Genomic DNA, 55,702 nt, shown 5'->3' with positions numbered 1-55,702 from the left:
TCCCAGTCGGTCGCCACCAGCCGCCCGTCCCGACGGATCAACGGCCGGGTCAGCCGGTCCGGGGAGCCGTTCGCCCGCCAGGCGAACGCGTCCTTCGGCCCGAGACGGCCTCGGTTGACCCGGTCGGCGGCCCGGCCGCGCACTCCGACCATGCGGCCGTCGCGGACCGCGATGTCCATGGCGTCTCCGTCCGAGTGCAGGATCGACGCGGTCTGCACCCAGCGCTCCACCTCGTCGGGCCGTGTCCCGTCGGCCAGTTGGGTGTCGACGCGTACGGGCCACGGTTGGTGCGGCCCGTACGGAGTGCGGGTGCCCCACGGCTGGGCGATCCGGTCCACGTCGATGTCCACGCCTGCCTCCGCGCTGTCCGGCGGGGCCCGCCCGCCGCCGCTCATGGGTGTACTGCCAGGTTCCCGAGTGGCCGGTGCCGAAACGGGTACCCCGAGACGGCCGACCACGTCAGGAGCGACGACCGCGTCAGCGATGACCGAGCCAGCGACGACCGCGTCAGGAGCGACGACATGACCACCCGGAGCAGCAGCGAGGGCCCGCGACACACGGGCGACGGCAGACGCCCGGCGGAGACGGCCCGCGACGAGGTGCTGGGCGAGATCGAGGAGGCGGAGACCGACGTAGCGGGCGAGAGGGAACGGGACGACGCCGGGAACGGGGAGGCGGGCGACGCCCTGACCCCCAACCAGGAAGCCCAGGAGTCCGTCCACGAGGAGGACTGAGTGCGGCCCGGCGACTCCCGCGGCCCACACCGCCGGACCTGCAAGGGCCGCAGGCCGGGCCGGGCAGGTGTGTGCGCGGCGGTCTTCGGCATCAGTGTGCCTGCCGCGGGGCCGACCCCGTGGCGGTCGTCGAGCAGCGCCGTCGCGTCGGCCGCGTCGAGCGACAGCGGGCGGCGGCCACGGACCTTGCCCGGACAGCGGCCCGCCACTGCCGGGGCGACTGCTGCTGCGGGTGCGGTGCGCGGCCGTTCGGTTCGGGGGGCGACGGCGCGAGCGAGGAAATCGTCGACGGGCAGGGCCAGTTCGGCCCGGCGTCGGTACGGCACCAGGTGGCCCGAGTCCGGCACCACGGCCGGGCGGCCCGCCGGAAGCAGCCGGGGGCACTTGTTCCGCCCATTCCTGCGGGACCGTCCGGCCGTACGCCCCCCCGGACCACCAACGCGGGTCGGTGGACGTGGGTACGCCCGCCTCGCGGTGGTCCGCGGCGATGAGCCGGGGCGTTGAGCCGACGGCCGCCTGACAGCCGAAGGACCGGCCGAGCGGCACCGCCCGACCGAGGCCGCGCGTTCAACCACTTCGCCACCGCGTCGGAGAGGGCCCGCAGGGGCAGCGGGCGCGAGCGCTCGCCGGTGCCGGATCCGGGGAGGTCGACGGCCCGGGCGTCGCGGGTCCCGCCGAGAGCTTCGACGGAGGCCGGCCGCCCCCGGCTGGAGGTGGCCCCGGCGCTGTGCAGGCACACCCACAGGCGGACGAGGGCTCGCGCTGGACCAGGCCCTCCCCGCGCCCCCTGGTCGACCACGACGCTGATGCGTTGCAGGGTCCTCCCTGTCCGCCCGGGCGGGAGCCCGCAGGTCGCTGCGACCGCCCGCCGGGCGCCGGTGCAGGCCGGGCACGCCGAGCAGCCGCGCCGCACGCTCTGACACGCGGCACGCCCCGGGACGACGCCCGGCAACTCTCCGCTTCCCATCTAGGCGTTCCCGTCGGGTCTAGGCGTTCCCGTCGGGGTACGGCTCGGAGAGGCGCTCCTCGGCCGCGCGCAGGGCATCCCGCAGGGTGCGCGTGCCCGTCAGCACACACAGCGTGTACGCGATGTCGTCCAGAGCTTCCTGCGCGTGCACATCGCCCGGTTCCCGCCGCAGGCGCGCCTGACGCACGCGGAAGCGGCTCAGCAGCTCGGCGACGTACTCCTGCGCGGGCCGGAGTCCCGGGGGCTGCCGCGTGGCGGGGGTGCGCGCGGCCGCGACGGCGGTGCGGAGCGCCCGGTCGATCCGGCTCGGCAGGGGGTGGCCGCCCGACCGGTCCACCACCGCCTGCGCGGTCTCGCCCACCGTGGCGTCCGCGCTCCGGGCGGCGACCGCGAGGACACGGCGAGCAGAACCGACCGTGCAGGTCGTGCCCACCATCAGCAGGCCGATCGCCGTGGCTTCGGTGGATGCCCTGGAGGGCGGCTGCTCGGGGGCGACCGGCTCAGCCGGTTGTGTCCCCGACGGGCGCCTCGCCATGTGCCTTGTCCCTTCGTGAGCACGCTGCTTGACCGGTCAGCCTGCACCCCCGGCCCGGAACGCCACAGGCACCGCAGAACGGACGCCGGTCGGGGTCAGGGCGAGGTCGCCGGCGGCAGCCACGTCTTCGTGCGGTGCCGTGCTGCGTCGTGCGACCTCCTGTCCGCGCCGCGCGCGACCTCGTCGCGGATGCGGGCGCAGGTCTGGGCGATGAGCCGGCTGACCTGCATCTGGGACACCCCGAGTTGTTCGGCGATGCGACTCTGCGTCTGCCCCTCGAAGAACCGGAGGTAGAGGACGGTGCGTTCCCTGCGGGGCAGGCGTCGAATGCTGGACCTGGCGGCCACGCGGTCCACGACCGTGTCGTACGCCGGGTCCGTCGCACCGAGCGTGTCCCTGAGTGCGAGGCCGTCCTCACGTACGGGTTCGGTGTCCAGGGACAGGGCGCTGTAGCAGTTCATGGCGCGCTGCCCTTCGCGTACCGATTCCTCCGACAGGCCGGTGTGGCGGGCGAGTTGGGAGACGGTCGGCTCCTGGCCGCCGGGCTGCTGGGAGAGTTCGCGGTGTGCCTTGCGGACGGTGTTGCGGAGGTCCTGGGTGTGGCGGGGCACGTGCACGTCCCAGGTGCGGTCGCGGAAGTGCCGGCGGATCTCACCGGTGACGGTGGGGACCGCGTACGCCTCGAAGGGGCCGCGCCGGGGGTCGTACCGCTCGATGGCCTTCACCAGCCCCAGGGCGGCGATCTGCTGGAGGTCCTCGATGGCCTCGCCCTTGTCGCGGAAGGAGCGCGCGATCCGGTGGGCCATGGGGAGCCAGGCTTCGGCCAGCTCGGCGAGCAGCACGTCCCGCTCGGGGCCGGGGGCGAGTCTGTGGAAGTGGTCGAAGGTCCGCTGGGTGGAGGGGGCGTCGTGCCGACGTCGACGGCCTCGGCGACGGGGACGGTGTGCTGCGCGAGCAGTGCGTTCGGCGAGCACGGGAATCAGCTCCTGACGGTGCTGTTCGATGGCAGAGCCATGCGGACGGCCTGAGGGCGGCTGGCGCAGTTCGGGTCGTCCGTCACCCCAGTGTCCTCTCGCTGCTCCCCATCCGCGACCGGGGCGGCCGGGGCGACCGGGGCGATCACCGTCCGGTGATGGGGGTGACGCTGTGCAGTCACGAGGGGGTCTTCCCGCAGGTGGGAAACGCCCGGTCTCCGGCGGGCTCGGTGGGGCTGACGCGTGACGCGTCACGTCGGCGGCAACAGTCCGCGCTGTCCACGCTGTCCGAGCTGTCCGAGCTGTCCGAGCTGCTCAGGCTTGTTTGGGTCGGCCGCGGCCGGTTACCCGGAGGACGTGCCGCGTTTCGCCGGATGCGGAGCGACAGGGGCGGGTCGGCACCCTTTCGGAACGGTACGGATCATGAAGAGCCGAAGCGTAGCTGTGAGCGAAGCTCTGTCCAGCAGGTCCGTGTTCGGGGCGCCCTGCTGGGTCAGTCTGGCGACACGGGATCTGACCGCCGCGCAGAAGTTCTACAGCGCCGTACTGAATTGGGACTGGCGCGTGGGCAAGCTCGGTGAGCAGTACCGGTTCGCGAGCATCGAGGGTGTGCCGGTGGCCGGGGTGTCCGTCGTGGAAGGCCTGCCCGACGGGGCTTTCGCCTGGACTCCGTTCTTCGCGACCGCCGACGCGGACGAGACCGTGGCCCGCAGTCAGGAACGCGGGGGAACCACCGCCGTCGGACCCATCTCGTTCCCTCCGGGGCGAGCCGCTCTCCTGGCCGACCGCGACGGAGCGGTCTTCGGCATCTGGGAGGGCGAGTTGGTGGCCGGCTGGGAGGAATGGCGCCGCGCAGCACCCGCGTTCGTGGAGTTGCACACCCGGGACGCTCTGGACGCGGCGATCTTCTACGCGGAGGTGCTCCGCTGGGCCTCGGAGACCGAAGGCTGCTGCACCGTCGAGTACGCGGACGAAACGGTCGTCCTGCGCAGCCGGGGCGACATCGTGGCCCGCATCCACTCCGGCGCCGCCGACTCCGCCCGGGACCCCACGATCAGGCCCCGCTGGCAGATCCACTTCACGGTGGCCGACGTCCAGGCATGCGCCGAGGCCGCCGAGATCCATGGCGGCAGCATTCTCGTCGAGGCAGGCCCCGCGGAAGCCGTCCTGCGCGACCCGGACGGAGCGCGCTTCGTGGTGAACCACGGAATGGCCCCTCGCCCGGGCCTGAGAACTGACTGAAACAGCCGACGAATCACGGAGGTCGGTCCCCTGTGGCCACGACAACCAAGCCGACGGCCCCGGTTCAGCAGCCGGAAACAGGCTGGGCCATCGCACGCCGCATCCGCAGGAACCGCCGACGCACCTGCCTTCGGGTGTGGAGCGACGCGGGCGACAGGAAGGACCGCCGGGGCGGCGACATCAGCAACGTCGTACTCAGCGAGAACTGACTCTGTTTGCGAGAGCCCGCTTGACGAGGGGCGATCGCGGTCCGCGTGCCCGCGTCGCTCGCAGGCGCCTCCAGGTCACGGCGTCAGTGGCGCAAGCACCTGATTGTGGGCGTGCTGATAGATCACCGACGTGCGGAACCCCACCACCTCGCGGCGTTCGGTGAACTTGTCCATCAGGAATCCGTGGAGATAGTCGACGCTGGGAACGGACACGTGCACGATCATGTCGTCCCCGCCGGTCACGACGTACACCGTGCTGACCTCGGGCAGCCCCGCCGCGTACGTCTTGAACGCCTCGATGATCGCGCGGCTGAGCGGGCGGATCTGGAAGTGGATGAGGGCCTGGACGTGCCGGTTGAGCGCGGCCGGTGCGATGGCGGCGTGGTAGCCGGTGATGACGCCGCGGGCGCGCAGGGAACGGATGCGTTCGAGGCAGGTCGACGGGGCGATGCCGAGCGAGCGGGCGATGTCGCGGTTGGTCTGCCGCGCATCGCGCTGCAGATGGCGGACGATCGCCGAATCAAGTTCGTCCATGCCGGGAGTATGACGGCCGCGCCGACTTAAGTTCGGCGTGGGGTACGAGGACTCGGCGGAACGGCTAGCTTCGCCCCATGACAGCCGAACTCGTCGCACCCGACGCACTCCAGCACCACCCCCTGGCCGCTCAACTCCCGGGCGAGGAGCACGAGTTGGTCCAGGTCGTACGGGGCCGTCGCAGCGGTCTCGCGATCACGGTGGCGATCCACTCGACGGCCCTCGGCCCGGCCGCCGGCGGGTGCCGGATCGCCCACTACGCCGAGTCGGGCGCAGCGGTCACGGACGCGCTGCGCCTCTCGACGGCGATGACCGAGAAGAACGCGCTGGCCGGGCTGGCGCACGGCGGCGGCAAGACGGTCGTCGCCCTGCCCGCGGCGCCCGGGACCCGGGGGTCCGGAACCCCGGGGTCCGGGAGCACGGGGTCCGGGAGCACGGGAACACAACCCGCCGGCCCCAGCCTGACGGGCGAGGAGCGCACAGCGCTGCTGCACGACGTGGGCGACGCCGTCGAAGCGCTCGGCGGCCGCTACATCACCGGCCCCGACGTGGGCAGCAGCCCCGCCGACATGACGGCGATCGGCACCCGCACCGCGCACGTCTGCTGTCGTCCCGTCGAGGACGGCGGCAGCGGCGACTCCTCCCTGCACACCGCCCGCGGCACCCTGGTGGCACTGGCCGCCGTCGCCGAAGAGGCCTTCGGTTCCCCGGAGTTGAGCGGCCGTACCTTCGGTGTGATCGGCCTGGGCTCGGTCGGCGGGCACGTGGCCCGGCTCCTCCGGGAGGCCGGTGCCCGGCTCGTGGTGACCGACGTACGCCCGGAGGCCCGTCGCCTGGCCGAGGAGTTGGGCGCGTCCTGGGTGGAGCCGGACGCCGCCCTCACGGCGGAGGTGGACGTCCTCGTACCCGCCGCGCTCGGTGGTCTGCTGACCGCCCGTACAGTGCCGCAGTTGCGGTGCGCGGCCGTCGCGGGACCGGCGAACAACCAGCTCGACGAGCCCGGGACCGGTCAACTCCTCGCGGAGCAGGGCGTGTTGTGGGCTCCGGACGTGGTCGTCAGCGCCGGCGGCGTCATCCACGCGACCGGCGTGGAGCTGCGCCGAGAGTCCGCGGAGCGGCTGGCCGAGCGCATCGACGGCATCGGCGCCACCCTCCGGGAGGTCTTCCGCACGGCCCGCGCCGACCGGACCACACCCGCCGTCGCGGCCTCCCGGATCGCCGCGCAGCGGGTGCGTACGGGGCTGGTGACGCCGTGACGAACCGCTGGGTGGGCGTGACCGTCGACTGCCTCGACGTGCAGCGGGTCGCGGGCTTCTGGAGCGCGCTCCTCGACCGCCCGCCGGGGCCGTCCGAGCCCGGCTGGGTGTACCTGGGTCACGCCGACGACCCGCAACCCCGACTCGTCTTCCAGCCGGTCACCGAACCGAAGCGCGGCAAGGCACGCCTCCACCTCGACATCGCGGTCGACGACATCGAGGCGGGCATCGCCCAAGTCAGCGCCCTCGGTGGCCGGTTCACCGGAGAACGGCACGAGTACGAGGAGGGCGTGGTCGTGGTGATGGCCGATCCGGAGGGGCACGAGTTCTGCATGGTGCAGTACTTCTGACCCGGGCGGCGCGTACCCGGCGGCGTACAGGGGCGTCGTGCAGCGGCGTGACGGACAGTGTCCGGACGCGTTCTCTCCGGATGCCCGGGGCCTGTGCCGACTGATCGAAGAGGACCTGTACCGGCCGATCACCGCGCGTACCCTGTAAGTGGACGGATTTCGGTACGCCAACACGGTGCCTGGAGGACGTCATGGACGTCTTGGTGCTCATCGGTCGGATCCTCTTCGCGGCGCTCTTCCTCGGCTCGGCCTTCGGCCATCTCGGACGTACGGGAGCCATGGCCGGATACGCCGCCTCCCGGGGTGTGCCCGCCGCCAAGCCCGCCACCGTCTGCAGCGGTCTGCTGCTGCTCGCCGGAGGGCTGAGCGTGCTGCTCGGCGTGTGGGCGGACCTGGGCGCGCTGCTCCTCGCGGTGTTCCTGGTGCCGGCGGCGCTGCTCATGCACGCCTTCTGGAAGGAGAGCGATCCGCAGGCCCGGCAGATGGAGCAGATCCACTTCCAGAAGGACCTCGCGCTGGCCGGCGCGTCCCTGATGCTGCTCGCGTTCTTCGCGTACGCCGGTCACGACCTGGGCCTCACCGTCACGGGCCCGCTGTTCGACCTCGGCTGACCCTCTGAGAACGTGGCTGCCACACCGGCACACCCACGTACCCGCGTACACAGCGCCCTCAGGGGAAGGACCCCATGCCCGCCGCACCGCGACCCGCCCAGGCCCGTATCGTCCGCACCGCAGACCTCGCCCCGCAGCGCTGGGCCAACGGCGGCGGCTGGACGCGGGAGATCCACCGTGAACCCGAGCCCGGTGCGGGCCCGGACTCCCGGCCCGCCTGGCGGCTGAGCCTCGCGGACATCGACGAGCCCGGCGTGTTCTCGTCGCTGCCGGGCATGGACCGCTGTTTCCTGCTCGCCGCGCCACGCTCCGCGCCCCTGGACCTCGTGGTCGACGGCGCCGCTCACCGCCTGCGCTTCGCCGAGACCCTCGCCTTCGCCGGGGACGCCGAGGTGGCCACGACCACCGTTCCGCCGGGCACGCGCGCCCTCAACCTCATGGTCCGCAGCGGAACCACCGGCATTCCCCGGTCGCCCGAACTCCTGCGTGGAGACCTGGAGTTGAGCATCTCGGCGTCGGCCACCAACGCCCTCGTACTCCTCGACGGCGAAGCGGAGCTCGACGGCGAGAAGCTCGTACGGTTCGACGCGGTGCTCCCCGGCCGCGAGAACGCGCACCTCGTCCTGCGCGACGCCACCGTGGCCCACTTCCCGGCCCAGGCGGCCGTCTAACCCGCAACCCCAACTACCGGCGCTCAACCCGCCGTTCCCCTTCCGGCCACTCTCGCCGCACATCATGCGCACGACAACGTCAGCGCATGTGCATGCGAGAGGAACCCCCCACCCATGACGACGCGACGCCCCTGGGCCCGCCGTGCCACCGTCACCGCATTCTCCGCAACCGCCCTCCTCGCCCTGGCCGTTCCCGCCGGGGCCACGACGACCAGCACCCCGGCCGACACAGCGACGATCACCAGCACCGCGGCCGGGGACGTCGACTACGCCACCTGGCAGCGGGACTGCCAGGCCGTGATGGACCAGGCCCTGCCGTACCTCGAGGACCGCATCGCGGCGGGCGGGCCGGGCGAGAAGCAGGCCATCGTCCTCGACGTCGACAACACGGCGCTGGAGACCGACTTCGGCTTCAGCTACCCGCAACCCGCCAACAAGCCCGTCCTGGACGTCGCCCGGTACGCGCAGGAGCACGGCGTCGCCCTGTTCTTCGTGACGGCCCGGCCCGGCATCATCGCATCGGTCACCGAGTACAACCTCGAACACGTCGGGTACACGGTCAGCGGCCTGCACGTGCGCGGGCTGCCCGACCTCTTCAAGGACGTCGCCGCCTACAAGACTGCCCAGCGCGCCGCCATCGAGGCGCAGGGGTACACGGTCATCGCCAACATCGGCAACAGCGCCACCGACCTCTCCGGCGGCCACGCGGAGAAGACCTTCAAACTGCCGGACTACGACGGCCAGTTGTCGTAAACCGGCACCGGTGCCGCGGCCGCCTGGACCCCCTCACCGGAAAGCCGGTGGGCCGCTCGTGTCGCGTACGACGAGTTTCGGGTCGATGACCGCCTCCCGTACGCCGATCGTCGCGTCGTCCAGGCGGTCCACCGCGAAGCGAACCGCCTGTTCGGCCATGAGCACGGCGTCCTGACGGACCGTCGTCAGGGCGACGGGCATGAGGTGGGAGAGGTGGCTGTCGTCGTAGCCGACGACGGACACCTCTCCCGGGACGTCCACGCCGGCGCGGGCGAAGGCCATCAACAGGCCCATCGCGCAACGGTCGTTGGAGGCGAGGATCGCCGTCGGCAGCGGCGTCCCGGCGTCGCGTTCCGCGAGGAGCAAGCGGCCCGCCTCGATGCCCGCGTCCTCGGTGTGACTGCCTGGGATCACCCGGGCCTCCGTCTCGAGGCCGTGCCGCCGCATCGCCGCACGGTAGGCGCGGCGCCGCTCGGCCGAGCCCGGGTCGCGGCCGCCGTCGACGTGCGTGATGCTGCGGTGGCCGAGTTCGGCGAGGTGGTCCATGGCCTGCCGTACCCCCTTGTTGTCGGCCGAGTAGACACTGTCCAGGCTCGCGTCCCGCACCCGGCGGCCGACGGACACGGCGACGGCACGGCGGCCGAGCGCGTCCAGCCGGTCCGGGTCGGAGAGCGGGCCGAGCAGGATCAGGGCCTCGCAGCGGTGGGCGAGCAGCGCCTCGACCGCCTGCCCCTCGTCCCGCCCTGGGGCGGTGGCGGAGAGCAGCACCTCGTACCCGTACCGCTCCGCCTCCGGATAGATGCCCTCTACGAGGTCCGCCTGGAACGGCTGGTGAACGGTGAAGAGCACGCCGAGGGTGCGGCTGCGGCCGCGGGCGAGGAGGCGGGCCGCGTTGTCCGGCCGGTACCCGATCTCCTCGGCGACCCGCAGCACGCGGTCACGGGTCTCCTGACCCGCGCCCGGCTGATTGCGGAAGACGATCGAGACCAGGGCCCGCGAGACCCCGGCCTTCTCGGCGACGTCCGCCATCGTGGGGCGTTGCTTGCCCGTTCCACTCACCTGTGACTCCACGCCCTTCGCCGTGCGGCCACGAAATCCCGTGGCAACAACCTATTGACATGACATTTGAACAGGGGTCATCGTACTCGCACTAGAGCGCGCTAGTAGAGCGCGCCAGTCAAGAAGAACGTTCCCCCTGCACGAGCTGTCGTCCTGAGCGAAGGGACCCCTGCGTGATGTCGTTCGAAGTGCTGACCATGGGCCGAGTCGGGGTGGACGTGTATCCGCTCCAGACAGGCGTGGGGCTCGCCGAGGTCGCCTCGTTCGGCAAGTACCTGGGCGGCAGCCCCACCAACGTCGCGGTGGCCGCCGCCCGTTACGGGCACCGCACGGCCGTGATCACCAAGACGGGCTGCGACCCGTTCGGCGACTTCGTACGGACGGCCCTCGACGGCTTCGGGGTCGACACCCGGTTCGTCGGTGAGTCGGACATCGCGCCGACACCGGTGACGTTCTGCGAGATCTTCCCGCCGGACGACTTCCCGCTGTACTTCTACCGGCAGCCGAAGGCCCCCGACCTGGACATCAAGCCGGAGGAGCTGGACCTGGAGGCCGTACGCGAGTCCGAGATCCTCTGGTTCACCGGCACCGGGCTCAGCGAGGAGCCGAGCCGCTCGGCGACGCTCGCGGCGCTGGACCACCGGGCGAAGGCGGCCACGACAGTCTTCGACCTCGACTGGCGCCCCATGTTCTGGCGCGACCCGGCCGAGGCGCGCGCGTACTACGCCGAGGCACTGCGTCACACCACGGTCGCCGTGGGCAACCGAGACGAGTGCGAGGTGGCCACCGGCGAGCGCGAGCCGCAGGCCGCCGCCAAGGCACTGCTCGCGGCCGGTGTCGAGCTGGCCGTGGTGAAACAAGGACCCGAAGGTGTTCTCGCGATGGGTCAGGACGGTTCCGTGGCCCAGATCCCGCCGGCGCCCGTGGATGTGGTCAACGGCCTCGGCGCGGGCGACGCGTTCGGCGGCGCGCTCTGCCACGGCCTGCTGTCCGGGTGGGACGTGGAACGCACGGTGTCCTTCGCCAACGCAGCGGGGGCGGTCGTCGCGGGCCGTCTCGCCTGCGCCGACGCCATGCCCACCGAGTCCGAGGTCGAGTCCAAGCTGCGCGAGGTGCACCCCTGATGCCCACTGACAAGTCAGAGATCGTGGACCGGATCGTCGGGGCCCGGGTCAACGACCCGGGCGCCATCGCAGCGGCCGCCGCCCGCCGCATGAAGGCCACATCGCCGTTCGGCGAGCACGGCAAGGTCATGATCATCGCTGCGGACCACCCGGCGCGCGGCGCCAACGCGGTGGGTGCCGACCCGACGGCGATGGCCGACCGCTTCGAGCTGCTCGACCGCATGTGCATCGCCCTCGAACGGCCGGGAGTGACCGGGGTGTTGGCGACCGCCGACATCCTGGAGGACCTGCTGCTCCTCGGCGTCCTCGACGGCAAGAGCGTCTTCGGGTCGATGAACCGCGCGGGCCTGGCGGGTTCGTCGTTCGAGATCGACGACCGGTTCACCGGGTACGACGCGGAGACGATCGCCGCGATGGGTTTCGACGGCGGCAAGATGCTCACCCGTATCGCGCTGAACGACGCCGCGACACCGTCCGTGCTGGAGAACACCGCCCGCGCCGTCGACGAGTTGAACGACCGCCGACTCATCGCCATGGTCGAGCCGTTCCTGTCGGAGTGGCAGCAGGACGGGCGGATCCGCAACGACCTCTCGACCGAGGCTGTCATCAAGTCGGTCACCATCGCTTCCGGGCTCGGCCGACGCAGCGCCTACACCTGGCTGAAGCTGCCGGTCGTCCCCGACATGGAGCGCGTGCTCGCCTCCTCCACGCTGCCCGCCGTGCTGCTTGGCGGCGAGGTCAAGGACCCTGAGGCGGCGTTCGAGTCGTGGGGCAAGGCCCTGAAGCTGCCTACGGCACAGGGGCTCACCGTCGGCCGTTCCCTGCTCTACCCCTCGGACGGCGACGTGGCCGGTGCCGTGGACCGGGCGGTGAGCCTGCTGTGAACGGCTCCACCGACACCTCCAAGTACCACCTGCCGGCGGGGACGTCGTGTCGAGGTCCGTACGACTTGGACGTGACCCCCGAGTCGGCAGGGTGGGGACACTCCGGCCTCAAGATCCTCACCCTCGGCCCCGGCGAGGCACACGCGCTCTCCACGGGGGACTCCGAGTTTCTCGTACTGCCCTTGCGTGGCGGGTGCACCGTCACCGTCGGGGGCGAGGTCTTCGAACTCCAGGGCCGCAGCGGCGTGTTCGACTCGGCCACCGACTTCGCCTATCTGCCGCACACCACAGAGGCCCTCCTCCGCAGCGCGTCCGGCGGGACGTTTGCGCTGCCCTCGGCCCGTACCGGCGGGCCCGCACAGCCCGCCCGGTACGGGCCCAAGGAGAACGTGCCGGTCGAGCTGCGCGGCGCCGGGGCCTGCTCCCGGCAGGTCAACAACTACTGCCTGCCCGGCACCTTCGAGGCCGAGCAGCTCCTGGTCTGCGAGGTCCTCACGCCTGGCGGCAACTGGTCCTCGTACCCGCCGCACAAGCACGACCAGGCACGCACCGACGCCGACGGCAACCCGGTCGAGAGCGAACTCGAGGAGATCTACTACTTCGAGATCGCCGAGGGGCCCGACGGACGACCCGGCTTCGGATACCAGCGGGTGTACGGGACCGAGGAGCGGCCGCTCGATGTGCTGGCCGAAGTCCGTTCCGGCGACACCGTGTTGATCCCGCACGGCTGGCACGGGCCGTCGATCGCCGCGCCCGGCTACGACCTGTACTACCTGAACGTCATGGCCGGTCCCGGACAGGACCGTGCGTGGCTGATCTGCGACGACCCGGCGCACGGCTGGGTGCGCGGCACCTGGGCGTCCCAGGACGTCGACGACCGGCTCCCCTTCGGAGAACAGCGATGAACACCGTACGACTCACCACCGCCCAGGCCCTGGTCCGCTTCCTCGCGCAGCAGTACAGCGAGCGGGACGGCCAGGAGCAGCGGCTGATCCCCGGCGCCTGGGGGATCTTCGGGCACGGCAACGTGGCGGGCATCGGTCAGGCCCTGCTGCAGGCGGCGCGGACTCAAGAAGCCGATCTCCCCTACTACTTGGCGCGCAACGAGCAGGGCATGGTGCACGCCGCCGTGGCCTACGCGAAGATGCGCGACCGGCTCGCGACCTTCGCCTGCACGGCGTCCACCGGGCCCGGGTCCACCAACATGATCACGGGTGCGGCGCTCGCGACCACCAACCGGCTGCCGGTCCTGCTGCTCCCCAGCGACATGTTCGCCACCCGCTCCCCCGACCCCGTGCTGCAGCAGCTGGAGGACCCCCGGGCCGGAGACGTCACGGTCAACGACGCCTTCCGGTCCGTGTCGAAGTACTTCGACCGCATCACCCGGCCCGAGCAGCTGATCCCGGCCGCGCTCGCGGCGATGCGGGTGCTGACGGATCCGGTGGAGACGGGTGCGGTGACGCTCGCGCTGCCGCAGGACGTGCAGGCCGAGGCGCACGACTGGCCGGTGGAGTTCTTCCGTCGGCGGGTGTGGCACGTCGGACGTCCGGTCCCGGAGGCGGGGGCGGTCGAACGGGCCGTACGGATCCTGCGGGGCGCAAAGAGGCCGCTGATCGTGGCCGGTGGCGGGGTCGTGTACTCCGGCGCCGAGACCGCGCTGCGGGCGTTCGCCGAGGCGACCGGCATCCCGGTCGCGGACACGCACGCGGGCAAGGGCGCGGTGGCGTGGGACCACCCGTGCGCGGTGGGCGGCCTCGGCTCGACGGGTGCGTACGCCGCGAACGAGCTGGCGAAGGACGCCGACGTGGTGCTCGGCATCGGCACCCGATACTCGGACTTCACCACCGCGAGCCACACCGTGTTCGGCAACCCGGACGTCACGTTCGTCAACCTCAACGTGGCCCGCCTGGACGCGGTGAAGCACTCCGCCGAACCCGTCGTCGCGGATGCACGTCTCGGCATCGAGGCCCTCGCCGGTGCGCTGACCGACTGGCAGGTCACACCCGAATACCGGGTGCACACACGCCAACTCATCGTCCGCACAAGGGAGATCGAGGAGGAGTGCTTCGGCCCCGACCGGAACACGGGGAAACTCCCCGCTCAGACCCAGGTGCTGGGCGCCCTCAACAACACCCTCGACGACCGTGCCGTGGTCATCAACGCCGCCGGCTCGATGCCCGGTGACCTTCAGCAGCTGTGGCGGGCCCGGGACCCCAAGGCGTATCACGTCGAGTACGCATACTCCTGCATGGGCTACGAGGTCGCGGCCGGCGTCGGCGCGAAGATGGCCGCGCCGGACCGCGAGGTCGTCGTGCTCGTCGGGGACGGCTCGTACCTGATGATGGCTCAGGAGATCGTCACCATGGTCTCCGAGGGCCTGAAGGTCATCGTCGTCCTGGTCCAGAACCACGGCTTCGCCTCCATCGGCTCCCTCTCCGAGGCACTGGGCTCGCAGCGTTTCGGGACCAAGTACCGCTACCGCAACGGTGGTTCGGGCCACCTGGACGGCGCTGTCCTGCCGGTCGACCTGGCCGCGAACGCCGCGTCGCTCGGCGCGGACGTGCTGCACGCCACCACCGTCGACGAATTCCGTACGGCGATGGAGAAGGCGAAGGCCGCCGAGCGCACCACCGTCGTCCACGTCGAGACCGACCTGTACGGGCCCAACCCGCCCGGCCACGGCTGGTGGGACGTGCCCGTCAGCGAGGTCTCCGCCCTCGAATCCACCCGCACCGCGTACGAGACGTACGCCGCACGCAAGCGCGCCCAGCGCCACTACCTGTGACAAGGAAAGCCCTCATGAACACCGTCCCGCACTGGATCGACGGCGCACCGGCTCCCGTCGGCGACAGCCTCACCGCCCCCGTCTTCAACCCCGCCACCGGCCAGGAGCAGGCCCGCGTCGCCCTCGCCGCCCCGTCCGACGTGGACGCGGCCGTCGCCGCCGCTTCCCGCGCCTTCGAGGCCTGGTCCGAGTCCTCGCTCTCGCAGCGCACCCAAGTCCTGTTCGCCTTCCGTCAGTTGCTGGTGGAGCACGAGGAGGAGCTGGGGCGGATCATCTCCGCCGAGCACGGCAAGACCGTCGACGACGCGCGCGGTGAGATCACCCGTGGCCGTGAGGTCGTCGAGTACGCCTGCGGCCTCGGGGACGTGTCGAAGGGCGGCTTCTCCGACCAGGTGTCGCGCGGTGTGGACGTGCACAACTTCCGTCAGCCGCTCGGGGTCGTCGCCGGGATCACGCCGTTCAACTTCCCCGCGATGGTGCCGCTGTGGATGCACCCGATCGCCATCGCCACGGGCAACACGTTCATCCTCAAGCCCAGCGAGCGCGACCCTTCGGCCGCGAACTTCGTCGCCGAGCTGTACAAGAAGGCCGGTCTGCCCGACGGCGTCTTCAACGTCGTCCACGGCGACAAGACCGCAGTGGACGCGCTCCTCACCCACTCCGGCGTCGAGGCCGTGTCGTTCGTCGGGTCCACGCCGATCGCCAAGTACGTGCACGAGCAGGCCACTTCGCGCGGCAAGCGGGTGCAGGCGCTCGGCGGCGCGAAGAACCACGCCGTCGTCCTGCCCGACGCCGACCTGGAGTTCGCCGCCAACCACATCACGGCCGGGGCGTACGGCTCGGCCGGCGAGCGCTGCATGGCCGTGTCCGTTGCGGTGGCCGTCGGCGACGCGGCCGACGGCCTGGTCGAGGTCCTGAAGCGCAAGGCCGAAGAGGTCAGGGTCGGCCCGGGCGACGCACCCGGTACCGACATGGGCCCTCTCGTAACCGCCGCGGCCCGCAAGCGCGTCGAGAGCGCTGTCGCCGGAGCCGCAGGTCAGGGCGCCACGGTCGTCGTCGACGGCCGCGGCGTCAAAGTCGAAGGCCACGAGGACGGGTTCTTCACCGGCCCCTCCCTCCTCGACCACGTGACCGCCGAGATGGACGCCTACAAGGAAGAGCTGTTCGGCCCGGTCCTCGCCGTGGTCCGCGTCGACACCCTCGACGAGGCGATCGCCCTGATCAACGCCAACCCGTACGGCAACGGCACCGCCCTGTTCACCGACTCCGGCGAGGCCGCACGCCGATTCCAGCGAGCCGTCAAGGTCGGCATGATCGGCGTCAACGTGCCGGTGCCGGTCCCGATGTCGTACTACTCCTTCGGCGGCTGGAAGGACTCCCTCATCGGCGACTCCCCCATCCACGGCCCCGAAGGCATCCGCTTCTACACCCGCCCGAAGGTCGTCACCACCCGCTGGCCGCGACCGGCGCAGCACGTCGCCGCCGGATTCACCTTCCCCACCTCCAACTGACCGCCTGCCCCCATCACTTGAAGGACTCGACCATGGCAACGGCGCCCACACCGCTCCGCACCACCGCAGGCAACCTGTGCCTCGGCTCCGCTCCCGACTCCTGGGGCGTCTGGTTCCCCGAGGACGAGCACCAGGTCCCGTACACCCGCTTCCTCGACGAACTCGCCCGCGCCGGGTACGAGTGGCTGGAGCTCGGCCCGTACGGCTATCTGCCCACCCGACCCGCCGTACTCGCCGAGGAGTTGGCGGCGCGCGGGCTGAAGGTGTCCGGCGGCACCGCGTTCGGCGCGCTGCACCGACCCGAGGCATGGGACGACATGCTCGCCCACGTCCGGCAGGTCGCCGAACTGACCGCGGCCGCCGGGGCCCACCACCTCGTGCTCATCCCGCCCATGTACCGGGACGAGAAGACCGGCGCGTTCACCGAGCCGCCCGAGCTGACCGCCGCCCAGTGGGCCGGCTTCGGCAAGAACGCCGACCGGCTCGGCAAGCTCCTCCTCGACGAGTACGACATCCGCCTCGTCCTGCACCCGCACGCCGACAGCCACATCCAGACGCAAGCAGAGATCGAGCGGCTGCTCAACGAGTCCGACTCGCGGTACACCAACCTGTGCCTCGACACCGGGCACGTCGCGTACGGCGGTGGCGACAACCTGGACCTGATCCGCCGCTACGGCGAGCGCGTCGGCTACGTCCACATCAAGCAGATGGACCCGGAGATCCTCGCCCAGGTCGCCGCCGAGGACCTCTCCTTCGGCGAGGCCGTCAAGCGCGGCGTGTGCGTCTCGCCCCCGGCGGGCGTGCCCAACCCTGCCGATGTCGTCGCCGAACTCGCCACTCTGGACGCCGAGTTGTTCGTGATCGTCGAGCAGGACCTGTACCCGTGCGCTCCCGACGTGCCGCTGCCCATAGCGGTCAGCACCCGCGAGCACCTGGCCGGCTGCGGCCTCACCGGAACCCACCGACCCGCGCTTCACCGCTGAGGGGGCACGCCATGGACGTCAGGGACGACGCGACCACGGCGCCACCGGCGGCTCACCAGGAGACGCCACCCCGGGACGTGAGCCGCCGCCTGCGGGTCATCACCCTCATCGCCACCTTCGGCGGACTCCTCTTCGGCTACGACACGGGAGTCATCAACGGCGCCCTGCCGTACATGACCGAGGATCTGGGTCTCACGCCCGTCACCGAGGGCATGGTGACCAGCTCGCTGCTGCTCGGCGCCGCACTCGGCGCGATCACCGGCGGACGGCTCTCCGACGCACGCGGCAGGCGCCGCAACATCCTCCTCCTCGCCGTGCTGTTCTTCGTCGGCGCACTCGCCTGCACGCTCGCCCCGACCACCGAGTTCATGGTGGTGGCGCGGTTCGTCCTCGGCCTCGCCGTCGGCGGCGCCTCGGTCACCGTGCCGGTCTATCTCGCGGAGGTGTCGCCCGCCGAACGGCGCGGCGCCCTCGTCACCCGCAACGAACTCATGATCGTCAGCGGGCAGTTGCTCGCCTTCTCCTTCAACGCGGTCATCGCACGGATCGGCGGCGAGTCCGGCGGCGTGTGGCGGTGGATGCTGGTCATCTCCACGCTGCCCGCCGTGGTGCTCTGGTTCGGGATGCTGGTGATGCCGGAGAGCCCGCGCTGGCTGGCCGCGCAGGGCCGCTTCAAGGAGGCCTTCGAGGTGCTCCGGCAGATCAGGTCCCAGCAGCGGGCCGAGGACGAGCTGCGCGAGGTCACCGCCCTGTCCGTGAAGGACGAGCAGGAGAAGCTCGGCGGCTGGCAGGACATGAAGGCCGTGCCGTGGGTGCGGAAGCTGATGTTCGTCGGCTTCGGCATCGCGATCGTGCAGCAGATCACCGGCGTCAACACGATCATGTACTACGGCACGCAGATCCTCACCGACGCGGGCTTCGCCTCCGACAGCGCCCTGACCGCGAACATCGCCAACGGCGTCATCTCGGTCGCCGCGACGTTCGTCGGGATCTGGCTGCTCGGCCGGGTGCCACGACGGCCGATGCTGATGGTCGGTCAACTCGGCACCACGGGCGCCCTGTTGCTGATCGGCGTGTTCTCGCTGGCGCTGCCCGCGGGCGAGCCGCGCGCCTACGCGGTGCTCGCCATGACGGTCACCTTCCTCGCGTTCCAGCAGGGCGCCATCTCCCCGGTGACCTGGCTGACCCTGTCGGAGATCTTCCCGATGCGGATGCGGGCCTTCGGCATGGGCGTGGCCGCCGTGGTGCTGTGGCTGACCAACTTCGCCATCGGCCTGGTCTTCCCCTCGCTCGTCTCCGGCCTCGGGATCTCCGCCACGTTCTTCCTCTTCGTCGCGCTCGGCGTGCTCGCCCTGGCGTTCGTGAAGAAGTACATGCCCGAGACGAAGGGCCGCAGCCTCGAAACCCTCGAAGCGGAACTCAAGGCCCGCTTCTCCTGAACGCCCCTCAATTCCCCTGATGTTCCGGGCTGTTGCTGAGCCCGGACCGCCGCACGAAAGGCAGAACCCATGACCGTACGCGTAGGCGTCGTCGGCGCCGGCTGGATCGGCCGGGAGCACATCCGGCGCCTCACCGAGGTGGTCTCCGGCGCCCGGGTCACCGCCGTCACCGACATCGACCCGGACCGTGCCGCGCAGGCCGCCGCACCGGTCGGCGCGACCGTGCACCCGGACAGGGCCGCGCTCGTCGCCGCCGCCGACGTGGACGCCGTACTCGTCACCTCCTGGGGGCCGACGCACGCCGAGCACGTCCTGAACGCCGTCGCCGCCGGCAAGCCCGTGTTCTGCGAGAAACCCCTCGCCACCACCGCCGAGGACTGCCTGCGCATCGTGGAGGCCGAGATCGCACACGGCCGCCGTCTCGTCCAGGTCGGCTTCATGCGCCGCTACGACCAGGGCTACCGGCAGCTGAAGGACGTCGTCGACTCCGGTCGCATCGGCACGCCCCTGATGGTGCACTGCGCCCACCGCAACCCGACCGTGCCCGAGACGTACACCTCGGACATGGCCGCGCTCGACACGGCCGTGCACGAGATCGACGTACTGCGCTGGCTCCTCGACGACGAGATCATCTCCACGCAGGTCGTCACCCCACGCTCGACGAGCAAGCGCTTCGCGCACCTCAAGGACCCGCAGATCATGCTCTTCGAGACCGCGAAGGGCACCCGCATCGACCTGGAGGTGTTCGTCAACTGCCAGTACGGCTACGACATCCAGTGCGAGGCCGTCGGTGAGGAGGGCCTCGTCCGGCTGCCCGACCCGGCCGCCGTCGGCGTGCGCACCGCGGCCCGGCACAGCACCGAGGTGCTCACCGACTGGGTGGGCCGCTTCGAGGCCGCCTTCGACACCGAGTTCCGCGAGTGGATCGCGGGCGTCGCGGCCGACGCCGAGCCCACCGGCCCGTCCGCCTGGGACGGGTACGCCGCGACCGTCATCACCAGCGCGACCGTCGAGGCCCTGCACTCCGGCGCCGTCGTCGCCACCGACCTCAAGCCCCGCCCGGCGTTCTACGGAGGCAACGCGTGAAGATCGCCATCGACCCGTACATGTTCCGCGCCCTGCCCATCGACGAGATGGTCCGCACGGTCGCCGAACTTGGCTACGAGTACATCGAGTTGTCGCCCCGCGACGACTTCATGCCGTTCTTCCTGCACCCGCGCGCGGACGACGCGCGCGTGGCCGAGCTGAAGACAGCCCTGCGTACGCACGGAGTTCAGCTGTCGTCGGTCCTTCCGCTCTACAAGTGGTCCTCGCCCGACGAGACCGAGCGGCAGGCCGCCGTCCGCTACTGGAAGCGGATGATCGAGATCACCGCAGAGCTCGAATGCCCGCTGATGAACTCGGAGTTCAACGGCCGCCCGGAGCAGGCCCCCGAGTCGGAGGCCGCGTTCTGGCGCTCCATGGAGGAACTCCTGCCGGTCTTCGAACGCGAGGGCATCGCCCTGAACCTGGAGGCGCACCCCGACGACTTCTGCGAGGAGAACAACCCGGCCGTCGACCTGGTCCGCGCGATCAACAAGCCCTGGGTCAACTACCTGTACTGCGCCCCGCACTCCTTCCATCTCGCCGGCACGGACCCGCGGGCGGACATAGCGGCGATGATGCGGTACGCCGGCGACAAGCTGCAGCACGTGCACATCGCGGACTCCTTCAACCACAAGGGCTCGTCCGGCCTGCGCTACATCATGAACCCGCCCGGCACGCCCGCCCGCATCCACCAGCACCTCGACATCGGGCAGGGCGAGGTCGACTGGGACGTCTTCTTCGGCACGCTGCGCGAGCTGAACTTCGACGGCGTCGCCACGGCCTGCGTCTTCGCCTGGGAGGAACGGGCCCGGGAGTCGTCCGCGTACATGCTCGACCGGATCCGGAAGGAACTCGCCGTATGAGGCTCGGGGTCCCTACGCCGCCGGCGCACGGCTGACCGGGTCCGACGCCAACGGCAACCCGCCGGCGCCTGACCCCGTCGCCGTACCTCGGCGTGGAGGGGCTGCGCGTCGCCTTCCGCGCCGCCGCGAAGGACACGCGGCGCACCACCTCAGCGCCCCTCCGGTTCCACCGGGAGCCACAGTTCCGCGTGGCCCTCGGGCTTGTGCGGGGACAGGCGGGTGCGGAGGATCTCGGGGCCGGTGCGGGTGCGGTACGGGTTGGACGGGAACCACTCCGTGAACACGTCCCGCCACAGTTCCTGGATGGCCCGCGGCACCGGCCCGGACACGGTGAACACCGCCCACGTCCCGGCCGGCACGGGCAGCACCGTCGTGCCCTCGGGGGCGGCCGCCGACGTGATCACACCGTGGTGGTAGTCGAGTCCGGTGCCCTCGGCGCGGCTGGGGTCGAGGTCGTCGCAGACCGCGACGAGGCCGTGCGGCTCCTGGTCCGACAGCTGCTCCAGGCGCTCCAGGTCCCGCGGGTCGAGGCCCCGTACGAAGTCGACGATGGCCTGATTGGGGCCCGTGTGCACCAGCGGTACGCGGGCCTTGAACCCGACGACGGTGAAGTCCGCCTTGTCGACGACCCGGTACCGCATGCTGCTGCTCCCGTCGACGGTGAGGCGGAACGCCATCCGGGACTGCGAGTTGAGCGCCGCACCGGTGCGCCGGGCCTCGCCGGGGCCGACGCCGTGCATGGCGCGGAAGGCCCGCGCGAACGCCTCGCCGGACGAGTACCCGTACCGCACCGCGATGTCCAGGAGCGTCTCGCGCCCGGCGAGCACCTCGGCGCCCGCGAGGGTGAGCCGGCGGCGGCGTACGTACTCGGACAGCGGCATGCCCGCGAGGGCGGAGAACATCCGGCGCAGGTGGTACTCCGAGGTGGCCGCGATGCGGGCCAGCTCCGCCACGTCGACGGTCTCGTCGAGATGCGCCTCGATGTGCTCCATGGCCTGGTTCAGCCGCTCCAGCACACCCGGCCTCCTTCCGCTTCCCTCGCTCCGGCCCGGCCCGGCCCGGCACGAGGACGGACCTGCCCGCTTCCCTCGCCCCGGTCGGCACGAGGACGGACCTGCCCGCTTCCCTCGCCCCGGTCGGGGCGTTCACGGGACGATCGTGCACCACTGCCCCCTGCGACGCCGCCTCAGCCCTCCCCGTCCGGGCCCGGCGCGTCCAGCCCGAGGCCGCGGCGGATCGCGATCTCCACGGGTGAGTAGGCGCCGTCGGCCCGCTCCAGCTCGTACGGCGCGGCCGGCAGCAGCGGCGGCTGGGCCATGAAGCGGGGCCGTGACCCGTGGTGCGGCTGGGCCGCGTGCACCAGGAAGGGGTGGCAGAGGAAGACGTCGCCCGGGGAGCCGGTGGCGAGGGCGAGCGGCCGGTGGTCGGAGGCCGCGACCAGGTCGGGCGCGAGGGCGAGCCCGCTCGCACCGTCCTCCCCGTACGGCTCCAGGACCTTCGGCACGTCGAGGTGGGAGCCGACCCGGATGCGGGTGGGGGCGTCGGCCTCGCCGACCTCGCTGAACAGGAACAGCATGAGGAGCGCCCGGCCCCGGGACCGCAGATCGGTGAACGGCCAGGTCTCGCCGTCCGGCAGATAGCTCCCCTCGATGTGCCAGCCCGCGTCGTCCGGCTCCTCCTCGTGCGGGAAGCGCAGCGGGAACGTGCCGAGGGAGTAGCGCGGCTCCCATCGTCCCGCGCCGACGAGCAGGTCGTACGCGTGCTGCAGATACGGGGAGTTGGGGGCGGCGGCGAAGGGGCCCTGGGCCATGCCGCCCACCCAGTGCACGGGCTGCGTCCACGTGGCCGGGTCGTCCGGGTCGCAGCCGGTCTCCCGCCACAGCAGCCGCGCACAGTCCGCCGCCACGCGCGGCGCGACGGCGCCGTCCAGCTTCACGAAGCCGTCCCGGAGGAAGCGGTGTACCAAGGTCGTGTCGTCCATGCCCCCAGGGTGCGGCGGGGCCGGGCACGCGGACCCGACATCCCGTGCACGGGTTCTGTCGGGTCCGGGTGCGGGCCGATCCCCTTCCCCCACCGCCCAATTCGCCCGCACCGGACAAGAGGGGATTCCCCTTCCCGCCTCGCCGTATCCACCCCCGTGTCCGATTCGGACCCGATTCAGCACGCCTTCAATGAACCTGCACATCGAATGTGCACGCCGGTCACGCAATTCGGTACGTACTCCCCGGGGAATTTCCGTGCACGGGCCACAGGAAGGGCAATCCGGCGGGAAGATGTCCGACTTGTTGGAAGGAGTCGTTCCGCATCCGTCTTTTCCCTCTGTGAATGTTGTGAAGGAGCTGCCGCGACGCGGTGAACTCGCCTGCACGCAGCGGTGATTCGATGCCGCTGACGTGCGGGACCGGCTCTCCATCGATTGGATGTGCGTGCCGCGAACGTGCTTTGATCCAGGCTCCCGCGGAATTGGAGCCACTGGTTCGGCGGGTTGGAAACACCCCCTTACAACTTTCATGAGAAGGGCAGTTCGCATCATGAACAACACCCCCCAGGTCGCGACCGCCGAGCTTTCCGACGCCGACCTCGACAACGTCGCCGGCGGCCTCGTCAACGGCGTTCTCGGCAACGTGACCGGCAACGTCACCGGCACCCTCGACTCGGTCGCCCCGGTCTCCGGCGTCGTCTCCGGCGTCGTCGGCACCGTCGAGGGCACCACCGGCCTGAACACCGGCGCCGTCCAGGGCCTGGCCACCGGCCTGACCGCCGGTCTCTGAGCCTTCCGCTCACCGAGACGCCATGCTTCGTGAGCCCCGGATCCTCGTGTTCCGGGGCTCTCGGACGCATCAGGCACCCGCTCGAACCCGGGCCCAGGCCCCGGTTCGGGCTCCGGCACAGTAAGGAAAGCGTCCCGTGCAGTTCCGCCAACAGGCCCTGTCCAAGCTGCAGTCGCCCGAGGAACTCGACGTACCGGTGCGCTACGCCCGACCGCAGGGCCTGCTCGTCCTCGCCGTGACCCTCGTCGTCATGGCCGCCGCGAGCGTCTGGGCCGTCACCGGGTCCGTCCCCTCGACGCTCCGCGCCCCCGGCATCCTCACCCACGGCCAGGGCAGTTACGTCCTGCAGAGCCCCGTCACCGGCCAGGTGACCCGCGTACTCGCCGAGGAGGGCAAGCGCCTCGACGCCGGCGCGCCCGTCCTGCAGGTCCGAACCGACCAGGGCTACAAGGTCGTTCGCGCCATCGCCGCCGGCCGCGTCAGCACCCTCGTCGCCCGCATCGGCACCGTCGTCACCACCGGCGCCGACGTCGCGACCCTGGAGCGCATGGAACGCCCCGACGACCCGCTGCTCGCCATGCTGTACGTCCCCGCCGAGAGCGCCGCCACCGTCCCGCTCGGCGCGTCCGTCGACGTCTCCGTGCAGTCCGTGCCCTCCCAGGAGTACGGCACGGTCCGCGGGAAGGTGCAGGCCGTCGGCCGCGCCGCGCAGACCCGGCAGAAGATCGCCGCCTTCCTCGGCGACGTCGAACTCGCCGGGCAGTTCACGAAGAGCGGCCCGCCCGTCGCCGTCCTCGTGAAGCTCCAGAAGAGCGACACCACCAAGACCGGGTACACCTGGTCGACCGCGGGCGGCCCGCCGTTCGCGCTCGCCTCGATGACCCCGGCCACCGGCGCCCTGCACCTCGCCGAGCAGCGCCCGATCGATTGGCTGCTTCCGTGACCGCACCACCCCCCTCCCCGGCGCACCAGCAGCAGCTGCCCCCGCCCGGCGGCCGGCGCCGCCACCGCCCCGAGCCCCCGCAGCGCGGCCGCCGCCGCGCCGCCCCGCGCCCCGCGTCGAAGGGCAAGCGGCCGGGTACCGTGCGCACGCCCACCGTGCTGCAGATGGAGGCCGTCGAGTGCGGCGCCGCCGCCCTCGCGATGGTCCTCGCGCACCACGGCCGGCACGTCCCGCTCGAAGAGCTGCGCATCGCCTGCGGCGTCTCCCGCGACGGCTCCCGGGCCAGCAACGTCCTGAAGGCGGCCCGGAGTTACGGCCTCACCGCCAAGGGCATGCAGATGGAGCCCGCCGCCCTCGCCGAGGTCAAGGCGCCCGCGATCCTGTTCTGGGAGTTCAACCACTACGTCGTGTACGACGGCACCGGGCGCCGCTTCGGCCGCCGCGGCGTGTTCATCAACGACCCCGACAAGGGCCGCCGCTTCGTACCCGCCGAGGACTTCGACACCAGCTTCACCGGAGTCGTCCTGGTCCTCGAACCCGGCGAGAACTTCCGTCCCGGCGGCCGCAGGCCCGGCGTGATGAAGGCCCTGCCCGCCCGGCTGCGCGGCACCACCGGCACGATGCTCGCCGCGCTCCTCGCGAGCCTCCTGCTCGTGGCCGTCGGCGCGGCGCTGCCCGCGCTCAGCCGCACGTACATCGACCTGTTCCTGATCGAGCATCAGACCTCGCTGCTCGGCGCGCTGTTCGCGTCGATGGGGGCGATGGTGGCGCTCACCGTCGTGCTGACCTGGCTGCAACAGGCCAACCTGCTGCGCGGCCGGATCATCTCCTCCACGCTCGGCAGCGCCCGCTTCCTGCGCCACCTCCTGCGGCTGCCCGTCACGTTCTACGCCCAGCGCAGCCCCGCCGACCTCGTGCAGCGCCTCGCCTCCAACGACGCGGTCGCCGAGACCCTGGCCCGCGACCTCACGGCGACCGCCGTCGACGGCATCGTGGTCCTCCTCTACGCGGCCCTGCTGTGGACGTACGACCCGCAGCTCACCCTCGTCGGGGTGGGGCTGGCGCTGCTCAACATCGTGGCCATGCGCGTCGTGATCAAGCTGCGCGCGACGGGCACACAGAAGCTGCGCGCCGACAGCGCCAAGCTCACCAACACCTCGTACACCGGCCTGCAGTTGATCGAGACGATGAAGGCCACCGGCGGCGAGAACGGCTACTTCCGGCGGTGGGCCGGGCAGCACGCCACCACCCTGGAGGAGCAGCAGAAGCTCGGCGTGCCCAGCGCCTGGCTCGGCATCGTCGCGCCGACGCTCGCGACGCTCAACAGCGCTCTGATCCTGTGGATCGGCGGCCTGCGCGCGGTCGACGGGCATCTGTCGATCGGTCTGCTCGTCGCGTTCCAGGCGCTCGTGACCCGGTTCACCGCGCCGATCACCCGGCTCAACGGCGTCGCGGGCCGCATCCAGGACTTCGCGGCCGACGTGGCCCGCCTCAAGGACGTCGAGAACTTCCCCGTCGACTCCCTGTACTCCCGCCCCGAGCCGCCCGCCAGCACGCGCCGCCTGAAGGGCCACGTCACGCTGGAGAACATCACGTTCGGCTACAGCCCGCTCGACAAGCCGCTCCTCGACGGCTTCGACCTGACCGTCGGGCCCGGCCAACAGGTCGCGCTCGTCGGCGGTTCGGGCAGCGGCAAGTCGACCGTGTCGCGGCTCATCTCGGGCCTGTACAGCCCGTGGGAGGGCACCATCCGCATCGACGGGCAGCGTCTGGAGGACATCCCGCGCGGCGCGCTCTCCGCGTCCGTCTCGTTCGTCGACCAGGACGTGTTCCTCTTCGAGGGCACGGTCCGCGACAACGTGGCCCTGTGGGACCCGTCGATCCCCGACGAGGCCGTCGTCGCCGCGCTCCAGGACGCCTGCCTGTACGACATCGTGGCCCGCAGGCCCGGCGGCATCCACGGCCGGGTCGAGCAGGACGGCCGGAACTTCTCCGGCGGCCAGCGCCAGCGCCTGGAGATCGCCCGGGCCCTGGTGCGCCGCCCCAGCATCCTCGTCCTCGACGAGGTGACCAGCGCCCTGGACGCCGAGACCGAGCAGACCGTCATCGACAACCTGCGCCGCCGCGGCTGCGCCTGCGTCGTCATCGCGCACCGGCTCAGCACGGTCCGCGACAGCGACGAGATCGTGGTCCTCGACCACGGCCAGGTCGTCGAACGCGGCCGGCACGAGCACCTGGTCGCCGCGGGCGGCGCCTACGCGAACCTGGTCAAGGAGCACTGAGGTGACCTCCGTACCGGAACAGCAGATGTACGCCCAGGACCCGGTCGCCGGGGCCTTCGGCGCCCTCGGCACGCCCGCCGACTGCACCGGCCTGAGCAGCATCCACCTCGAAGGCCCGCAGGTCCTGTGGTACGTGGTGGCCGGCGCCCTCGACCTGTTCGCGGTCGACGCGGTGCAGCAGGGCCACTGGCACTACCTCGGCCGCCTCGAACCCGGCACCCTCCTCCTCGGCCCGGTCGAGGGCCCGCAGCACACCCTGGTCGGCCGCCCGTTGCAGGGCTGCGAGCTGCGCCGCATCCCGCTGCGCGAGCTGTACGTCCCCGACCACGGCGACACCTGGGCGTACGAGCAGCACTACCCGAGCCAGTACGACACCCAGGACCAGGCCCTCAGCCTGTTGGAGCACGCCTTCGCGCTCGGCATCGGGCGCGGGCACCGGGTGCTCTTCGAGGCGCCGCTGGACGGCCGCGGCATCGGCGACGACGTGGTGGCCGACGACGAGATCCTGTGGATGCCGGTCGTGCCGGGCAGCGTGCAGTACGGCGCCGCGTACAGCCAGGAGGCCACCGGCGACCTGCTCGTGGACCCCGCGATGTGGCAGCGGATGGTCAACCAGCAGTACCGCCTGCTGTCCACCCTCGACCGCTGGATCGAGCGCCAGGAGCAGGCCCACGAGGACCGGGCGGCGGCCGGCATCAAGGCGGGCGAGAACGTCCGTGAGGAGGCCGACCGCACCCTCATCGCCTCCATCGGCCGTTCGGGCAGGCGGAGTTCACGGCGTACGGACACGGCCGCGGGCCGGGACGCGACGTTCGCGGCGTGCCGGCTCGTCGCCGAGGCGGGCGGCATCACGCTGACCGACCCGGCGGACGGCGGCGCGGTGAGCGAGCGGATCGACCCGGTCGAGCAGATCGCGGTGGCCTCGCAGGTCCGCACCCGGCCCGTGCGGCTCGCCGGCAGCTGGTGGCGGGAGAACGCGGGCCCGCTGGTCGGCTTCCGCGCGGCGAGCGGCACCCCGGTGGCGCTGCTGTGGCGGCGCGGCGGGTACGAGTCGGTGCATCCGACGTCGGGGCGGCGCACCCGGGTCGACAAGTCCAACGCGGACGAGTTCGAGCCGCGGGGCGTCATGTTCTACCGGCCGCTGCCCGACCGGCCGTTGACGCCGTGGCGGCTGGCCCTGTTCAGCCTGCGCGGCAGCGGCGGCGACGTACGGAACCTGGGGCTCGCCTCGCTGGTGACGGTCGTCCTGGGCGCGCTGGTGCCGATCGCGACCGGGCAGGTGCTCGGCGTGTTCGTGCCGAACGCGGAGAAGAGCCTGATCGTGCAGGTCGCCGTGGCCGTCATGATCGCCGGGATCGTGTCGGCGGCGTTCATGCTGTTGCAGAACCTCACCGTGCTGCGGATGGAGGGCCGGATGGAGAGCGCGCTCCAACCGGCCGTCTGGGACCGCCTGTTGCGCCTGCCGACCCGCTTCTTCGCGTCCCGCTCGACGGGTGAGCTGGCGAGCGCGGCGATGGGCGTCAGCGCGATCCGCAGAGTCCTGTCGGGCATCGGCCCGGTAGCCCTCCAGGCGACGTCCATCGGCGCGATGAACGTCGTACTCCTGCTCCTCTACAGCGTGCCGCTCGCCCTCGCGGCGATGGCGATGCTCGCGGTGATCGCAGCGGTCTTCCTCACTCTCGGCCTGTGGGAACTGCGCTGGCAGCGGCGCCTGGTGGAGCTCGGCAACAAGCTGAACAACCAGGCATTCCAGACCCTGCGCGGACTGCCGAAGCTGCGCGTCGCCGGTGCGGAGAGCTTCGCGTACGCGGCGTGGGCCGGGGAGTTCGCGCGCAGCAGGGAACTGCAGCAGAAGGCCGGCCGCATCAAGAACGTCACGACGGTCCTGAACGCGGTCTACCTCCCCCTCTGCACGCTCGTGATGTTCATGCTCCTCGCGGGCCCGGCGAGCGGCACGCTGACGGCGGGCGAGTTCCTCACGTTCAGCACGGCCGTGACGATGCTCCTCACCTCCGTCACGCAGTTGACCGGCGCGCTGCTGTCGGCGGCCGCGGTGCTGCCGATGTTCGAGCAGATCAAGCCGGTCCTCGACGAGGCACCCGAGGTCCGCACGGGTACGGCCCAGCCGGGCGAGCTGCAGGGCGGGATCGAGGCCCGCGGCCTGTCCTTCCGGTACGCGGACGACGGCCCGCTGGTCCTGGACGACGTGTCCCTGTCCATCCGACCGGGCGAGTTCGTGGCGGTCGTCGGCCCGAGCGGCTGCGGCAAATCGACCCTGCTCCGCCTCCTCATCGGCTTCGACGAGCCGGTGTCGGGCACGGTGCTGTACGACGGCCAGGACCTGGCGGCGCTCGACCAGGCGGCGGTGCGTCGGCAGTGCGGTGTCGTGCTGCAGAACGCGCAGCCGCTCACCGGCTCGATCCTGGACTGCATCTGCGGCGCCGAGGCGTTCACGCAGGAGGAGGCGATGGAGGCGGCGGCGATGGCGGGGCTCGCGGAGGACATCAAGCGCATGCCGATGGGGCTGCACACGATGATCTCCGGCGGCGGCGCGATCTCCGGCGGCCAGCGCCAGCGCCTGATGATCGCCCAGGCCCTGATCCGGCGCCCGCGGGTCCTGTTCTTCGACGAGGCGACGAGCGCCCTGGACAACGAGGCGCAGCGCACGGTCATGGACAGCACCCGCACCCTGAACGCGACCCGCGTCGTCATCGCCCACCGCCTCTCCACGGTCCTGGGCGCGGACCGGGTGATCGTCATGTCCGAGGGCCGAGTGGTCCAACAGGGGCCCCCGGCGGAGTTGCTGGCGGACACGAACGGCAGGTTGCACGAACTGGTCCGGCGCCAGATGCAGTGAGGTCGGGCGGGGCTGGGGCTGTTCCTTCTCCCCCACCCCGCCCCTTCCCGAAAGTCCTGCGGACAGCCCCGGGGGCTCCGCCCCCGAACCCCCGCTCCTCAAACGCCGGAGGGGCTGAATTGCACGGGCGAGCAGGCCCCTCAAGGGACGCGGCAAACTGCGCGAGCGGCCACCGACGACGGAACAGCCGGGCGACGGGCCGAGGGGGCTGGGAGGGCCCCCGTCGGGGGCGCGGGGAACTGCGCGACCAGCCACGACGGCGCAGCAGCCGGACACCGGCCCGAGGGGCCAGGAGCGTGCCCCGACAGGGGCGCGGGGAACTGCGCGACCAGCCACCGGCGGCCGGAAGCCGAACGACGGCCCCGGGGTCCGGGGCGGAGCCCCGAAAAGCGGGGGCCCGGGGGCGCAGCACCCGGAGCCGTCCGCTGAGGACTTCGGGAAGGGGCGGGGAGGGGAAGACTCACGTGGCCCGCCGACTCGGCCTCCACCCCGCCCGCGGCACCGCCCCCCGCAACGCCCGCGTATACGCCTCCTTCGGCGCCCGCAACACCTCCCCCGTCTCCCCTCGCTCGACCACCTTCCCCCCGGCCATCACCACGGCCACCTCACTGATCTGATGCACCACGGCCAGGTCGTGGGAGATGAACACATAGCTGATCCCGCGCCGTTCGCGAATGTCGGCCAGCAGGTTCAGGATCTGCGCCTGGATGGACATGTCCAGTGCCGCGACCGCCTCGTCGAGCACCAGCACCTCCGGCTCGACGGCGAGTGCCCGCGCGATCGCGACCCGCTGCCGCTGCCCGCCGGACAGTTGCCGCGGCAGCATCCCGGCGTGCCGCCCGCTGAGCCCGACCGCCTCCAGCAACTCCCCGGCTCGCGTCCGCCGTTCTGCCGGCGTGAGCGGGAAGTGCAGGTCGAGGCTGTTCTCGATGACGGCGCCGATGCGCTGGAGTTTGTCGAGCGAGGAGTACGGGTCCTGGAACACGATCTGCATCTCCCTCGCCCGACGCCGCCGTTCCGCCGACGAGACCCGCCCTGTCTTCCGTTCCCGCCCGCACACCCGGACGGTGCCGCCCGAGGGCGTCTCCAGTCCGACGAGCATCCGCGCGAGCGTGGTCTTCCCGGAGCCCGACTCCCCCACGACGGCGAGGGACTGGCCGCGTTCCAGCGTCAACGACACGTCGTCGACGGCCACGGCGGCGCCGAACTCCTTGCGCAGTCCTGTCGCTTCCACCACAACGCCGTTCACGCGTCCCCCTGCAAGGTGAGTTCTCCGGCCCGTACGCACGCCACGCGCGCCCCGGACAGTTCCTGGACGTCGGGCCGCCGCTCCCGGCAGGGGGCCTCGGCGTGCGCGCACCGCGGTTCGAAGGCGCAGCCGTCCCCGCTCTCGTACGCGGCGACGGGTCGGCCGGGGATGACCGGCAGCCGGTGGACGACGATGTCGATGCTCGGCCGGGACAGCATGAGGCCCGACGTGTACGGGTGCCGGGGCGTGGCGGTGAGGGCCGTGGACGTCTGGGTCTCGACGATCCGCCCGGCGTACATGACGGCGAGCCGGTCGCAGGTGGCCGCGGCGAGGGCCAGGTCGTGGGTGATGAGGAGCATCGCCGTGCCGCGTTCGCGGCGCAACTCGTCGAGGATCGCCATGACTTCGGACTGGGTGGTGACGTCGAGGGCGGTGGTGGGTTCGTCGGCGAGGATCAGGTCGGGTTCGACGGCGAGCACCGAGGCGATCATGACGCGCTGCAGCAGGCCGCCGGAGAGTTCGTGCGGGTACTGCCGCAGCCGCCGGGCGCCGTCGGGGATGCCGACGTCGGCGAGGAGCCGTACCGCCCGGGCCTCGGCGTCGGCGGGGGTGCGGCCGAGTTCGAGGACCATCGCCTCGGTGAGGAAGTCGCCGACGCTGCGCACGGGGTTGATGTGGGCGCGCGGGTCCTGGAAGACCATGGCGATCCGGCGGGCCCGCAGTGCGCGCAGCTCGCGCCCGCTCATGCCGGTCACGGACCTGCCGTCGAAGACGACGTCGCCGGTGATCCGGGCGCCGGGCGGGGTGAGCCCGAGCAGGGCGCGGGCGGTCATGGACTTGCCGGAGCCGGACTCGCCGACGAGCCCGAGGGATTCGCCGGCGCCGATGGCGAGGTCGACGCCGTCGACGAGCGTGCGCCAGTCGCGTCCGGCGGCCCCGGGCGCGGGCACGGCGACGCCGAGCCCCCGTACATCGAGAAGACTCACCGGAGTTCACCTTCCTGTCGGCCGATGCGGTCGCCGAGGACGTTGACGGCGGCGACGACGAGTGCGATGAGGAGTCCGGCGCCGATCGCTTCGAGGGGCTGGCCGCGGGTGGCGCTGTCGAGGCCGCTCTTGACCATCAACCCCCAGTCGGCGGTGGGTGGTTGGACGCCGAGGCCGAGGAACGAGATCGCGGCGAGGTCGATGACGGCGAAGCCGAGCGCGGACACGGACTGCGCGACAATCAGCGGCCGCAGGTTGGGCAGCAGATGCCGTACGCAGATCCCGACGGCCGACCGGCCCTGCACCCAGGCCGCCTCCACGTAGGGCATTCGCCGCTCCCGCAGGGCCGCGCCGCGCACGACGCGCGCCACGTACGGGGTGTAGGCGACGGTGAGGCCGATGACGACGCCGGGGACGCCGGGGCCGAGCACGGCGACGGCGACGAGGGCGAAGACGATGCCGGGCACGGCGAACAGCACGTCGAGCAGCCGGGACACGACCGCGTCGACCTTGCCGCCCGCCCAGGCCGCGGTGATGGCGAGGGTCGTGCCGATCACGGTGGACAGCAGGATGATCAGGAGCGGCCCGCTGAGGGTCGTACGGGCGCCCCACATGAGGCGGGACAGCACGTCCCGGCCGAGCGCGTCCCCGCCCAGCGGGTGCTCGGGGGAGGCGCCGGCGAGGGCGTTGAACAGGTCGGGCCGGTTGGGGTCGTAGGGCGCGAGGACCGGGGCGAGCAGGGTGGTGAGGGCGATCGCGGCGAGCAGGGCGGCCGCGGTGACGCCGAGCGGCCCGAGCCTGCGCAGGGCGGGCGCGATGCGCGGGAGGCCGAGCCCCCGGCGGGATCCCAGCGTGTCGGTTGTTGCGGTCATCGGCTCAGCCTCGGGTCGAGGGCTTTGCAACACAGGTCGACGACCAGGTTGACGAGGACGAATGCGGTGACGAGGACGAGGACGACGGCCTGCACGACCGCGAAGTCCCGCTGCAGGATGGCCCGTACGAACAGGGAGCCGAGGCCGTCGAGGGCGAAGACGTTCTCCACGACGACGGAGCCGGCGAGCAGCGAGGCGACGGTGAGGCCGGTGACGGTGACGACGGGGATGGACGCGTTGCGCAGCACGTGCCGGCGCACCACGTGCCGTTCGGCGAGGCCGCGGCTGCGGGCGGTCTCGACGTGTTCGCGGCCCAGCTCCTCGCGTACGGAGGCGCGGGTGATGCGGGCGAGGAACGCGGCGCTGCCGAGGCTGAGGGTGATCGCGGGCAGGGTGAGGTGGTGGAGGCGCCCGGCGACGCCTTCGCCGGGCCCGAACACAGGGAACCAGCCGAGGCCGAGGGCGAAGACGATGACGAGGAGCACGCCGATGACGAAGGTCGGCACGGCGAGGCAGGCGGACGCGATCGTGCTGATCACGGCGTCGGCCCGCCCGGACTTCAGCCCGGCGACCGTTCCGGCGGCGACTCCGGCGGCGACGATGAGGACGGTGGCGTACGCGACGAGGAGTGCGGTGGTGGTGCCGCGGGCGATGAGCAGGGCGGAGACGTCCTGCCGGTAGACGAGGGAGCTGCCGAAGTCGCCCTGGACGGCGTCGCCGAGCCAGCCGAGGTAGCGGACGAGGAACGGGTCGTCGAGCCGGTACTGCTCGCGGATCGCGGCGATCTGTTCGGGGGTGCCGCTGCGGTTGCCGGGGAGGAAGGCCATGGGGCCGCCGGGCACGAGGTAGAGCAGCCCGTAGACGAGGAAGGAGGCGACGACGAGGACGACGGCGAGGCCGGCGAGGCGGCGGAGCAGGAAGCTCATTTCGCCCCCAGCCCTGCGGCCCACGGGTAGTAGAGGTACGGGAAGGACGGGACGGCGCCGGTGACGCGGTCGTTCATGTAGAGGATGACCGGCAGGTTGTTGAGGGGCATCCAGGTGACGTCGCGGGTGACCTTGTCCTGGATGCCGGTGACGAGCTTCGCGCGGGCGGCGGGGTCGGACTCGGCGCGGGCTTGCTTGATGTCGGCGTCGACGGCGCGGTAGTCGTTGAAGTTGGTGCGGCCGCCCTTGAGGAAGACGGTGTAGACGTCGAGCGGGTCGGGGACGTTGCCGTACCAGGTGCTGAGGAAGGCGTCGACGCCCTTGCGGGCCTTGGGGTCGCTGTAGAGGTTGCCGTACTGCTCGACGGGGATGACCTTGATCTCGACGGGCAGGCCGAGGGATTCGCCGGTGGCCTTGAGGAGGTTGGCGGTCTGCTCGTGGACCGCGGAGCTGCCCTGGACGCCGATGACGATCGGCCGGTCCGGCTTGCCGGCCTCGCCGAGGAGGCGTTGGGCCTCGGCCTGGTCGGGGGTCTCGGGCGGCAACTTGTCGTGGGCCTCCTCGTACGTGTCGCGGGCGTAGCCCCAGTAGTCGCTGCCGGTGAGGGCGCGTTGCGGGGCGGCGGTGTCCTGGAAGACGACCTTGGAGATCGCCGCCCGGTCGAGGGCGAGCGACAGCGCGCGGCGCACCTTCGGGTCGGCGTACGGGCCGGACTCGGCGGAGCCGAGCAGCGCCCAGAAGGTGAGGGAGCGGCCGAGGGTGACGGAGCCGGTCTTGGACTTCTTCAGCTGGCCGAGCCCGGCGGGCGGCAGGTAGAAGAACTGCCCGTCGACCTCGCCGGAGCGCAGGGCGTTGACGGCGGTCGTCTCGTCGGCGATGAACCGCAGGTCGAGGGAGTTCGACTTGGCCTTCAACTCCTCGTCCCAGTACGCCTCGTGGCGGACGAGGGTGAGGGAGTCGCCGGACTTCCAGCTCTTGAACGCGAACGGCCCGGTGCACATCACGCCGCGGGACGGGGTGCCGAGCCTCTTCCCGGCCTTGTCGAGGAACTCCTTCTGTACGACGGCTCCGGCGGCGGTCGCCATGGCCTGGTTGAACAGCACGTCGGGCTGCTTGAGTCTCACCGTGACCTGGAGGGGGCCGGTGGCCTCGACGGACTTCACGGTGTGGAAGTAGTCGCCCCACCAGGTGCCGAGGGCCGGGTCGAGGTGGCGGCGCAGGCTGGCCTCGACGTCCTCGGCGGTCAGCTTGTCGCCGTTCCAGAACGTGACGTCGTCGCGGAGCGTGTAGACCCAGGTGGTGGGGTTCGGGTTCTCGGCCTTCTCGGCGAGCCCCGGCTTGATCTCGAAGTCGGGGGTGAGCCGCAGCAGGCTCTCGCACATGTTGGAAAGGGCCGTGTTCTCGGCGTAGTTGAAGGACCGGATCGGGTCGAGCGTCTGCGGCTCGTACGGCAGGTTCCAGGTGACCTTGTCGAGGCCCTTGGCGGCGGCCGGGGTGCTGGTCTTCAGGTCGAGCTTCGCGGGCGCACCGCCCTTCTCCCCCGTGTCCTGCACGCCGGACGAACAGGCGGCGAGCGCGAGGACGAGCCCGACGGCGGGCACGGTACGGAGGGCGGTGCGGCGGCCGGGGCGGCGTGCACCGGAGGTACGACTCGGGCGGCTCGGGCGGCCTGGGATATGACGGTCGGTCATCTCGGAACCCTTTCGACGAGCGGTCCGGTGTCGGCGAGCCGGCCGTCGCGGGCGACCACACGGCCGCCGCGTACGACGAGGCGGGGAAGGGGGCGGTCCACGACGGCCTGGACGACGGTCTCGGCGGCGAGGACGACGAAGTCGGCGGGGTCGCCGACCTCAAGGCCGGACTGTTCGAGCCCGAGCAGCGCGGCCCCGCCGTGCGCCACGAGCTCGTAGCAGGCGGCGAGTTCGGCGTCCGTACGGGCGTCGGTGCGGTACGCGAGCAGATGCGCGCGGTTGATCATGTCGCCGTCGCCGAAGGGGGTCCACGGATCGCGGATGCCGTCCGACCCGGCGGCGACCCGCACGCCGCGCGCGGTGAGCGGCCCGAACGGCACGACGGGGTCGGCGCCCAGGGCGCAGGTCGTCACGGCGACGCCCGCGTCGGCCAACTGCTCGCCCGTGCGCGCGAGTTCGGCGCCTTCGAGCTCGGCGAGGCAGAAGGCGTGGCTGACGGTGACGCGTCCGGCCATGCCGAGGGCGGTGGTGCGGCGGGCGATCTCGGCGACCTGGGCCAGGCCGGACGGGCCGCGGTCGTGCAGGTGGATGTCGACGGGGGCGCCGGTCCGCCCGGCCAGGCCGAAGACGAAGTCGAGCTGGCCGTGCAGGTCGCCGTCCACGCCGACCGGGTCGAGCCCGCCCACGATGTCCGCGCCCTCGTCCAGGGCCTGTTCGACGAGTTCGGTCGTGCCGGGGGCGCTGAGCAGGCCGAGCTGCGGGAAGGCGACGATCTGCACGTCGAGCAGGCCGGCCCGCCGCGCGGCTGCGGCACGTACGCCGTGCACGTTGTCGAGGCCGTAGGCGGGGGCCACGTCGACGTGGGCGCGCATCGCCCGGGTGCCGCGGGCGACGGCCCGGTCCATGAGGGCGCCGGCGCGCTCCTCGACGGACGCCGTGAAGGTGGCGCGGGCGGCCACTTCGCCGTCGATCAGGTCTCGTAGGGTGGCCGCGGGCGTGCGGCTGAGCCAGGGCTGCCCCCAGGTCGTCTTGTCGGGGTGGATGTGCGCGTCGACGGGCGCGGGCAGCGCGAGCCCGCCGGCGCCATCGACGGTCGTGCAGCCCTCCGGGAGGGCGGCGGGATCGACGGCGGCGACCCGCCCGTCGGACACGAGGAGGTCGTGAACTCCCGTGCCGTGCAGGCGGACCGAGGTGAACAGGACGTGCGTCATGGGGCGGAACGGCTCCTTGTCCGAAACGGAACAGCGGCGAACTGACGCTAGAGTTATCAGGTCCTCTGATGACCAGAGAAGAGGTTGGAGAGCATGAAAAACGTGGAGCGCGCGCCGTCGCTGGTCGACGGGGTGATCGCCGAGCTGCGCCAGGAGATCGCCCGGGGCACCTGGCAGCTCGGCGACAAGATCCCCTCGGAGACCCGGCTCGCCGAGATGCTCCAGGTCAGCCGCCTCTCGGTCCGCGAGGCCGTCCGGGTCCTGGTGCACGCGGGCCTGCTGACGACCCGGCAGGGCCACGGCACGTTCGTGACCGCCACGGACGAGGCCCAGGTCGCGCTCCGCCGCCGCCTCGACGACGCGGGCACGTCGGACGTCATGGACGTACGCCGGGGCCTGGACCTGGTCGCGTCCCGCCTCGCGGCGACCCGGCGCACGGACGAGGACCTGCGGGCGCTGCGCGAGGCCCTGGACCGCAGGGCGGCGGCGAGCGCGCGGGCGGACGTGGAGGCGTTCGCCGACGCGGACGTGGACTTCCACCTGCGGATCGCCGAGGCCGCGCACAACGCCGTACTGCGCGATCTCTACCAGGGCATGAGCGACGCCCTGCGCGACAGCATCAAGGGCGACCAGTGCATGGAGCACACCATCGCCCGCAACGACACGTCCCACGAGGAGCTGTACGCGGCGATCGAGAGCAAGGACCCGACGACGGCGACGGCGATCGCCCTGTCGATCCTGGACGCGACGACGGGAGCCCCAGGAGCGTGATCTTGACCTTGACACGGTGACAACCCGTGTACTGCGCTCCGAGGAGGTGGTCCTATGACGACGACCACGACGGAGGAACGCACCCTGCGCGGCATGACGGACGACCGCGCATCGGTCCGACTGCGGGCCACGATGGCGGCGGGCTCGACCCCGCACCCCCGCTACGTCGCCGTGCTGGTCGAACGCTGCGCGGTGGAGCCGGAGTTCTTCGTACGGGACATGCTGACGTGGGCGCTCACCCGGCACCCGGTGTCCCTGACCCTGCCGAGGGTGCTCGACGAGCTCGGCTCACCGCACGCCCAGGCCCGCAGCCAGGCCCTGCACACACTGACCAAGCTCGGCGAGCGGAGCGTCTGGCCGGCGATCACCCCGTCCCTGCTCACGGACCCCGACGACGAGGTGGCCCGCACGGCCTGGCGAGCGGCGGCCCTGCTGACCCCGGAGGAGTCCCACCCGGACCTGGCGGCCCTCCTGACCACCCAACTGGCCCGCGGCACAAGGGAAACCCGACGAAGCCTGAGCAGAGCCCTCGTGTCTTTGGGACCCCTGATCGTCCCGTACTTGCACAAGGCGAAGACCTCCCCCGAGCCACCGGTACGGGCCCACGCCGAGGCGACGGAACACCTCCTGCACAACCCGGAGGCGGAATTCGAACACCACATAGCCAAATAGGGGCGAAGCCCCGACCCAGGGGCGCGGGGAACTGCGCGACCGGCCACGACGGCGCGGCAGCCGCAGAACAAGCGGCCGACCGCAGGTCTTTCGGGAAGGGGCGGGGTGGGGGAACAACAATGGACCCCCACCCCGCACCCACCCCGACGGCCACCACTCCCCCACCCCCGAGAGGACCCCCCGTGCGCATCGGCGAAGTAGCCCGCCGCTCAGGCGTGAGCGCCCGCATGCTCAGGCATTACGAATCCCTCGGCCTGGTGACCCCGACCGACCGCACGAGCTCGGGCTACCGCGAGTACTCCGACACCGACATCCGCCGCATCTTCCACATCGAGTCCCTCCGCACCCTCGGCCTCTCCCTCCGCGAGATCGGCCGAGCCCTCGACGACCCGGCCTTCACCCCGAGCGCCCTCGTCGAGGACCTGATCCGCCAGACCCGTGAACGCATCGCCGCCGAGACCGAGTTGCTGACCCGGCTGCGCCGCATCGACGCCGCGGAACCGGCCGCCTGGGAGGACGTACTCGATGTCGTCGCCCTCCTCCAGGCCCTCGGCTCGACGAGCACGGACGCCCGGCAACGCGCGGCCCTGTCGTCCGCCGCGGACATCCCCGTACCGGCCGAGGCCCTAGTCGAAGCCGTCCTGGGCGAGGCGGACACGAACGTAGCCGGTGCCCTCCGCTGGGCCCTCGCCCACACCACCGAAGCCCCACAAGCCCCGGACGCCTCGGAAGCCCCGCAAGCCCCGGCCCTGCTGGCCGCAGCACTCGCCTCACCGGACCCGGCCGTACGACGACGAGCCGTCCAGACCCTCGCCGAGCTCCCCGCCGCCCACACCACCCCGCACCTGCGCGAGGCCCTCGCCCACCCGGACCCGGCGGTACGCGCCCACGCCGCGCTCGCCCTCGGCGCGCAAGGGGCGGCCGAGGCGATCCCGACGCTCGTCGACATGGTCGTGGACGGCCGCAACGACACGGACGCGGCGGACGCCCTGACCGTTTTGGCGGACGACGCCCCGACGGCGGGCCCCATCGCCACCCTCCTCGTCGACCGCCTCGCCCACCCCGCCACACCCCCGGCAGCCCGCGGCCGCCTCACCCAGGCCCTGGCGGACATCCCGGGCGAGACGGCCGTACGCGCCCTCACGGACCTGTCGTACGACGAGGACCCGGCGGTCGCCCTGACGGCGAAGTACCTGCTCAGCAGGCGCGAGCCGCACTGAGCCACCGACGCACCGACGCACCGCCCGGCAGGCGGCTCAGCGAGCCTCCCCCTCCTCGAACCCCCGCAGCAGATCCGCCGCCACGCTCACCGCGATCGTCGCCGGGTCCTTGCCCGCGATCTCCGGGAGCCCGATCGGTGTCTTGATGCGGTCGATGGTCGCGTCGTCGTGTCCGCCCTCCGTGGCGAGCCGTTTCCGGAACCGCGCCCATTTCGCCGCGGACCCGATGAGCCCGACGGAACCGAGGTGGTCGGTGCGCAGCGCCGCGTCGCACAGCGCGGCGTCCTCCGCGTGGTCGTGGGTCATGATCAACACATGGGTGCCGTGCGGGAGTTGTTCGAGGACCTCCTCGGGCAGCAGCGGCGTGTGATGCGGGTACACCTGCGCCACCGAGTCCGCGAGTACGCCGAGCCGCCGCTCGGTGAGCATGTCGGCGCGGCTGTCGACCAGATGCAGGTCGAGGTCGTGCCGGGCGAGGATCCGCGCCAGCTCCAGGCCGACGTGCCCGACCCCGAACACCGCCACCGCCCGCACCACGGGCAGCGGTTCGAGGAGCACCTGAACCGTGCCGCCGCAGCACTGCACGCCGTGCTGGTTGGTCACCTTGTCGTTCAGGGCGAACTCGACCAGCTCCGGCTGGGGCGCGCCGGCGGCGATCATCTCGCGGGCCCGGTCGATCGACACGGCCTCGACGTTGCCGCCGCCGATCGACCCCCAGGTCTCGTCCCGCCCCACGACGAGCTTCGCTCCTGCCTCGCGCGGGGCGTGGCCGCGTACGGTCGCGACGGTCACGAGCACGCCGGCCTCCCGACGCGCCCGCAACCGCGCGACCGCGGCGACCCACGTCATGTCAGGCACCGCTCAGCGCTTCGGCACGCGCCGCCGAACCGGAGGAAGCATCGGCAACACCCTTACGAGCAGAGGCACTTGAGGCACGCGCCGCCTCGACCGCCCAGTACACCGCCTCCGGCGTCGCGGGCGAGGCCAGTTCGACGCTCGCGCCGTCCGGGCCGAACGCTGCCGCGGCCTGCCGCAGCGCCTCGCGAACCGAGAACGCCAGCATCAGCGGCGGCTCGCCGACGGCCTTCGACCCGTACACGGCGCCCTCCTCGCTCGCGTTCTCCAGCAGCGTGACGTGGAACTCCTCGGGCATCTCCGAGAAGCTGGGCAGCTTGTACGTGCTGGCCGCCTGGGTGAGGAGCCGGCCGCGCTGCGGCCCGTCGCCGGTGTCCCAGCGCATGTCCTCCAGGGTCAGCCAGCCCGCGCCCTGCACGAATCCGCCCTCGACCTGGCCGATGTCGATGAGCGGCGAGAGGCTGTCGCCGACGTCGTGCACGATGTCGACGCGCCGGATGCGGTACGCGCCGGTGAACCCGTCGACCTCCACCTCGGTCGCCGCGGCCCCGTGCGCGAAGTACTTGAACGGGGTGCCGGAGAACGACTTGGCGTCCCAGTGCAGCCCCTCGGTCCGGTAGAACCCGGCCGCGGACAGCTGCACCCGCTGGAAGTACGCGGTGCGCACCAGGTCGTCCCAGGCCAGCTCCTTGTCGCTGCCCAGCGCCCGCGCGACCCCGTCGACGATCCGGACGTCGGCGGCGCTCGCGCCGAGCTGCGTGGCGGCGACCTGCAACAGCCTGCCGCGCAACTGCTCGCAGGCGTTCTTCACGGCCGCGCCGTTCAGGTCGGCGCCCGAACTCGCCGCCGTGGCCGAGGTGTTGGGGACCTTGTCGGTGCGGGTCGGGGCGAGCCTGACCTTGTGCAGCGGGATGCCGAGCGAGGTCGCGGCGACCTGCAGCATCTTGGTGTGCAGGCCCTGCCCCATCTCCGTACCGCCGTGGTTGATCAGGACCGACCCGTCCTTGTAGATCAGCACGAGCGCGCCGCCCTGGTTGAAGGCGGTGAGGTTGAACGAGATGCCGAACTTGAGCCCGGTCACCGCCAACGCCCGCTTGCTGTGCGGGTGTTGGGCGTTGTACGCGGCGATCGCGCGCCGCCGCTCCGCGATCCCGGCGTTCTGCTGCACCTCGCGCCACACGGCCGTGATCCGCTCGGGGTGCGTGACCTCCTGCCCGTACGGCGTGGACTGGCCCTTCGCGTAGAAGTTGCGCTCGCGCAGCTCCATCGGGTCGAGGCCGAGCAGCGGGGCGCAGCGGCCCATGATGTCCTCGATCACGAGCATGCCCTGCGGCCCGCCGAAGCCCCGGAACGCGGTGTTGGACACCTTGTTGGTCTTCGCGATGCGGCCTTCGACGCGGGCGTTGGGCAGCCAGTACGTGTTGTCGATGTGGCAGAGCGCGCGGGCCACCACCGGCTCGGACAGGTCGAGGCTCCAGCCGCCGTCCGCGGTGAGGGTGGCGTCCAGGGCGCGGATGCGACCGTCGGCGTCGAAGCCGATCTTCCAGCGGGCGTGGAAGCCGTGCCGCTTGCCGGACATGGTGAGGTCCTGCGTGCGGTTGAGGCGCAGCCGCACAGGCCGGCCGGTGAGCTTCGCGCCGAGCGCGGCGATCGCGGCGAAGCCGTGCGGCTGCATCTCCTTGCCCCCGAAGCCGCCGCCCATGCGCAGGCACTGCACGGTCACCTCGTGGCTGTGCAGGCCGAGGACGTGCGCGACGATCTCCTGCGTCTCGGACGGGTGCTGGGTGCTGCTCTGCACGAACACCTGCCCCGCCTCGTCGATCTGCGCGAGCGCGGCGTGCGTCTCCAGGTAGAAGTGCTCCTGGTCGGAGAACTGGAACTCGCCGCTGAACACGTGCGCGGAGTCGGCGAACCCGGCCTCGACGTCGCCGGTGAGCATCACGGGCCGTGCGCCGTGGTAGCTGTCGGCGGCCATCGCGTCCTGCAGCGTGACCACGGACGGCAGCTCGTCGAGCTCGACCTCGACGGCCTCCGCGCCGAGCCGGGCCGCCTCCAGCGTCTCGCCGAGCACCCAGGCGACGGCGTGCCCGTGGAACATGACCTCGTCGGGGAAGAGCGGCTCGTCGTGCTTCATACCGGCGTCGTTGACGCCGCCCGGGGGCAGGTCGGCGCCGGTCAACACCCGTACCACGCCCGGCAGTCGGAGTGCCCGCTCGGTGCGCAGGGCGGTGATCCGGCCGTGCGCCTTCATGACCTGCACGGGGTGGGCGTGCAGCACGTCCTTGGTGCGGTGGACCAGGTCGTCGGTGTAGAGGGCGGCGCCGGTGACGTGCAGGCTCGCGCTCTCGTGCGGCATCGGTACGCCGACGACGGACTTCTCGGGCCGCTCGGACAACTGGCTCATGACGACACCGCCTCGGTGGTTCGCGCGTACAGCTTCAGCAGGCTCTGCCCGAGCATCGCGGAGCGGTACTCGGCGCTGGCCCGGTGGTCGTTCATCGGCGTGCCCTCGGCCCGCAGCACGGCGGCCACGGCCTGGGCGGTCTGCGCCGTCCACGGCTCGCCCTCCAGGGCGGCCTCGGCGGCCAGGGCGCGGATCGGCGTGGCGGCGACCCCGCCGAGGCCGATGCGGGCCTTGCGTACGACGCCGTCCTGGACGTCGAGCGCGAAGGCGACGGCGACGCTGGAGATGTCGTCGAAGCGCCGCTTGGCGATCTTGTGGAAGGCGGTGACCGGCGACAGCGGCAGCGGCACCCGCACCGCCCGGATCAGCTCGCCGGGCCGGCGCACGCTCTGCCGGTAGCCGGTGAAGTAGTCGGCGAGCGGCACCTCCCGCTCCCCGTCCGCCCCGGCGAGCAGGAGCGACGCCTCCAGGGCGAGCAGCACCGGCGGGCTGTCCCCGATGGGCGAGCCGGTGCCGAGGTTGCCGCCGAGGGTGGCGCCGTTGCGGATCAGCCGGGACGCGAACTGCGGGAACAGCTCGGCCAGGAGCGGGACTTGGCCGTCGAGGCGCCGCTCGATCTCGGTGAGCGTCAGCGCGGCGCCGATCTCGATGTGCTTCGACTCGACACGCAGCTCCCGCAGTTCGGGCAGCCGGTCGACGGCCACGGCACAACTCGCCCTGCGCGAGCGGATGTTGACCTCGACACCCCAGTCGGTCGACCCGGCGACCACCACGGCGTCGGGCCGCTCCCGCAGCACGTCGAGCGTCTCGGCGAGGGTGTCCTTGCGTACGAACTCGGCGTCGCCCTGCGTGTACCGGGTCGCGACGGGTGCGGGCGGGGCCTGTTCGCGGCGCTGCGCGAGCGGGTCGGCGTCGTCCGGCGTGCCGACGGCGAACGCGGCGTCGCGGATGGGCCGGTAGCCGGTGCAGCGGCACAGGTTGCCGCTCAGCGCGTGCAGGTCGAAGCCGTTCGGCCCGTGCTCGGCGTCGGCGGCGTCCGCGCCCGTGTCCGTGCCCGCGCCCGTGTCCGTGTCGGCGTGCGCGCAGCGGCCGGGCCGGTAGTACTCGGCGGCCATGCTGCACACGAACCCCGGCGTGCAGTAACCGCATTGGGATCCGCCGCGTACGGCCATCTCCTCCTGCACGGGGTGCAGGGCGGCGCCGTCCTGGGCGGCCGTGGCGAGGCCCTCGGAGGTGACGACCTCCTGGCCGTCGAGCGCGGCCGCCGGGACCAGGCAGGCGTTGACGGCCACCCAGTCGGTCGGCTTGTCCACGCCGGGCCGGGCCACCAGGACCGAGCAGGCCCCGCACTCGCCCTCGGCGCAGCCCTCCTTCGTGCCGGTGAGGCCGCGCTCGCGCAGGAAGTCGAGGACGGTGGTGTGCGGCGCGGCGGGCGCGAGCGGGGTGTCCTGTCCGTTGACCGTGATCCGCGCCGTCATGCCAGACCCTCGCTTCGAGGTGCGGCGGGTCGGTTCGTTGTGTTCGCCAAGGTCGGGCAGCTTTCTGTGAGCGCACGCACCGCTGTCCGGCCGCGCCGCGGGAGGGGCGGCGGGGCCCGGAACGGCACGCGTCAGCGAGGTGCCGGAAGGGAGATGACGCAAAGAGAAGTGCCGGCAGTGGCCGCGGGGGCGCCGCGGGAGCCGGCGCGTGCCGCAGCGGGGCACGCGGGAGAGAGGCTGGTCAGCAGCCGTGCGCGATCCGCCCCGGGACCCAGGCGGTGCGCTGGGCGAGGCGACCGAGATCAGAGCAGGTGTTCATCCGCTGGTCGCCTCCTTCGGTGGTCGTGGATCGACGGCCCCCGCAAGCTAATGGCCGGACATCGCACCGGTCAAGAGGTCACCCCCGCCGTCCCGCCCCTCGGAACGACGACCGGGCACGGCCCGAAGGCCGTGCCCGGAGTGCTGCCGGAGGTGCCGAGGCGGGCCGTCAGCCCTTGCCCGGACCGCCGCGCTTGTTGCTGAGGCGGACGGTGACGCCCTTGGACGCGTTCTCCTTCGTCAGGGTGTGCGGCCCGCTGACCGGGTTCGCCGGCAGCTCGTACCCGTCGGGGACGTCCGTCTCCTGGAGGTAGTAGCTACCGAGCCGCAGGTCCTTGAAGTCGCAGCGGCCACGGGTGTCGGTGGCGCAGCCGTTGCCGATCCGCGTGTCCCGGCTCGTGCCCGAAGTCTGCAGCCCCGCACGGCCGTTGGTCTCCCGCCACAGCTGGAACACCGCACCCTGCAACGGCTTCCCGGTCTTCTTGTCGACCTTGACGACGTGCAGCGAGCCCTTCGGCTTGTGCGGCGGCTTCGGGGGCTTACGCGAGTTGGTGGCCTTCACCGTCACGCCCGTCTTGCACTTGTCCTTGGTGAGCTCGAGGGGCCCGAACACCGCGGGCTTCGGCAGCACGTACCCGGGAGGCGCCTGGGTCTCGCGCCAGTAGTACGTGCCGACCGGCACCGTACGCGTGCAGACGCCGTCGGCGCCCGTGGTGCAGGGGTCGCCGACACGGGTGTCGGGGTTGATGCCGACGGTCTGCAGCCCGGCGGTGTCGTTGGTCTCGCGCCACAGCTCGAACCTGGCGCCGGCCAGCGGCTTTCCGGTCTTCTTGTCGGTCTTGACCACCTTGACCGGCCCGCGCTTCTTCTTCGGCTTGGGCATCGGCTTCGGCTTGGGCAGGGGCTTCGGCTTGTGCGGGTCGAGGACGTGCTCGCCGAGCTCAGCCGGGTCGAAGTCGATCGGCGGGAACTCGTCCGGGCAGTAGCCCGGCACACAGGGGCCCGAACCTCCGGGCAGCGGCGCGGCCGCCTCGGCTCCGGACGCGCTGGGCGCACCGGACTCGGCGTGGGCCGTCGTCGCCGTCAGCGGAGCGCACAGCAGGGCGAGCGCGCCGCAGGAGATGGCGGTGGACCGGGCGGAGAGACGCAGTCGGGACCTGCCCGACAAGGCTTCCTTGGGGCGTGAAAGTGACCACATGCCGCATAGCACACATCCCGCACGGCGGAGAAACCCGCCCATCCGCCAGGTGGCGCGGCACGACCACCGGAATAGCCGAATCTGCACAAGCCCTTCACGACTACTGCGCGCCGAACTACCCCTTCGTGCACGCCGTCACCCGTATGCCGCGTTCCCGCGCGCGAGGGGAGGTCGTTGTCCTGGCATGACTACGAATAGTCAACATGAGGCCGGTGTCGTCCGGCCTTCGGGCTGCACCTGCGGCGCCGCGTCCCTGCCGCAGCCCACGGCCGCGAAGAACGACTCCGCGCTCACCGACGCCTACCGGCGCGGACTGCATGAACTCCTCGACGCCCTGGACCACTTGAGGGCCGACTTCGAGCGCCGCCTCACGGGCCTCGCCGCGACACCGAGCCACATCCCGGCCCCTGCCCCGGCACCGGCCCCGGCGCCGGAGTCCGAGGCGCCGGTGGACGGCCCGGCCGAACTCGGGGACCTGCTGCAGCCGTTCACGGATCTGAGGCCGCTCGGCCTGCAGGCTCCGCGGGACCGCAAGAAACGTTTTTCCGTACAACGTCTCGACCTGCCGCTGGCCTCGTTGGGCCCTTTGACCGACCCGTTCCGGGATGAAGATCCCACTTGATCGAATTGCCGTGTCTGTCCGGTCGTTCCGCCGTTGGACGGGGCGCATGGCCGTCTTCAACCGACCATTTCACCGTCCAAGGAGTATCTGATGTCTCGCATCGCGAAGGCCGTCGCCGTCGTGGCCGGCGCGGGTGCCGTTGCCCTCAGCGGGGCCGGTCTCGCCGCCGCCGACTCGGACGCGTCGGGTGCCGCCGTCGGCTCGCCCGGCGTCATCTCGGGCAACGCCGCCCAGGTTCCGATCCACATCCCGGTCAACGTCTGCGGCAACACCGTCAACGTCATCGGCCTGCTCAACCCGGCCTTCGGCAACACCTGCGTCAACGCCGACGGCGACAACGGCAACGGCGGTGGCAACGGTGGCCACGGCAAGGGCTACGGCGACAGCGGCAAGGGCTACGGCGACAAGGGCTACGGCGACAGCGGCAAGGGTTACGGGGACAAGGGCGGCTACGGCGGCTGAGTCTCCCGGAACGCGAAATCCCCCTCGGCCCGCGGGCCGAGGGGGATTTGTCATCGGTACCGGTAGATGCGCCGATGCTCCAGCATCTGTTCGGGGGTCACGTCCCAGGGCCCCATGGGTTCGTCCCGGGCCGCCACCCGCCGGAACTGCGACGTGCCCGGCAACGGCGCGGTCGCCGGCCGGTATCCGGCACGCGGATTGCGCTGCTGCCAACGCGACCAGAGCATGTCGACGTACGAATGGTGCAGCCAGAAGATCGGGTCGTTGACCGAGGCGCCGCCGAGCATGAGTCCGCCGACCCAGCGGTGCACGCGATTGTGGATCAGGAAACGGTCGTCGCCCTCCCCCGGCCCCCAGCCTTCGAGCCGGTTGCGAAATCCCCTGCGGCTCATGGAATTCCACGGCTCCACGTCGTACACCGTCTCCTGCATCACCCGGTCCACCTGTGCCTTCGTCGGCAGCGGAAGCGGGTCGCGGGGGCGGCCGAGGTCGCGGGTGAGGAAATCGCCGTCGGTCATCGCGTAGCGCACGCGCCAGCGGCCCTCGGAACGCGCGAACGGCCCGTCCATGACGCGGAGATCACGGCGCCGGCCGGTGCCGCCCATGAAGTCCGACTTCCACAGCCCGGCGGCCGGAGTGCGGTCACGCGTCCAGTCCCAGTACGGGACGGTCACCGACGAGTCGATCCGGCGCAGCGCCCGCTCGAATTCGAGCAGGAACATTCGGTGCCAGGGCAGGAAGGACGGCGCCATGTGTGCGAGGCGGAGTTGGTCCTCGCCGTCGGAGACGTAATAGTCGATGTGCACGCGGACGAATTCGTCGTACTCCCCGGAACGCTTCAGGTCCAGGACCGCGTTGACGAATCTCCGCCGCTCGGACTTGCTGAGATCGCGGACGTTCTTACGCGTGTACGTCATGCGGGCTCCCTTCCGCGCCGCCGCCGTGGGCCGCGGCGTACCGGCTCAACTGGGCGGTGCCCAGCACGTCGACTGCCGCGCGGGCGGCGGCGATCGGGGTGCGGCAGGACTGGTAGTGGTCGATCGGGGTGACGTAGCCGCCGTCGGCGCAGCGCATCAGGTGCAGCGGACGGTGGTCGATGTAGAGCGTGGGCACGTCACCGGATTCCGCGACGGCCTGAATGCGGCGGCCCCGGTAGATCTCGTCGAATTCGACGTCAGCGGCGGATGTGCCGCCCGGCTGCGGTTCGGGGTGAACGGGGTGTGCAGGGTGGGACGCGGCCGATGCCTTTTCCCCGCCGGCCGCGCAACCGCTCGCACAGGCTGCGGCGGGCAGAGCGAGAAGAGAACGCATGAGAACACGGCGCGAGGGGATCATGAGCTGGCTCCTGACGGGTAGTCGACTCCGTTGGGCATGGAATGCCTCCCCGACGTTGTGATGAAAATCTAGGTGGAACACGGGACACGGAGCGGGAGGCGGCCATGGCCATTCGGCTGAGTGTTTCCGCTCGCCACAGCGGCGACGGGCGGAACACCCCGTCGAGGTGTTCCGCCCGCGCTTCAGAATGCGTACGTCACTTCTTCCCGTCGTTCGCGGCTGGGATGACGAACTTGACGTTCCGGTGGTTGCCGTCGATGGCGATGTCGCCGCGGCAGTCCTTCTTCGGCTTGCTGTAGCCGTCGGGGACGTCGATCACGCACACCTTGTACGTACCTCGGGTGAGCTTGTCGAACGTGCAGGCGCCGGAGCTGTTGCCCGTGCAGGAGGGCGACATGCTCGACTTGGCGCGCTTCAGCTCGAAGGCCACGCCGGGCAGGCGCTTGCCGTCGGTGTCGACGGCCCTGGTGGTGATCGAGCCGAGGCGCTGCGCGGGCGGCTTCGGCTTGGCCTTCGGGATGACGAACGAGACGTTGCGGTGGTTGCCGTTGATCGCGATGTCCTCGCGGCAGTCCTTCTCGGGCTTGCTGTAGCCGTCGGGGACGTCGACCACGCACACCTTGTACGTGCCGCGGCGGAGCTCGTCGAACGTGCAGGCGCCGGTGTTGTCGCCCGTGCAGGTCGGCGACATGCTCGACTTGGCGCGCTTCAGCTCGAAGGTGACGCCGGGCAGGCGGGCGCCGTCGGTGTCGTAGGCGCGGCTGGTGATGGAGCCCAGGTCGGCCTTCGGGGGCTTCGGCTGCTGCGGGGGCCGCGGCTGGGACTGGCCGCCCTCGGCGGTGCAGGTCGACGAGGCGAGGATCAGGTCGCCGGGGAACGGCGTGAGCTTGGACGCCCTGAGGTGGACGGCGTTGACGGTGAGCGAGCCGTCCCGGTTGCGGATCTGCTCGTTGAGGACGAGCTGACCGGCGCCGCGCGGCAGGGTGACCGTGGTGTTCGGCTCGGGGTTGGCCGGCAGGTCGACGTTGGCGGAGCTCATCGGGGCCGAGGCCGCACCGCCGGCGATGCGGACGGTGGCGACCGGGCTGCCCGTCGTCATGGCGTCGCAGCTCGACGTGACGGCGTCGGTGGTCAGGGTGGCGAGGCGGAGGTTCAGGCTCGCGTCGGCGACCTTCGCGGTCGACTTCGTGGTGCCCGCCGCGGCGTTGCCGGTCGCGGTGCTGCCGATGCCCTCGACCGAGCCGATGCCGGGGAGCCGCACCTTGGCGACGTCGGCCTTGGCGGGGCCTTCGGGGTACGCCGACTTGGCGACCTTGCCGGTGTCGAACGGGCCGAGCATCGACTTGAGGCCGTACGCGTAGCTCGTGCAGTCGCCGCCGGCATGAGCCGTTCCGGCGGTCACCGCCAGCAGGGTCGCGGCACAGGCGGCGCCCAGGGCGCTGCGGCTTGCCACACCCTTCATGACTGAGGCCATGAACTTCCCTTCATGAGGTACAGGTTGGCGTTTGCACCGCGGGTCACGGACCCGTCGGACCTGTACGCAATTCCTGAATACCGGGACGTCTCGTTCCGGCGATCGTCAGGTTTACCCGGTCGTCACGGAAAAGCGCGGTTACACCACCGGGTCATCTGGTAATTCGCCCATGTGGCCACACAGATGGCCGCAGCAACCGGAATTCGCTCCTGTTCGGCCGCACCTTCCCTGCGTACGCGGAGGAATTTCTTCGGGCCGTCCGGCGAAATCGGTTACGGGGAGGGCGAGTTCAGGAATTCCGGGGGCGTTCGCGCACGGGTTCGCGGGGGCGTCGGTGGACTGTGGGGCGCGCGGGGGCGGGTGTGCGCCGTGGGCTCCCGTTCGGCCTAACGGCCGTGACGCTAGTGCGACTAGCGCGTTGAAGGGACGCATGGCCACGTTCCAGCGGCCACTTCACTGCCCAAGGAGTTCTTGATGTCTCGTATCGCGAAGGCTGTCGCCGTCGTCGCCGGCGCGGGTGCCGTTGCCCTCAGCGGGGCCGGCATGGCCATCGCCGACTCGGACGCGTCGGGTGCCGCCACCCACTCGCCCGGCGTCGGGTCCGGCAACCTGGCGCAGGTTCCGGTCCACGTTCCGGTCAACCTGTGCGGCAACACCGTCAACGTCATCGCCCTGCTCAACCCCGCCTTCGGCAACACCTGCGTGAACGCCGACGGCGACAACGGCAACGGTGACCACGGCAAGGGTTACGGCGACAACGGCAAGGGTTACGGCGACAACGGCAAGGGCTACGGGGACAAGGGTTACGGCGCCAAGGGCTACGGCCGCTGAACCCAGCCCCGCTGAAGACGAAGGTCCCCCGGACTCCGATCGGAGAGTCCGGGGGACCTTTCGCGTCGGTCAGCAGCGGTCGGGCGTGGTCGGTGACGGTCAGTGGCGCCGGTCCGAACTTCCGCTCGCCACCAGGCTCTTGGGGCGGCGCGCCAGCTGGTTTCCGAGCCAGGGCGGTTCCGCGGTGGTCCAGGAACCGAGGGAGCTCTCCGCGGTGATGCCGGGCCCGAATCCGGCGACGAGCCCGCGGGCGCCGTCGGGCAGCCCTTCGTCGAACTGCCGGCGCATGGCGTCGAACACGACGGCCGACGCGATGTTCCCGTACGTGGTGAGGGTGGCCCGGCTGTGCCGGAACGCGGTGGGCGGTACGCGCAGGTAGTGGCTCAGGTCGTCCAGGATGCGCGGGCCGCCCGCGTGCACGATGTAGAAGTCCAGCTGCGTGGCGTCCCAGCCGTGGGTGCGGGCCAGGGTGTGGAGGGCGGGGGCGAGGACGTTCATGGTGCCGGGGACGCGGCGGTCGAGCCGGAAGTGGAATCCCGTGGACTTCACTTCGTACGAGATCCAGTCCTCGGTGTGCGGGACGAGGTGGGCGGCGTTGGCCTCCAGGCGGACGCCGGTGCCGCCGATTCCGCGCAGCACGGCGGCGGCGATCGCGTCGCCGAACAGGCCGTTGGACAGCAGGGAGCCGATGTCGTCGTCGTCCGGCTGGTAGCAGAGCGAGCAGAATTCGCAGGCGACCATGAGGACGTTGGCGTCCGGATAGGCGCGGCAGAAGTCGTGGGCGCGGTTGATGGCCGCGCCGCCTGCCGCGCAGCCGAGTTGGGCGATGGGGATCTGCCGGGTGTCCGGGCGGAATCCCAGTTCGTTGATCATCCATGCGGTCAGGGGCGGCATGGAGAATCCCGTGCACGACACGAAGACGATCGCGTCGATGTCCCTGGCCTGCAGTTGGGCGGAGCGCAGGGCCTGTTCGACGACGGCGGGAATGCGGCGGCGGGCCTCCTGGCCGTAGAGCCGGTTGCGGGCTTCGAATCCGGGGTGTTTCAGGGTGTCCTCGACGGGCTGGATCAAATGGCGTTTGGTCACGCCGGTGTTCTTGATCATGCGGAGGACCAAGGGCAGCCGCGGGTGCTCGGGATGGAGTCGGCGGGCGAGCGCCAACGTCTCCTCCATCGTCAGCATGTTGTCGGGGACCCACACTGCTGGGCGGCACAGAACGGGCATTCACCCACTCCTCACGGTCGTTTCAAGGGTGCGGAATCAACTGGTGAAGCGGGTCGTCCGATGACCGGGAATCCGACGGGAATCCGACAGAAATCCGACGGGAATCCGGTCGGGATGCCGCGCAGCCTAACCCCGGGTGCGGATGTGGCGGCTGTGCGACAACCCGGTTCTCACACTCGTCACTCGGAAAGCGGTGCGGGCCGATTCGGGTGGTCGACTCGGGTGGTCGACTCGGGTAGCCGACTCGGGTTCGACTCGCGCCGGTGCGGGCCCCGGCGGTCAAGATCCGGACGGGGACGGTCAGTTGTCGGCCGGGAGGCGAGGTTCCCTTGTCGTGGGGATTCCCTTGCCCGGTACCGCCCAGTAGAACCGTCGGTAACTCCCGTGTGCGGAGGGGCTGTTGGGCTGCCTCCGCATGCAGGCCGGCCTGGCTGTCCCGGCCGGCCGCCCGTCGACCGATCGGAGCTCGACTTGCTGCGCAGAGCGATCGTGACCGCGCTGACCGCCGTACTGGCTTCCGTCCTGGCCGCCGCGCCGCTCCCGGCGACGGAGGCGCGGGCCGACGACGCACCGGGCTCCCCGAAGCGCGCGACGGACGCGATGGACGCCACGGACCCGATGGACGCGCATCGCTCCATACCCGCGCTCACCGACGAACACGGACGGACGCTGACGCTGCGCGGCTGGAATGTCGAGGACAAGGGGAACCGGGGCGACGCGGCACTTTCGGCGATCGAGGAGAAACACTTCCGGGACATGCGGGCCAAGGGCTTCAACTTCGCCCGCCTGCTGGTCTTCTGGGACGACCTGGAGCCGAAGAAGGGGCAGTACAGCCGCGCTTATCTGCGGAAGATCGAGCGCGTACTGGACTGGGCGGAGCGGTACGGAATGCGGGTGCTCATCGACGCGCACCAGGACGTGTTCGGGCCCGCCTTCGGGCACCGGGGCATTCCGGAATGGGCCACGCGGACCGACGGCCTGGCGTTCGAGCCGAATCCCGACGACTGGTTCTCGGAGTATTTCCAGCCGGCGGTGCAGCGGGCCTTCACGCATCTCTACGAGGACGAGGATCTGCAGCACGCCCAGGCCAGGATGTGGCGCGTGCTCGCCGAGCGATTCGACTCCCACCCGGCGCTTTTCGGTTACGACCTGATCAACGAGCCGATGGGCGAGATCAGGCCCGGCGAGGATCTGCCGACGGCGGCGCGGCGCATCGAGCGCGAGCAGCTCACGCCGATGTACAACCGCCTGGCCGAGGCGGTCCGGTCCGCCGACGACGACGGGTGGATCTTCGTCGAGCCGACCCCGATCGTCGGCGAGGGCGTGCCGACCGGGCTCGGCCGCGTGAACGACGAGAAGGTGGTGTACGCGCCGCACTTCTACAACACCGCGATGGAGAGCGGCGCGGACTACGACCCGTCGGCGGGCTGGGTCGAGGCGTACGAGCGTGCGGTGACGCAGTACCCGGCGGAGTACGGGGTGCCCGTGGTGGTCGGCGAGTGGGGGCCGCTGAACAACTCTCTGCCGAACATGAACCGCTTCTACCGCGACGCGATGGCCTCGCTGAGCCGCTACAGCTCCGGCTGGGCCGGCTATGTGTGGTGCTACGGCGGGGGCTACTGCGCGGTCGACGGGTCCGGCGCGTTCCGTACGAACAAGGACCTCACGGCCGAGCCGTACGCGGAGGCGGTCGCGGGCACGGTCGAGTCCGCGTCGTACGACCCGGCGAGCGGCGTCTACCGGCTGTCGTACGAGGCGACCCGCCGCCCGGGCCCCCGTCTCACGGAGCTGTCCCTGCCGTCGGCCGACTGGCGGGTCGAGACCGACGGCAGGGCGACCGTCGTCCGCCAAGTCCCGGGCAGGGCCTGGGTGTCGGCGGCGCCGGGGGCTCGGGTGGGGGTGGTGGTGGAGCGGAGGTGACGTGCGGCCGAGCCGTGGAGGTTTTCCGCGCCAACCGCCTGGAAGGACAACGGATTTCGTGGTTCCCAGGCGGCTTCACGGGCGATATCGTCTGCTGACGCGAGAGGTCTTCGATCACGGACGGACGGCATGACAGACCAGCAGCTTCCCCCGCGCCTCCAGGAGACCGAGCGGACCCGGCATCGACGGTTGCGGGAGCAGGGGAGCGTCGACCGGGCCGAGCTCGACGCGATTCTCGGCGCGGGGTTCGTGTGCCATGTCGGGGTGGTCGTGGACGGGGTGCCGATGGTGGTGCCGACCGTGTACGGAAGTGACGGGCGGCAGCTGTGGTTCCACGGTTCCGTCGCCAGTCGCAGCCTCGTCACCGCGCCGGAAACGGAGGTGTGCGTGACCGTCACGCACGTCGACGGGCTGGTCCTCGCCCGGTCGGTGTTCGAGCACGGGGTGAACTACCGCTGCGCGATGGTGTACGGCGTGCCCCGCCAGGTCACCGACCCGGACGAGAAGCTGGCGGGGCTGCGGTGCCTGACGGAGCACGCGGCGCCGGGCCAGTGGGCGTACGCGCGGCGGCCGAACCGCAAGGAGCTGGCCGCGACCGCGTTGCTCGCCCTGCCCCTCGACGAGGCGTCCGTGAAGATCCGCACCGGCGGCCCCGACGACGGGGACGGGCCGGACGCGGCGCTCGGACTCTGGGCCGGCACCCTGCCGCTGCACACCACATGGGGCGGCCCGGAGCCCGACCCGCTGCTCCCCGCCGGGATCGAGACGCCGCCGCACATCACGAACCGGAGCCGCGCCGACGGCCGTTGAGAGGGCGGAGAGCTCGGGGGCCACCAGCCACGCGGCCCACGTCCACGTCGGTCACAGGCCGCAGGCCACTCGGCCCAAGGCGCCCGTCCGTCAGAGCCCGCCCGCCACCCGGACCACGGCTCCCGTCGCGTAGGAAGCGTCGGGCGAGAGGAGCCAGGAGACGGCGCCCGTGATCTCCTCGGGGCGGCCCGCGCGGCCCATCGGGATGTTCGCGGCGACCTTGGCGGGGCGCCGGGGGTCCTCGTGGAAGTCGGTCCAAATGGTGCCCGGCGCAACGCAGTTGACGCGGATGCCCTGCCCGGCGACCTCCTTGGCGAGGCCGACCGTCATCGCGTCGACGGCCGCCTTGGCCGCCGCGTAGTGCACGTACTGGCCGGGCCCGCCGAGGGTCGCCGCCGCCGAGGAGATGTTGACGATCGCGCCGCTCCCCCGCGCGGACATGTCCCGTACGGCCCGGCGGGCGCAGAGCAGGTAGCCGAGCACGTTGACGTCGAGGGCGCGGCGCATGCCCTCCGCGTCGGCCTCGGCGAGCGGGCCGTTGGGGCCGCTGACCCCGGCGTTGTTGACCAGGCCGGTCACCGGCCCGAGTTGGCGTGCGGTGTCGAAGAGGTGGTCCACGTCGGTCTCGTCGGCCGTGTCCACGCGGACGGTCAGGCACCGGCGGCCGTGCGCCCGTACCGCCTCCGCGACCTGCTCGGCGGCCGATGTGTCCGCGCGGTAGCCGATGACGACGTCGTGGCCTTCGGCGGCCAGGCGTACGCAGATCGCGGCGCCGATGCCGCGGCTCCCGCCGGTGACGACGGTGACCGGCCGGCCGCCCTCCCCCTGTGACTGCTCCCGCTGCACTTGGACCTCCCTGCAACCGCCACGATTTGATCGATCATCGATCAGAACATCCCCACCGCCCCCACATCAAGGCCGCCCGACGTATTGAAACGGTCGGTTCAAAACCTGCTACGCTCCAGCCATGGCACGACCGCGGATGTTCGACGAGGACCGGGCCCTGGAGTCCGCCATGCGCCTGTTCTGGGAGAAGGGGTACGAAGCCACCTCCACCCAGGACCTGTGCGAGGCCACCGGGCTCGGCCGGAGCAGCGTCTACAACACCTTCGACAGCAAGCACGCGCTGTTCATGCGCGCACTCGCCCGCTACATCGACATGACGACGAGCAACCAGCTCGCCCTCCTCGACGACCCGGCCCGCACCGTCACCGAGCGGATCGAGGCGCTGTTCGCCGCGACCATCGAGACCGAGGAGGAGAACCGCCGCGAAGGCCGCGGCATCGGCTGCCTCGGCGTCAACAGCAGTACGGAGCTGGCGGGCCGGGACGCCGAGGTCGCGGAGCTGATCCGGCGCGACCAGGAGCGGCGGCTCGACTCGCTGCGCCAGGCCGTCGCGGCAGGCCAGCGCGCCGGCGAACTGGCCGACGCGCGCGACGCGGACGCCCTGGCGCGGTTCCTCAACGCGGTGATCGCCGGCATGCGCGTCTCGGCGCAGAACGGGGCCGACCGCCGCACCCTCGAAGGCATCGCCGCCTGCGCCATGGACTCCCTGACCCACTGAACCCCGCCACCCACGCCCCTCGGGGCCCGGTTCCGCGGTTCTGCAGTTCCACGGTTCCGCGTACCCAAATTTTGAACCGATCCATCTAAAACTACGGAGGAACCCACCCATGCCACGCGCCGTGTACGTACTCGCCCTCGGCATCTTCGCGATGGTGACCAGCGAGTTCGTCGTCGCCGGACTGAT

At 71.6% G+C, this 55,702-nt stretch carries 53 protein-coding genes (2 of these 53 only partly in view); 31 read left to right on the top strand and 22 right to left on the bottom strand.

The features are described 5' to 3' along the window. Positions 1-350, bottom strand: the beginning of a protein-coding gene (locus ACIDOF_RS18715) for a molybdopterin oxidoreductase family protein (protein ID WP_409007041.1). Its footprint begins 2,119 nt before the window's first position; the window shows 350 of its 2,469 coding nt (coding positions 1-350); its start codon is at positions 348-350; its stop codon lies off the left edge, out of view. A gap of 171 nt (positions 351-521) precedes the next feature. On the opposite strand from ACIDOF_RS18715, the gene ACIDOF_RS18710 reads away from it, so the two are divergent. Continuing rightward, a complete protein-coding gene (locus tag ACIDOF_RS18710; RefSeq protein WP_409007040.1) occupies positions 522-734 on the top strand; it encodes a hypothetical protein in 213 nt (70 codons plus the stop codon). Between the two features lie 986 nt (positions 735-1,720). On the opposite strand, the gene ACIDOF_RS18705 is transcribed toward ACIDOF_RS18710, so the two are convergent. Both ACIDOF_RS18705 and ACIDOF_RS18700 read right to left on the bottom strand, forming a co-directional pair. Beyond that, positions 1,721-2,236, bottom strand: coding sequence for a DUF5133 domain-containing protein (locus ACIDOF_RS18705; protein ID WP_409007039.1), 516 nt, complete (start codon positions 2,234-2,236; stop codon positions 1,721-1,723). A 95-nt stretch (positions 2,237-2,331) separates the two neighbouring features. Then, positions 2,332-3,219: a SigB/SigF/SigG family RNA polymerase sigma factor gene (locus ACIDOF_RS18700; RefSeq protein WP_409007077.1), complete on the bottom strand. Its 888-nt coding sequence runs from the start codon at positions 3,217-3,219 to the stop codon at positions 2,332-2,334. A gap of 414 nt (positions 3,220-3,633) precedes the next feature. Between ACIDOF_RS18700 and ACIDOF_RS18695 the strand changes: the two genes are divergently transcribed. Together ACIDOF_RS18695 and ACIDOF_RS18690 are read left to right on the top strand one after the other, a co-directional pair. Next, positions 3,634-4,452 carry a VOC family protein gene (locus ACIDOF_RS18695; protein ID WP_409007038.1) on the top strand — a complete coding sequence of 273 codons (819 nt, stop codon included), beginning with the start codon at positions 3,634-3,636 and terminating at the stop codon, positions 4,450-4,452. Positions 4,453-4,484: 32 nt separating this feature from the next. Continuing rightward, positions 4,485-4,661, top strand: a complete 177-nt coding sequence (locus tag ACIDOF_RS18690; RefSeq protein ID WP_409007037.1) for a hypothetical protein — start codon at positions 4,485-4,487, stop codon at positions 4,659-4,661. Positions 4,662-4,736: 75 nt separating this feature from the next. On the opposite strand, the gene ACIDOF_RS18685 is transcribed toward ACIDOF_RS18690, so the two are convergent. Beyond that, entirely contained in the window at positions 4,737-5,195 is a 459-nt protein-coding gene (locus ACIDOF_RS18685; protein ID WP_409007036.1) for an Lrp/AsnC family transcriptional regulator, read from the bottom strand. Between the two features lie 77 nt (positions 5,196-5,272). Between ACIDOF_RS18685 and ACIDOF_RS18680 the strand changes: the two genes are divergently transcribed. From ACIDOF_RS18680 to ACIDOF_RS18660, 5 genes are all read left to right on the top strand, one after another. Next, positions 5,273-6,451 (top strand): Glu/Leu/Phe/Val dehydrogenase dimerization domain-containing protein, encoded by a 1,179-nt coding sequence (locus ACIDOF_RS18680; RefSeq protein WP_409007035.1) that lies wholly within the window; start codon positions 5,273-5,275, stop codon positions 6,449-6,451. Further along, on the top strand, positions 6,448-6,801 hold the full coding sequence (locus ACIDOF_RS18675; protein WP_409007034.1) for a VOC family protein: 354 nt from the start codon (positions 6,448-6,450) through the stop codon (positions 6,799-6,801). The genes ACIDOF_RS18680 and ACIDOF_RS18675 overlap by 4 nt, the downstream gene beginning before the upstream one ends. A 191-nt stretch (positions 6,802-6,992) precedes the next feature. Then, positions 6,993-7,412, top strand: a complete 420-nt coding sequence (locus ACIDOF_RS18670) for a DoxX family protein (protein ID WP_409007033.1) — start codon at positions 6,993-6,995, stop codon at positions 7,410-7,412. Positions 7,413-7,486: 74 nt separating this feature from the next. Beyond that, positions 7,487-8,083, top strand: a complete 597-nt coding sequence (locus ACIDOF_RS18665) for a HutD family protein (protein ID WP_409007032.1) — start codon at positions 7,487-7,489, stop codon at positions 8,081-8,083. A gap of 114 nt (positions 8,084-8,197) precedes the next feature. Continuing rightward, positions 8,198-8,836 (top strand): HAD family acid phosphatase, encoded by a 639-nt coding sequence (locus tag ACIDOF_RS18660; protein WP_409007031.1) that lies wholly within the window; start codon positions 8,198-8,200, stop codon positions 8,834-8,836. A gap of 33 nt (positions 8,837-8,869) precedes the next feature. On the opposite strand, the gene ACIDOF_RS18655 is transcribed toward ACIDOF_RS18660, so the two are convergent. Next, positions 8,870-9,865 (bottom strand): LacI family DNA-binding transcriptional regulator, encoded by a 996-nt coding sequence (locus ACIDOF_RS18655; RefSeq protein ID WP_409007076.1) that lies wholly within the window; start codon positions 9,863-9,865, stop codon positions 8,870-8,872. 206 nt (positions 9,866-10,071) lie between these two features. Here ACIDOF_RS18655 and iolC point away from each other — a divergent pair, with 206 nt between their 5' ends. The 9 genes from iolC (at position 10,072) to ACIDOF_RS18610 (ending at position 20,570) form a co-directional block, all read left to right on the top strand. After that, complete coding sequence (iolC, locus tag ACIDOF_RS18650) at positions 10,072-11,019, top strand: 5-dehydro-2-deoxygluconokinase (protein WP_409007030.1); 948 nt, start codon at positions 10,072-10,074, stop codon at positions 11,017-11,019. Next, positions 11,019-11,903: an aldolase gene (locus ACIDOF_RS18645; protein ID WP_409007029.1), complete on the top strand. Its 885-nt coding sequence runs from the start codon at positions 11,019-11,021 to the stop codon at positions 11,901-11,903. Before iolC ends, ACIDOF_RS18645 begins: the two co-directional genes overlap by 1 nt. Next, positions 11,900-12,808: a 5-deoxy-glucuronate isomerase gene (gene iolB / locus ACIDOF_RS18640; RefSeq protein WP_409007028.1), complete on the top strand. Its 909-nt coding sequence runs from the start codon at positions 11,900-11,902 to the stop codon at positions 12,806-12,808. Before ACIDOF_RS18645 ends, iolB begins: the two co-directional genes overlap by 4 nt. Beyond that, the gene (gene iolD / locus ACIDOF_RS18635; protein WP_409007027.1) at positions 12,805-14,688 is read left to right on the top strand and encodes a 3D-(3,5/4)-trihydroxycyclohexane-1,2-dione acylhydrolase (decyclizing); all 1,884 of its coding nucleotides are present in this window, start codon (positions 12,805-12,807) and stop codon (positions 14,686-14,688) included. The genes iolB and iolD overlap by 4 nt, the downstream gene beginning before the upstream one ends. A gap of 14 nt (positions 14,689-14,702) precedes the next feature. Beyond that, positions 14,703-16,199, top strand: a complete 1,497-nt coding sequence (locus ACIDOF_RS18630) for a CoA-acylating methylmalonate-semialdehyde dehydrogenase (RefSeq protein ID WP_409007026.1) — start codon at positions 14,703-14,705, stop codon at positions 16,197-16,199. Between the two features lie 32 nt (positions 16,200-16,231). Then, a complete protein-coding gene (locus ACIDOF_RS18625; protein WP_409007025.1) occupies positions 16,232-17,182 on the top strand; it encodes a TIM barrel protein in 951 nt (316 codons plus the stop codon). Positions 17,183-17,193: 11 nt separating this feature from the next. After that, a complete protein-coding gene (locus tag ACIDOF_RS18620) occupies positions 17,194-18,621 on the top strand; it encodes a sugar porter family MFS transporter (RefSeq protein ID WP_409007024.1) in 1,428 nt (475 codons plus the stop codon). Positions 18,622-18,690: 69 nt separating this feature from the next. Beyond that, positions 18,691-19,707: a Gfo/Idh/MocA family protein gene (locus ACIDOF_RS18615; RefSeq protein ID WP_409007023.1), complete on the top strand. Its 1,017-nt coding sequence runs from the start codon at positions 18,691-18,693 to the stop codon at positions 19,705-19,707. Continuing rightward, entirely contained in the window at positions 19,704-20,570 is an 867-nt protein-coding gene (locus ACIDOF_RS18610; RefSeq protein ID WP_409007022.1) for a sugar phosphate isomerase/epimerase family protein, read from the top strand. Before ACIDOF_RS18615 ends, ACIDOF_RS18610 begins: the two co-directional genes overlap by 4 nt. A gap of 149 nt (positions 20,571-20,719) precedes the next feature. Here the strand turns inward: ACIDOF_RS18610 and ACIDOF_RS18605 are convergent, their stop codons facing one another. Continuing rightward, positions 20,720-21,586 (bottom strand): GyrI-like domain-containing protein, encoded by an 867-nt coding sequence (locus ACIDOF_RS18605; RefSeq protein ID WP_409007021.1) that lies wholly within the window; start codon positions 21,584-21,586, stop codon positions 20,720-20,722. A 170-nt stretch (positions 21,587-21,756) separates the two neighbouring features. Then, on the bottom strand, positions 21,757-22,551 hold the full coding sequence (locus tag ACIDOF_RS18600) for a phytanoyl-CoA dioxygenase family protein (RefSeq protein WP_409007020.1): 795 nt from the start codon (positions 22,549-22,551) through the stop codon (positions 21,757-21,759). 550 nt (positions 22,552-23,101) lie between these two features. On the opposite strand from ACIDOF_RS18600, the gene ACIDOF_RS18595 reads away from it, so the two are divergent. The 4 genes from ACIDOF_RS18595 (at position 23,102) to ACIDOF_RS18580 (ending at position 29,423) form a co-directional block, all read left to right on the top strand. Next, positions 23,102-23,341 carry a type A2 lantipeptide gene (locus ACIDOF_RS18595; RefSeq protein WP_409007019.1) on the top strand — a complete coding sequence of 80 codons (240 nt, stop codon included), beginning with the start codon at positions 23,102-23,104 and terminating at the stop codon, positions 23,339-23,341. 136 nt (positions 23,342-23,477) lie between these two features. After that, positions 23,478-24,284: an HlyD family efflux transporter periplasmic adaptor subunit gene (locus tag ACIDOF_RS18590; protein WP_409007018.1), complete on the top strand. Its 807-nt coding sequence runs from the start codon at positions 23,478-23,480 to the stop codon at positions 24,282-24,284. Beyond that, positions 24,281-26,566: an NHLP family bacteriocin export ABC transporter peptidase/permease/ATPase subunit gene (locus ACIDOF_RS18585; RefSeq protein WP_409007017.1), complete on the top strand. Its 2,286-nt coding sequence runs from the start codon at positions 24,281-24,283 to the stop codon at positions 26,564-26,566. Before ACIDOF_RS18590 ends, ACIDOF_RS18585 begins: the two co-directional genes overlap by 4 nt. A 25-nt stretch (positions 26,567-26,591) precedes the next feature. After that, positions 26,592-29,423, top strand: a complete 2,832-nt coding sequence (locus tag ACIDOF_RS18580) for an NHLP bacteriocin export ABC transporter permease/ATPase subunit (RefSeq protein ID WP_409007075.1) — start codon at positions 26,592-26,594, stop codon at positions 29,421-29,423. A gap of 460 nt (positions 29,424-29,883) precedes the next feature. On the opposite strand, the gene ACIDOF_RS18575 is transcribed toward ACIDOF_RS18580, so the two are convergent. The 6 genes from ACIDOF_RS18575 to ACIDOF_RS18550 form a co-directional block, all read right to left on the bottom strand. Next, positions 29,884-30,657: an ABC transporter ATP-binding protein gene (locus ACIDOF_RS18575; protein ID WP_409007016.1), complete on the bottom strand. Its 774-nt coding sequence runs from the start codon at positions 30,655-30,657 to the stop codon at positions 29,884-29,886. Positions 30,658-30,668: 11 nt separating this feature from the next. Beyond that, a complete protein-coding gene (locus ACIDOF_RS18570; RefSeq protein WP_409007015.1) occupies positions 30,669-31,658 on the bottom strand; it encodes an ABC transporter ATP-binding protein in 990 nt (329 codons plus the stop codon). After that, entirely contained in the window at positions 31,655-32,530 is an 876-nt protein-coding gene (locus ACIDOF_RS18565) for an ABC transporter permease (protein ID WP_409007014.1), read from the bottom strand. The genes ACIDOF_RS18570 and ACIDOF_RS18565 overlap by 4 nt, the downstream gene beginning before the upstream one ends. Beyond that, entirely contained in the window at positions 32,527-33,456 is a 930-nt protein-coding gene (locus ACIDOF_RS18560) for an ABC transporter permease (RefSeq protein WP_409007013.1), read from the bottom strand. The genes ACIDOF_RS18565 and ACIDOF_RS18560 overlap by 4 nt, the downstream gene beginning before the upstream one ends. After that, positions 33,453-35,057, bottom strand: a complete 1,605-nt coding sequence (locus tag ACIDOF_RS18555) for an ABC transporter substrate-binding protein (protein ID WP_409007012.1) — start codon at positions 35,055-35,057, stop codon at positions 33,453-33,455. Before ACIDOF_RS18555 ends, ACIDOF_RS18560 begins: the two co-directional genes overlap by 4 nt. Positions 35,058-35,143: 86 nt before the next feature. After that, positions 35,144-36,358, bottom strand: coding sequence for an amidohydrolase family protein (locus ACIDOF_RS18550; RefSeq protein ID WP_409007011.1), 1,215 nt, complete (start codon positions 36,356-36,358; stop codon positions 35,144-35,146). Positions 36,359-36,451: 93 nt separating this feature from the next. On the opposite strand from ACIDOF_RS18550, the gene ACIDOF_RS18545 reads away from it, so the two are divergent. From ACIDOF_RS18545 to ACIDOF_RS18535, 3 genes are all read left to right on the top strand, one after another. Next, positions 36,452-37,129, top strand: coding sequence for a FadR/GntR family transcriptional regulator (locus ACIDOF_RS18545; RefSeq protein ID WP_409007010.1), 678 nt, complete (start codon positions 36,452-36,454; stop codon positions 37,127-37,129). Between the two features lie 54 nt (positions 37,130-37,183). Beyond that, positions 37,184-37,801 (top strand): HEAT repeat domain-containing protein, encoded by a 618-nt coding sequence (locus ACIDOF_RS18540; RefSeq protein WP_409007009.1) that lies wholly within the window; start codon positions 37,184-37,186, stop codon positions 37,799-37,801. 182 nt (positions 37,802-37,983) lie between these two features. Continuing rightward, entirely contained in the window at positions 37,984-39,021 is a 1,038-nt protein-coding gene (locus tag ACIDOF_RS18535; protein ID WP_409007008.1) for a HEAT repeat domain-containing protein, read from the top strand. 36 nt (positions 39,022-39,057) lie between these two features. Here the strand turns inward: ACIDOF_RS18535 and xdhC are convergent, their stop codons facing one another. From xdhC to ACIDOF_RS18515, 4 genes are all read right to left on the bottom strand, one after another. Then, positions 39,058-39,870, bottom strand: coding sequence for a xanthine dehydrogenase accessory protein XdhC (gene xdhC, locus ACIDOF_RS18530; protein WP_409007007.1), 813 nt, complete (start codon positions 39,868-39,870; stop codon positions 39,058-39,060). Between the two features lies 1 nt (position 39,871). Next, entirely contained in the window at positions 39,872-42,280 is a 2,409-nt protein-coding gene (gene xdhB, locus ACIDOF_RS18525; protein WP_409007006.1) for a xanthine dehydrogenase molybdopterin binding subunit, read from the bottom strand. Continuing rightward, a complete protein-coding gene (locus tag ACIDOF_RS18520; RefSeq protein WP_409007005.1) occupies positions 42,277-43,758 on the bottom strand; it encodes a xanthine dehydrogenase small subunit in 1,482 nt (493 codons plus the stop codon). The genes xdhB and ACIDOF_RS18520 overlap by 4 nt, the downstream gene beginning before the upstream one ends. Positions 43,759-44,245: 487 nt before the next feature. Continuing rightward, entirely contained in the window at positions 44,246-45,244 is a 999-nt protein-coding gene (locus ACIDOF_RS18515; protein ID WP_409007004.1) for a collagen binding domain-containing protein, read from the bottom strand. A gap of 214 nt (positions 45,245-45,458) precedes the next feature. On the opposite strand from ACIDOF_RS18515, the gene ACIDOF_RS18510 reads away from it, so the two are divergent. Then, complete coding sequence (locus ACIDOF_RS18510) at positions 45,459-45,896, top strand: hypothetical protein (protein WP_409007003.1); 438 nt, start codon at positions 45,459-45,461, stop codon at positions 45,894-45,896. 90 nt (positions 45,897-45,986) lie between these two features. Continuing rightward, the gene (locus ACIDOF_RS18505; RefSeq protein WP_409007002.1) at positions 45,987-46,358 is read left to right on the top strand and encodes a chaplin; all 372 of its coding nucleotides are present in this window, start codon (positions 45,987-45,989) and stop codon (positions 46,356-46,358) included. Between the two features lie 50 nt (positions 46,359-46,408). On the opposite strand, the gene ACIDOF_RS18500 is transcribed toward ACIDOF_RS18505, so the two are convergent. From ACIDOF_RS18500 to ACIDOF_RS18490, 3 genes are all read right to left on the bottom strand, one after another. Next, positions 46,409-47,275 carry a tyrosinase family protein gene (locus ACIDOF_RS18500; RefSeq protein ID WP_409007001.1) on the bottom strand — a complete coding sequence of 289 codons (867 nt, stop codon included), beginning with the start codon at positions 47,273-47,275 and terminating at the stop codon, positions 46,409-46,411. Continuing rightward, positions 47,259-47,693 carry a tyrosinase family oxidase copper chaperone gene (locus tag ACIDOF_RS18495; RefSeq protein WP_409007000.1) on the bottom strand — a complete coding sequence of 145 codons (435 nt, stop codon included), beginning with the start codon at positions 47,691-47,693 and terminating at the stop codon, positions 47,259-47,261. The genes ACIDOF_RS18500 and ACIDOF_RS18495 overlap by 17 nt, the downstream gene beginning before the upstream one ends. Positions 47,694-47,889: 196 nt before the next feature. Next, positions 47,890-49,167, bottom strand: coding sequence for a choice-of-anchor P family protein (locus tag ACIDOF_RS18490; RefSeq protein WP_409006999.1), 1,278 nt, complete (start codon positions 49,165-49,167; stop codon positions 47,890-47,892). A gap of 474 nt (positions 49,168-49,641) precedes the next feature. On the opposite strand from ACIDOF_RS18490, the gene ACIDOF_RS18485 reads away from it, so the two are divergent. Next, positions 49,642-49,998: a chaplin gene (locus ACIDOF_RS18485; RefSeq protein ID WP_409006998.1), complete on the top strand. Its 357-nt coding sequence runs from the start codon at positions 49,642-49,644 to the stop codon at positions 49,996-49,998. 99 nt (positions 49,999-50,097) lie between these two features. Here ACIDOF_RS18485 and ACIDOF_RS18480 read toward each other — a convergent pair whose 3' ends face one another. Beyond that, complete coding sequence (locus ACIDOF_RS18480) at positions 50,098-51,222, bottom strand: type III polyketide synthase (RefSeq protein ID WP_409006997.1); 1,125 nt, start codon at positions 51,220-51,222, stop codon at positions 50,098-50,100. Positions 51,223-51,696: 474 nt separating this feature from the next. Here ACIDOF_RS18480 and ACIDOF_RS18475 point away from each other — a divergent pair, with 474 nt between their 5' ends. Beyond that, the gene (locus ACIDOF_RS18475) at positions 51,697-53,142 is read left to right on the top strand and encodes a cellulase family glycosylhydrolase (protein WP_409007074.1); all 1,446 of its coding nucleotides are present in this window, start codon (positions 51,697-51,699) and stop codon (positions 53,140-53,142) included. A 129-nt stretch (positions 53,143-53,271) separates the two neighbouring features. Then, positions 53,272-53,952: a pyridoxamine 5'-phosphate oxidase family protein gene (locus ACIDOF_RS18470; protein ID WP_409006996.1), complete on the top strand. Its 681-nt coding sequence runs from the start codon at positions 53,272-53,274 to the stop codon at positions 53,950-53,952. Between the two features lie 90 nt (positions 53,953-54,042). Here the strand turns inward: ACIDOF_RS18470 and ACIDOF_RS18465 are convergent, their stop codons facing one another. Further along, positions 54,043-54,798, bottom strand: coding sequence for an SDR family NAD(P)-dependent oxidoreductase (locus ACIDOF_RS18465; protein WP_409006995.1), 756 nt, complete (start codon positions 54,796-54,798; stop codon positions 54,043-54,045). Positions 54,799-54,919: 121 nt separating this feature from the next. Between ACIDOF_RS18465 and ACIDOF_RS18460 the strand changes: the two genes are divergently transcribed. Then, positions 54,920-55,516 (top strand): TetR/AcrR family transcriptional regulator, encoded by a 597-nt coding sequence (locus ACIDOF_RS18460; protein WP_409006994.1) that lies wholly within the window; start codon positions 54,920-54,922, stop codon positions 55,514-55,516. A 109-nt stretch (positions 55,517-55,625) separates the two neighbouring features. Next, on the top strand, positions 55,626-55,702 hold the 5' end (the start) of the coding sequence (locus tag ACIDOF_RS18455; protein WP_409006993.1) for an MFS transporter. Its footprint extends 1,159 nt past the window's final position; the window shows 77 of its 1,236 coding nt (coding positions 1-77); its start codon is at positions 55,626-55,628; its stop codon lies beyond the right edge, outside the window.

The organism is Streptomyces sp. Da 82-17 (assembly GCF_046098215.1).
Classification (GTDB): Bacteria; Actinomycetota; Actinomycetes; order Streptomycetales; family Streptomycetaceae; genus Streptomyces.
The sequence above is the reverse complement of the archived record's forward strand: the minus strand, read 5'-3'. Positions and strand labels throughout refer to the sequence as shown.

Bases quoted from the DNA above. Each gene is read 5' to 3' on its own strand.
- iolC (WP_409007030.1), top strand. From the start codon at position 10,072: ATGTCGTTCGAAGTGCTGACCATGGGCCGAGTCGGGGTGGACGTGTAT.
- ACIDOF_RS18470 (WP_409006996.1), top strand. From the start codon at position 53,272: ATGACAGACCAGCAGCTTCCCCCGCGCCTCCAGGAGACCGAGCGGACC.
- ACIDOF_RS18665 (WP_409007032.1), top strand. From the start codon at position 7,487: ATGCCCGCCGCACCGCGACCCGCCCAGGCCCGTATCGTCCGCACCGCA.
- xdhB (WP_409007006.1), bottom strand. From the start codon at position 42,280: ATGAGCCAGTTGTCCGAGCGGCCCGAGAAGTCCGTCGTCGGCGTACCG.
- ACIDOF_RS18460 (WP_409006994.1), top strand. From the start codon at position 54,920: ATGGCACGACCGCGGATGTTCGACGAGGACCGGGCCCTGGAGTCCGCC.
- xdhC (WP_409007007.1), bottom strand. From the start codon at position 39,870: ATGACGTGGGTCGCCGCGGTCGCGCGGTTGCGGGCGCGTCGGGAGGCC.
- ACIDOF_RS18580 (WP_409007075.1), top strand. From the start codon at position 26,592: ATGTACGCCCAGGACCCGGTCGCCGGGGCCTTCGGCGCCCTCGGCACG.
- ACIDOF_RS18620 (WP_409007024.1), top strand. From the start codon at position 17,194: ATGGACGTCAGGGACGACGCGACCACGGCGCCACCGGCGGCTCACCAG.
- ACIDOF_RS18615 (WP_409007023.1), top strand. From the start codon at position 18,691: ATGACCGTACGCGTAGGCGTCGTCGGCGCCGGCTGGATCGGCCGGGAG.
- iolD (WP_409007027.1), top strand. From the start codon at position 12,805: ATGAACACCGTACGACTCACCACCGCCCAGGCCCTGGTCCGCTTCCTC.
- ACIDOF_RS18660 (WP_409007031.1), top strand. From the start codon at position 8,198: ATGACGACGCGACGCCCCTGGGCCCGCCGTGCCACCGTCACCGCATTC.
- ACIDOF_RS18565 (WP_409007014.1), bottom strand. From the start codon at position 32,530: ATGACCGCAACAACCGACACGCTGGGATCCCGCCGGGGGCTCGGCCTC.
- ACIDOF_RS18550 (WP_409007011.1), bottom strand. From the start codon at position 36,358: ATGACGCACGTCCTGTTCACCTCGGTCCGCCTGCACGGCACGGGAGTT.
- ACIDOF_RS18600 (WP_409007020.1), bottom strand. From the start codon at position 22,551: ATGGACGACACGACCTTGGTACACCGCTTCCTCCGGGACGGCTTCGTG.
- ACIDOF_RS18705 (WP_409007039.1), bottom strand. From the start codon at position 2,236: ATGGCGAGGCGCCCGTCGGGGACACAACCGGCTGAGCCGGTCGCCCCC.
- ACIDOF_RS18695 (WP_409007038.1), top strand. From the start codon at position 3,634: ATGAAGAGCCGAAGCGTAGCTGTGAGCGAAGCTCTGTCCAGCAGGTCC.
- ACIDOF_RS18540 (WP_409007009.1), top strand. From the start codon at position 37,184: ATGACGACGACCACGACGGAGGAACGCACCCTGCGCGGCATGACGGAC.
- ACIDOF_RS18500 (WP_409007001.1), bottom strand. From the start codon at position 47,275: ATGACGTACACGCGTAAGAACGTCCGCGATCTCAGCAAGTCCGAGCGG.
- ACIDOF_RS18560 (WP_409007013.1), bottom strand. From the start codon at position 33,456: ATGAGCTTCCTGCTCCGCCGCCTCGCCGGCCTCGCCGTCGTCCTCGTC.
- ACIDOF_RS18505 (WP_409007002.1), top strand. From the start codon at position 45,987: ATGTCTCGCATCGCGAAGGCCGTCGCCGTCGTGGCCGGCGCGGGTGCC.
- ACIDOF_RS18680 (WP_409007035.1), top strand. From the start codon at position 5,273: ATGACAGCCGAACTCGTCGCACCCGACGCACTCCAGCACCACCCCCTG.
- ACIDOF_RS18485 (WP_409006998.1), top strand. From the start codon at position 49,642: ATGTCTCGTATCGCGAAGGCTGTCGCCGTCGTCGCCGGCGCGGGTGCC.
- ACIDOF_RS18710 (WP_409007040.1), top strand. From the start codon at position 522: ATGACCACCCGGAGCAGCAGCGAGGGCCCGCGACACACGGGCGACGGC.
- ACIDOF_RS18520 (WP_409007005.1), bottom strand. From the start codon at position 43,758: ATGACGGCGCGGATCACGGTCAACGGACAGGACACCCCGCTCGCGCCC.
- ACIDOF_RS18670 (WP_409007033.1), top strand. From the start codon at position 6,993: ATGGACGTCTTGGTGCTCATCGGTCGGATCCTCTTCGCGGCGCTCTTC.
- ACIDOF_RS18625 (WP_409007025.1), top strand. From the start codon at position 16,232: ATGGCAACGGCGCCCACACCGCTCCGCACCACCGCAGGCAACCTGTGC.
- ACIDOF_RS18510 (WP_409007003.1), top strand. From the start codon at position 45,459: ATGACTACGAATAGTCAACATGAGGCCGGTGTCGTCCGGCCTTCGGGC.
- ACIDOF_RS18655 (WP_409007076.1), bottom strand. From the start codon at position 9,865: ATGGCGGACGTCGCCGAGAAGGCCGGGGTCTCGCGGGCCCTGGTCTCG.
- ACIDOF_RS18685 (WP_409007036.1), bottom strand. From the start codon at position 5,195: ATGGACGAACTTGATTCGGCGATCGTCCGCCATCTGCAGCGCGATGCG.
- ACIDOF_RS18480 (WP_409006997.1), bottom strand. From the start codon at position 51,222: ATGCCCGTTCTGTGCCGCCCAGCAGTGTGGGTCCCCGACAACATGCTG.
- ACIDOF_RS18545 (WP_409007010.1), top strand. From the start codon at position 36,452: ATGAAAAACGTGGAGCGCGCGCCGTCGCTGGTCGACGGGGTGATCGCC.
- ACIDOF_RS18490 (WP_409006999.1), bottom strand. From the start codon at position 49,167: ATGGCCTCAGTCATGAAGGGTGTGGCAAGCCGCAGCGCCCTGGGCGCC.
- ACIDOF_RS18630 (WP_409007026.1), top strand. From the start codon at position 14,703: ATGAACACCGTCCCGCACTGGATCGACGGCGCACCGGCTCCCGTCGGC.
- ACIDOF_RS18645 (WP_409007029.1), top strand. From the start codon at position 11,019: ATGCCCACTGACAAGTCAGAGATCGTGGACCGGATCGTCGGGGCCCGG.
- ACIDOF_RS18595 (WP_409007019.1), top strand. From the start codon at position 23,102: ATGAACAACACCCCCCAGGTCGCGACCGCCGAGCTTTCCGACGCCGAC.
- ACIDOF_RS18495 (WP_409007000.1), bottom strand. From the start codon at position 47,693: ATGATCCCCTCGCGCCGTGTTCTCATGCGTTCTCTTCTCGCTCTGCCC.